Source organism: Pseudomonas sp. JDS08PS003, from assembly GCF_045013505.1.
Lineage (GTDB): Bacteria > Pseudomonadota > Gammaproteobacteria > Pseudomonadales > Pseudomonadaceae > Aquipseudomonas > Aquipseudomonas protegens_B.
On sequence record NZ_CP120724.1, the window covers coordinates 2448992 to 2502596 of the forward strand.

A 53605-nucleotide genomic window follows, 5' to 3' on the forward strand; every position below is an offset into this window, starting at 1 on the left:
CTCATGAATGCACCGGCTGAATTACAGTAACGCAGCCCGCATTGGGGTTTGATCTGCGCTTGTCATTGCAAGGACGCCCATTCAGTTCCGCCTCAAGGGCTCAGCACGGTGAAAAACCGTGCCCGGTATGGAGTCGCCTTTCTAGATCACACTCCGATGCGCCCTGGTGCTGGGGAGTACCAGGGATCGGGCAGTTAACGTCAAGCTGTCGTGGCGCTGGTTGTTCAGACCGGGAATTTGAATCCAGTGTCCTGCAGTGTCTTTAGGCGCTCGCAGAGGGCAACATACTCCCTGAGATCCGAGAGGCTTTTTGCATCGAGATTTGATTTCAGATGCTTGATGGCCTGGGTAACTTCGGCCGCCTCGCGAGTGACTGTTTGCCTGAATACCCGCAACTCTTCGATATTCTCTTTCTTGATCTCTTCGAAAACATGCTTTGCGTTGATGATCCCGGAGTAAGCAGCCTCCAGAGAGGCCTGGGTTTCTTTAACGCGGCCCTGAAGCTGTAGGCTTTTTGCCAATAGCTCTTCGTAGCTGGAAATTTCTGAGGACAAAATCTCCTCGCTATTGATCTGGCCCATACCTTCCTCCGTCGATTTCCAATGCCGCCTCATCGAAGCAGCATCAGTAAGTCAGTGGAGCCGTGACCCGCTACTGGCGTCTGTCACCGGCTTGAATTTGGTGCCCGGATATTTACCCACGCCGGGCCGTGGTAGCCTCTCAAGTCCCTACAACCGTTGAGGCAATAACATGGAAGCTGCAAAACCAAAGTGTTCAGGATGCGGAGTCGAAGGGCTTACCAAGGTCGCCATCCAACCGGCTCCCTCGAACAAGAACATCCTGATCGCCAGCTGTGGTGACTGCGGGAACATCCACTCGGTGTTTGCTAAGCCCGTTGAGCCTCCTCAGATGCCGAGAGCGAGCCAGGTCGAGATCATTCGGTAGCTAGAAACTGCGGGTAAGTGGCGGCAGGTTGTTGCTCAGTACCCTGTCGCCACAACTCTACAAGGTGCCGGTAAGCAGATTCGGCGAACTGCTTGGCCAACTGATCAAATTCGTCGGTGCCTGGCTTTAGAATCACTTCAATCGTCAATCCTTCAATCTTCATTTGCTGATCCTCCAGTGTGATTTCCCTGATACCCCTTGTGAGAAGGGCATTAGGTGAAATCCCGGTCCCGCTACTGGCGTCAGACCGGGGTTGTTGCGTCAGCGATGTTGGCCAGTTATCCGCCGCTGATTGCAGGGCTGGCCGATCTTCGTCGGTACGGGCTTCGAGCTTCCTCCGCGTGGCGTCAAACAGCATCTGTTCGCCACGGATCACAGGTCCTTACAACATGCACGCTACAGCTCTGAATGCCCTGCTGAGTGGGGCAGGGTGCATGAGGTCCGGCGTCCCCAGCCGAGGCTATCGGGGGCGCTAATTTTTGAATCCGTTTCGCGCCTCCTACCGGGTCATTCGCCAGTTCGGTCAACACCTCGTCCGCCGTCGCAGTTCTGCGCGTTGGTAGCCTTTCGGGGCTATCGGATCGCTGGTCGCCAGTAGTGGCAGCGCGATTTTGTTCACCTGACTTTCTCTCGCCCCACAGGTGTGGCCGGGGCTGACCTCCCAGCGAATCGCCGGGTAATCGTTAATGGCGCAGGTTGTTAAAGAGCGGCGCGGCTTTCGCTGCTGGGCCGGTGTTGCATTGGCTTGGGAGTGATATTAGGCATAGGCTAATTTTATGTAAATAGGTAATGCCTAATTATTTTCGATTAGGCATGAAAAAGCCCGCGCAAGGCGGGCCTGGAGGAGCTATTGGATCAGTCAATGATTGGTGGGTACTTGCCGCTCACCGAGTCTCTGTAGACGATATCGCCAAAGAACTTGTAGCTTTCATGGAGCCTGGCCAGCGCCTCGCGAGCCTCGCTTTTTGATTCGTAAGGTCCGGCTCCCCATTGCCCCTCAACCATGTTGACCAACGGCAGGCCCAGGGACCGGACAGCCTCGTGAAACCGATCAACATCTTCGGGTTTGCATGGGATGGAGGCCACCCAGCCATTTCTGAGTCTTGGGGCTGCAACTGGCTCAACATCAGCCCCGCAGTGCTTGCACTTGATGGCGGCATTCTTGATGGTTTCTGCGCAGGCGGGGCAGGGGCGGGTATCAGTTGTTGTGGCTGCCGACGGAGCAGAGCCTTTACCGCCGAGCATCAAGATAATCAGGCCTGCCAGGGCGATCATCCCGCCGACAATGGTATGTAATTGGCGATCAGCCATAAGCCCAAGATTGTTCACTCTGCCGCCAGATCCAGTAGCGACAGACACGTCCATGCTCAGTGCGAATACGGCCCAGCAAATACCCACCACCAGGGCAAGCGTCCCAATTCCTTTCATTGGACTACTCCTCAAATAGATCTGGAATTTTACCACCCATGGTGCGCAGCCTCCATCGGCGGGGGGCTTGCTGGCCTGGCGGCGGATCGAGTTTGAGGGGAGGCGGCAAGGGCGGATACAAAAAACCCGGCGCTGGGCCGGGCTTTGTACAAGGAGCTGTCTTAGGCTACTAGAGACAATTTTGCACGAATAAGAGAACTTGTGCTACTTGGAAGCGTGGACATAATTGCGCTGATTCTTTTATCAGTAACTCTAATTTTACTTAGTGCTAGCTCTACCTTGGCAATGGCATCGTTAGTCGCAGTTTTTCGACACCACTGTATTGCGAATTTTTTTGAACCTATCTTCTGGTCAATACGCTGTAATTTTCTATCAAGACTGTAAATGTACTTCATCTTGACGGTGTTTACAGACTCTTCACACTCATCGATAAAGCTAAGTTCAACAGTTAAGTGTTCAGCGGTTTTAATGGTCTTGAATTCTAAATATGGACTTTCATACATAGCATCGGCTAGGTCTGAAGGCTGCACTCCATTAAAAAGATGCAGTGCGCTAAGCTCATCTAAGGCATCCTTCAGTAGTTTGTTCATTTCAACATGCCTCGAAGCTCATTAACAATGTGCGGCATCATATCTACGGCATTTAATAGCTGCCTGTTGTCCATCTGATCGCGCGCACCATAGCGTGAGTGTATCTTGGCATTGATGTACATTACAAGCACGCCATCGTTCGGAGTGTCTTTCTTCATGTACTTTAGATGTCTGGCAAACCTAGGGAAAAGCTCTATTCCCTTATCCTCAAGGCCTTTGTCGCTAATCAGGCTTGCGGCAGCGTCTTGAGATTTTTTAACCAGGAGGGCTCTAAGGTCTTTGCGAGCTAGCTCGGGACGCTTTGCAATGAGGTTCGGATTTATTTCTGAGGATGCCTTCTTTAGTTCGGCATCTATTAAAACACTACGTAATTTTTCAATAGTGGATAGGTCTAGAGCCGGACCTGAGGTTTGTAGTGTTTCAAGTTGCTTGTCTGCTGACTGCGAGATCTCTAATCGCTTTTTTTCGAATAGCTCATTAAAGTCTATGTCGTCCAGGTAGGAATCCGTTTGTCCTGCAAAAACGTCTTCTGTACTTATACCTGCTAGAGCGTTATCTCGTTCAGTGTATTCGTATTCGCTGAATTCATACTCTCTAGTGCGCTGATGCTTGGCTCGGTCGACTTCTGTTTGGAATGCTTGCCACATTACATCAAGCCCCGTTTCCTGATGAAAGACTATCAGTGCGTTGTTATCTATCTCAAATGCTTTAATTTCGTCTTCTGGTATCGCTCGCAGCACCCGGCCGACGATTTGAGCAAACGCATTCAGGCTTCGATAAGGGCGAAAAAGCGCAAGGACAGTGAGGTAGCGATGGTCATACCCCTCCATGAGCATGTTCACCGAAACAACAACCTCGCATTCATGGTTTTCAATTTTCCGGAACGCTTGCTCTTGGTCTTCCTCGCTCATCTCGCTGTGAATTGTAACTACTGTGGTACCGAGCTCTTCATACCACGAGTGAAGATCGTTGGCGTGACGAATGCTGCATCCCACAGCAAGGATTTTATGAGGTACAGAGGGAGATTCACTTTTAAGCTCTCTGAGCTTGGAGTAGCTGTGTTGAATGACGTCTTTAGAGCATGCTTCTGACAATGCGACACTTTTTTCAAGCCACTCTCTGTCTTTTAATTGAAGCACCTCTTCTTTGGAGAAGCTGCGCCCAGGATACGCGGCTAACGTGAAAGATAAGTTGTGTGCATTGACGGTTTCCTTACGAAGCCATTTTACGTATCTGTCACGCATTACTTCAGATAGCTGCGTTTCGTGAATTAGCTCGCCTGGAAGCTCTTGATTGTCACCCCGAAAAGGAGTCCCCGTTAAGAATAGTTTTTTGGCTGCGCTAAAATAGCTTAAAGTTTTAGTCCAGCTTTCTGCCGGTGCATGATGAGCCTCATCAACTATAATTAAATCGAAATAATTTTTGGGCACTCGATCCACAAGGCTGTTGCCTCTTGTACTATAGACTTGGTGGATGTTGGTGTACACCATGTTGCATGTATCAAGGTTGGCTATGAGCGTGCTTGAGTCATACTCTGTGATCGCCGGAAGGTCATCTGGGTCTAGTAGGACATTGCAATTTACCCAGAAATTATCCTCCAAGGCTTCCTGGGTTTTTCTTATGCTGTTTTTTGTTACTAGTCCAGGCGTAATTATCAATACTCTACCATTCGCAACACCATAGGGTGCTATTGAAATTAGGCCGCTTTTGCCTGTGCCAGTTGGTAGCACTACTAATGCTTCGCCGTTAGGATTGTCTGAAAAGTATTTTTTTATTTGTAAGTAAGCTTCTATCTGGGGTGAGCGAAGTTTGCTATTACCTTCGATGTTTGCGACTGTGTGTTGGTAGTAATTCATATAAGTCCCTTTATGATGATAATTACGCACTATGTTTTCGTTAGATTCGTGGTAGCTCACGCTGCTCTATACGCACGACCCCATCTACCTTCGCTCATCGCTGTGCACCATAGAGGTGGTTCAGCACTATCAGCTCAAGAACAGCCACCATCACGCAGAATGCAACAAAGCCTCGCGTGAATACCCTGCGAGGCTTTTCGTAAGGCTGGAGACCAGCAAGACCACCGAGAAGGTCGGATAGAAAATCGAGCAGCCCCATCAGTCATCGGCCTCGTTGTTAATACACCCAGTGTTCGGCTGGGACGTGTACGTTTCAATGGAGAACCCTACGGCTCTCTCTAATTCTGACACGATCCAGTGCCCGGTTTAGTGCGTCCAACGCATCGAGGAGGGCTTTCGCCTCAGTCTCTCGTCCATCACCCCAAAGCCGCTCAGCCATTCTGTTGAGGGCCTGGATGGATCGCTCGATATCAGCAGCAGTTGCTGCTTTGCTGTGCGATGGTTGTTTCTTTGGCATTCAACACTTCCGTGGAGCTGGAGAATCAGCGAGCAAACATCCCCCACCAGAACACATGACCCAGAATTGAAATCTGTTGTTCCTGGGCTTCGGCGAAGGTGTAATCCTCATCCGGATGCTCGTCACGATTGAAGCTTCGCAGACGCAAACCAGTGGGCAGGCGATAGACCTGCTTCACGCGCAGCTGGCCGTTGTGATTGATCGCGTAGAGGTCGCCATCGACGATATCGCCAAGCGAGTTCTTGCCGGTGTTCACGCCTACCGTGGCGCCATCACGCAGTACTGGAAACATGCTGTTGCCGCGGACGATCACGCACTTGGCATTGTTGAACTGCACATTGTTGCGGCGCAGATCACTCTTGAAGAAGCGCAGCTTGGCGGTATCGCTTTCTTCGATCACAAACCGGCCAGAGCCGGCTGCCAGCTCAACTTCGCGCAGGAAGGGGACGTAGACCTCGTCGTCAGGGAGCGGGGTTGTGTCATCCCAGGTCTCGATGCTGGAGAGCTTGACGCTAGCCTTTGGTGACGAGTCGTAGACAGCTGGAGCTTCAGCGACGCTCAGAATATCCCCCATGCGTTCGCTCAACCCCCAGTGCGCAGGGGTAACGACATCCGAGAAATACTCAATCAGCTCCATCAGCTTAGATTTGTCGATTCGCCCCGTCTTCACCCAGCCTTGGACAGAGGGGCCCGCCACGCCGAAATCTTCGGCGAGCTTTTTCTTTGTAACGCCTTTGGCGACCCGAGCTCGCTCGATGGCTGCGCCTAATTCTATTCCTGTAAGCATTGCCTAATTAAGCCTAGTCCGCTGCCGAGTAGGCAATGGCTTGTTAGTGATTAGCTAATGCCTTATATTTGGCGCATGACAAACCGGAGAAAACCCATGACACCAGCAGAAGCGGTTCGGAAGGCAGCCGGGATTTTGGGCAGCCAAACAGCGCTGGCCAGCCGTCTTGATGTTCGAACCCCGACTGTTAGCCAGTGGTGTTCGGGAGATCGGCCCGTTCCGGCAGCAAGGGCGCTTCAAATTGAGGCGCTTACAGGTGGCGAAGTTAAGAGGGGGCAGCTTTGCCCTTCGTTTCCCTGGGGCGAGATGGTCGCTTGAGCGATTGCCCCGTCCACCTCCTCAGTAAGTCCAGATTAGAAGAGTGCAGTCTCCATGAATACGTCCAGTTCAAGACACAACGTGCAAACCCGTGACCAGGTGTTGGTGGCGCATGCCGCAAACCAGATCGCCCGTACCAGCCTGAGTCAGGACGCTTTCGCCCAAGCGCTGAGTCGTGAAATCTGCCTGCGTGTTCCCGCCGCCAAGATAATTCAGGCAAAGGTCCCGGACTTTAATGAGCTGGCGCGCATGAACGATGTGGGGGAGTTCGTTAAGGCAACAGGCCGCTGGCTGAAGCGCGTTCAGCGCTGGCTCTCCGGCGATCAGGAAATGCCGTCGTGGCTGGAAGAGTCATGGGTGAACGCTCTGGAGCCGGAGTTTCGCGACAACTGCATCAACGAATTGGCTGGCCGTCATGGCTTGACCGGCGCCCGCCAGATGCAGAGCTATCAATGTGCCAATAAAAGCTTTGGTGCGCTGATCCGCGCCCTGGGCGATGTGATCGATACCGGCAGCGAGGTCTTTGACGACCAGGTGATGTGCGAAGAGGACTTGCCGCATCTGCCGGCGTTCGCTGAACAGTGCCGCCAAGTTGAAGCTCGAGCAGGGGAGCTTGGCCGAAAGGCTGAAGCGCTGATCGCAAAACACCGACCGAATCTGAAACTTGCCTGAATCCCGGGCACAAAAAAGCCGGGATTGCGCCCCGGCTGATTCATTACCACTTGATGAGGCCGATTATGCAGAGCCAACCCAATTCCAGCAATACCCCTACCAATATCGCGCCACGTTTTCAGAGCTCGCAAAACGTGGCGCGGACTATGTCGTCTGTCGAGATCGCCGAACTGACCGGAAAGCTGCACAAGAACGTGCTGGCTGATATCCGTTCGATGCTCGCTGAGCTCGAAATCGACTCGGCTGATTTTTCAGCCCAGTACAAGGACAGCACCGGGCGCTTCCTGCCGTGCTTCAACCTCGACCGAGAGATGACCGACACGCTGCTGACCGGCTACAGCGCCAAGATGCGCCTGGCCGTAGTTCGCCGCTGGCGTGAGCTGGAAGCAGTCATCGCCCAGCCTCGCGAACTATCCCGCATGGATCTGATCCAGCTGGCTTTTGAGGCTGAGCAGGCCCGGCTTCAGTTGACCATCCAGGTCGAAGCCCAGGCAACCAAGATCCACTCCCTGGAAAACCTGTTCAAGGAAGGCATGACCCATACCCAATTCTGCAAGGGCCTCAATGGGGTCAACGTCATGCAGGTGGGCAAGTACCTGGAGAGCCGGAACTGGCTCTACAACGAGAGCAAGTCTGGCCTGCGCCTTCGCGTGGCTTCCTACGCTCGCGACAAGTACATGACCGAGCACCAGCACGAAGTCACCCCCCACGGGAAAGAGGCCTTTATTTCCTTCACGCCGGTCTTGCTCAAGAAGGGCGCGGTGCGCCTGTACGACCTGTATCTGGCTGGCGAGCTGCCTATGAAAAAGACCTGGGACGGCTTGTTCACTCACGACAAGGCCTTGCGAGGTGCCGCGTGAGCATGGTGCCTACGACTTCATGCCCAGTATGTGGAGACTCCAGCCAGGAAGCTCGCAACGCCATGTACTGCTATTCCCTTGAGGTGCCAGGTGCCTCTGTCTGCGGAGAGTGCGCCGAACGAATTGCGAACGCCTATAGCAAGAAGCATGGCGGTACCTGGCTTACCTGGCCGAACGAGGAGGCGCCAAGGCCTAAAAAAGCTGTTATCGGTCAATCCATAAGAACCCAGGTTTTCGAGCGCGATCTGTATCGCTGCCTGCGCTGTGGCGATCACAGAAACTTGCGGGCCGATCACATTTACCCTGAAAGCTTGGGCGGGGAGGCCGTTTTAGAGAACCTCCAAACGCTTTGTGCCAGCTGTAATAGCTGGAAGGGCGTGAAGGTCATTGATTTCCGCAGATTGGCGGAGGCCTGAAATGCAATTCACCATCACGATCAACCAGGTGAAGGCGCTCAAGTGGGGACTGAACTCTCAGCAGGCCCTGCTGTTCGCCTTTATCTACGGTTGCCCGAGCTGGACCAAGCCGGTCAAGACTGACGATGGGATCTTCTTCGCGCTGAGCAAGGCCAAGATCATCGAGGAGCTGCCGCTTCTCACCGACAAGCCAGACACGGCCTATCGCATGCTGAAGGCCTTGGAAGAGGCTGGTTTAATCGAGCTTTCCAGCACTTCTAACATCACGCTTTTTCGGCTGACCGAAAAGGCCGTCGAATGGAACCAGAAGCTTGATGGGTCGGAAAAATATCCGACCCCAGCAGAAAACAAGGGTCGGAAAAAAATCCGATCTACCTCGGAAAAATCTCCGAGCAAGGTCGGAAAAAAATCCGAGCAGGGGTCGGAAATAAATCCGACAAATCAGGATACCAATCATCAGGGTACTAATCAGGATACCAGTCAGGACTTTAACGGCGGCTCCGGGGAGCCGGCCGCATCCGGTGGGTTGGTGGTGCTTGATCGCATCGAAGTACCCCGAGTCGAAATTCCCGCCGACATGCCGGGCCCGAAAGACCAGACCTGCAAAACCTTCAAGGCCTGGGCGAACTACGCCATGGCTTACCGCAAGCGCTACAGCGCTTGGCCGGTGTGGAACGGTAAGGTCGGTGGCCAGCTCCGCCAACTGGTCGAGCGCCTCGGCGCCGATGTCGCCCACCACGTCGCAGCGCACTACCTGAAAACCAGTGATGCCGCCGTTCTGCGCAAGTGCCACAGCCTCAACGAACTGCTGGTCAACGCTGAGAGCTATCACACCCAGTGGGTGACCGGGCAGCGCATCAATGGCGCCACGGCCCGCCAGCAGGAGCGCACTGAGGCAAACCTTTCCGCTGCTGAGCAGGCCGCTCAATTGGTCCTGGCCAGGCGCCAGTCGGGAGAGCGCAATGAGTACCTTTGAAATGAACGACGCCCAGGTCGCCGGGCTGTCGTCTGCGATCGTTGCTACTGCTGAAGCAATGGGGCATGAGATGAACCCTGGGACCGCGGCGATCATGGCCGAGGATCTGTGCGCTTATCCGGTGTCCGTTGTCCGTGCAGCGCTGAAGGCCTGCCGGCTTGAGGTGAAGGGCAAGCTGGTCATGGGCGAAATCATGCAGCGCGTCCAAGCAGCGGATGGGCGCCCAGGAAAGGATGAGGCTTGGGCCATCGCCATGACCACGAACGACGAGTTCGAAACCGTGGTGCTGACCGACGAGATCCAGCTGGCCCTGGCCGCGGCGAAACCCATCTTGGATGGCGGCGACAAAATCGGCGCACGTATGGCGTTCATCGACGCTTACCAGCGGTTCGTGGGCCAGGCCCGCGAGGATGCGAAGCCAGTCAACTGGCACGTATCCGTAGGCTTCGACGCCAACCGTCGCATCCAGGCTGTGACCAAAGCGATGGAGCTGAAACGCATCCCGCGCGAACACGCCCAGAAGTACCTGGCGGACCTGAGTGTCGAGCCGATCACCGAGGATGGTCGGGCTATCGCGGGTTTGCTCACTGGCATAGTCACCCGGCCAGAGCCGGCGCTTCGCCAGAAACTGGAGCTCGTGAAAAGCTCGATGCTGGAAATGCGCAAAGCCAGTGCAGAGCAGAAGGACGAGATACGGATTGCAGCGGCAAATGAGTTGGCTGATCGCCGCGCCCTGCTGATCAGGCAGGCGCAGGAGCTGGAAGCGAAGAGGGCGGCGCAATGACCAAACCAGCCAAGCCCCGCCCAATGCCCGTGTACCTGGTTCTGCGCCGCCTGGTCGACCCAGCCACCGGCAAGGAGGTGGCGGCATTCGTGCCGTCCTCCGATGCCGATCGGTCGATCCTTCGAGAGCGTGAGTTTCGGATCAACACGAAGATCCGCGCCGAGCTGAAGCAGCCGCGCAACCCACGATTCAACGGCTTGGTCCATGGCCTGGGCCGGGTGCTAAGCCAGAACATCGACCGGTTCTCTGGCAAGCAGTCCCACGATGCGATCAAAGCCCTGCAGTTGGAGTCTGGCGTGTACTGCGACGAGGAGTTGTTCGACATCCCCGGCCTGGGTCAGCTCACCCGCAAGACGCCGCGCAGCCTTTCCTACGACTCGATGGGAGAGGAGGTGTTCCAAGACTTCTGGCGCCAGTGCTGCGCGTACCTGGTGCTGAACGACTGGCCGTCGCTCACGGAAGAGCGCTTGACCGAAATGGCTGAGTTCGAAGCATTCAAGGAGGCCGCGTGAAGCGCACCCCACTACAGCGCAAAACCCCGCTCACGTCCGTCAGCAAGCGTCGCAAGCGCTGTCCATCTTGCCGGGTTATGTTCACGCCCGTACGCGCCTCCCAGGCTGTGTGCGGGGAGATCGAGTGCGCCATCGCTCATGGCCAGTCAGAGAGGGGGCAGGCAAGCGCCCGGAAAGCCCTGGCTGATGTCGAGCGCCGGGAGATCAAGGTCCGTAAGGAGAAGCTGAAGAGTCGCGCGGATCATGCAAGGGAGGCTCAGGCGGTAATCAATCGCTATGTGCGCCTGCGTGATGCGCACTTGGGGTGTATCAGCTGCGACAAGCCGGCCTCATGGGGCGGTCAATGGCACTGTTCGCATTTCCGCAGCGTCGGCGCTGCTAAGCACCTCCGGTTCAACCTTTGGAACATGAACAAGTCCTGCTCCCAATGTAACGCCCACCTGAGCGGAAACATCATGGTTTACCGGCCGCGACTGGTCGAGAAGATCGGCTCGGAAAAGGTGGAGTGGTTGGAGTGCAACCAGGACCAGGTCCGCCATGAGGTCGACTACCTGAAGAGGCTGAAGTCCGTCTTCACCAAAAAAATCAAAAGGCTTGAGGCGCGAATCCAATGCAATGCAGCGTAGAGAATTGCGGTCGTGCCGCTATGTACAAGACCGCCCAGCTTTGCCAGATGCACTACTTCCGGGTGATGCGGAACGGTACAACCGACAAGCTTCCCACAAGTCGGCAGCGGCGGGTCATCACGCCGAATGGGTATGTCCGCGTATTCGAGCCGGGTCATCCGCTAGCCGACAAAGGCGGATATGTCTTCGAGCATCGCCACGTCATGTGGGCGGAGGTTGGGCCGGGCGGCAGAGATTGTGAGTTGTGCGGAAAGCATGAGACCTGGCTTACCTGTCACGTCGATCACATCGACGACGACCGTAAGAACAACGAGCGCTCCAATCTGAGGATTCTCTGTCGTGGCTGCAACGTGAAGCGCGGCTTTACCCCAGAGAGTCATGCCAACCGCAGTGATGTCGGTCTGATCGAGTTTGAGGGCAAGCGGAACACGGCCACTCAATGGGGAATGGACCCGCGCGTCAAGGTCACTGGCGCAACCATCATGAGGCGGAAAAGGCAGGGCATGTCCGATTACGACGCTTTGTTCGCTCCCAAGAAAACTCACAACGGGAGAGGGCAATCATGAAAGCCATCAAGGCCGACTACCGCGAAAAGATCAAAGAACTGAAGAGGGCTGCAGCATGATCTACCCAGGCGTTCTAAGCGCAGTTGTTTCGGCCCTCGCCGCCGAAGCCATCGACAACACTAGCAAGCAGGCATGGCAGAAGCTGTACAACTCGGCCGATGAGGAAGAGGGTGGTGATCTGGCCACCCTGGTTCGCTCCTGCGGTGCCGAAACCATCGACCGCACCCAGGTGGATTGCTGGGTATCGGCCAGGCTGCACCATGGCCTGGAGCCTAAACACTGGAATGCGCTTGTGGCCAAATACAGCACCCACAAGGGGCGGAAGGTGCAAGCCATCTCGGCATTGCAGGCCCTGATCAGTACCCCGGCGCCGAAGCTGTTCCTATTCAAGGCGACCACCGCATGGGCCATTCCCCAACTCAAGGGGGCGCGGCAGAAGGTGGCGTCGTCCGTATCGGTCGAGATTCCTCTTGATGCGCCGGCGTGGCGCCGTGAGTCCATGGTGAAGGCGGCGGTGGCGGCCGGCCAGGCCAAGGCGAAGAAGGACGAAGCCCGATCCGCCGACATGATCGTGCTGAAGGACAGCTTCTACGACATGAACACCTGGGACAACGACGGCACTCCTGAGTCCACCCGGCGCCGCTGGAGGCTGTCGATTCAAAAGGACGCAGACGATCTGGTAAATGATGCCCTGGCCGTCGCCGGGGAGATCCTTGAGGCAGAAGGGCTGCTCATTGAACAAGCTGCGTGATTGCCTATTGACACCAGTGAGCGGATGAGCGAAATTCATCCCATGCTGTCGATTCTGCGCTCAAATGATCGCCCTCGCAGCATGGTTAGAGTTTTTTGGATAGCGCGAGCTAGCGTTATGGACCAGGGGACGAGCAATTTATTCGCTGCAGCAGGAAAGTTACTCCTAGCATTCCTTTTAACCGTTGGCTTGTACTTCTCAGCAACCTTAATAGCAATGCCGATTACGGCGGTACTGACCGTAACCACAGGAGGAATTATGATGATGAAAAGTCTAATCTCGTCTAGTTTGTTTGTTTTTGCTGGGCTAGGGGTTAACTGCTGTTCTTCACTCCTGTTATCCAAAAAGCTCTAACTCTCAAAACCCGGCCCCGAGCCGGGTTTTTTATGCCTCGAATTTAGCTGTAGGCAGGATAGCCCTCGGGATAGTCTGGACGTCGATAGTCGGATAGTGCAACGTACGGAATCAACGCTGGCAGCCCGCGTGCGGTAGGGCATCGACGCTATGACAGCCATTGGCAGAATGATTTTTGTAGGGGGGGGGCAGTGGCTTACGAAATACTGTTTGCATGTACAGTATTTTGCTGAGATAGTAATTTCACTCCTCGGGTGTATCAGAAGCGAAACCCACCGCATTGCTGGTGCTTACCTTCTCGACTCGTGTGAAGGCCTTGAGCCTCGAGCAATCGCCTTTGAGCGACATGAGTGCGGAAATCTCCGCAATCACTTACTCGACTCAAAGGTGAAAATCATGGAACCAGTAACACTTGGCCAGAAGTTCATTTCTGCCAACGTCACACGGAAACAACAGCTTATTGCACCGTCTGCGAACGTTAATGGAATCATTCTGCGTACTACTCAGATCGTAGGCAGTAGCCTCTCGTTTATTTCGACCGGTACAGCTGAGCCTTCTTATTGGAGTGGTCCTGGTGTCCCGGTGCTGTTGATGGCGTGGTCAAGTTCAGAGACACTCCCAAATCCAGTCTATCTACCTCCTGGTAACGGCCTCTGGGCTTATGAGAATAATGGCCAACTTCTGGTCTTTATTACTTATGATGTGTTGCCCGCGCCCAGCGCCCAAAACGTGGACTAGTTTCCATTAGGCAGTCACTGAAAGCCAAGAGCTTCAACCCATCGCCTTTGAGCGACATGAAAGCGGAATTTCCCGCAACTAATCATTCCATTCAAAGGTGGCAAAATGAACGCAGTAACTATGGGTAAGCACTTCACTACACTGCACCCGAACGGGATTGTGGAGATTGTATCGGCAGCACAAAACACTGGTGGTCTGATCATCCAGACTGGTCTGATCGCCCCCTCGAACGGTACCGTTGATCTATACGTAGGGCCGACCGGTTCTTCCCTTGCCGATTCAGCAATCATCTTCTCCGCCAACGGTTCTCGTATCACGAATAGCAACTCGGAGGTTGTTATGCCGTATCCGATTCGCATCCCTGCGGGCAAGGCGCTGTGGACATACTCGTCTACTCCGGGTGGCGCAATCGCATTGACCTGGGACTTGCTGGCTTAACGGTGCCTCCTAATCCATAAGCCTGGATGAAATAGAAAAGCCCGGACCTGTACCGGGCTTTTTTGTGCCTCTGAGGAAAGCCGCTACCGAAGTGGACGTTTTCCCGGATGTCTTTCGGATTACCTGCAGCCAGGGCAGCCTCACGGAAAGCCTGGACGCTGATAAGCCGGCAAGTGCAGTGCAACGGAAAAAACACCGGCAGCCCGCGCACCCTTACCTCACCATTGCTGTCGGGGTGGCGCGAGACTGGGTCTGGCGAGATCGATGCAATGGGGCGTCGACGTCGGGAAGGTCCTTGGCAGACAGCGCGGAAAGACGCGCGCACCTATTCAGGCCTCAGCATCCGCCGGGGCTTTTTCGTTTGCGCTCCCCGAAAGGGAGGAACAGAGATGGCCAAAATGCCAGAAAAGAACCCCGATCTATGGGCGGCAGCGCTGGCATGGCTTGCGGCCCATCAGCCACAGATCTATGCAGGTGGTACGGCCGCCATTGTTGCCGTATTCCGCGTGATCTATGGCGGTGGCAGCAGGCGCAAGATGGTGCTGGAAGCTGTCATCTGCGGCCTGATCGGTTCCAGCCTTATCCCGTTGCTTGAGTACTTCACGCTCCCGGCTAACCTGGCCACCTTCGCTGGCTGCATGGTCGGCTTTGTTGGAGTAGAGAAGCTGCGGGAATACTCCGACCGCTTCATGAGCCGTAAGGCCGAGGGCTGATCCGTGCCACGTTTTCGAATGCGCCAAATCGTGGCGCGCAATCATGAGGAGTCACCATGGACAACCAGCACAAGAAGATCACCGGCTACCGCGACCTCACCCAGAGGGAGATCGACGGCATGAACTCCATCAAGGCCCTGGAGGCGGACGCCGGCGAGTTGTTCAAGCAGATCAGCCAGATTCAGGGTGTCGATCCACGGTTGCTGGCTCTGGCCAAGACCAACCTGCAACAGGGCTTCATGTGGTTTGTGCGCTCGATCGCCAAGCCTACCGATCCCTTCAACCCGTAATCATTCCTGTCGGAACCACTAAAGCCATGCATTCGGGTAAGTTGACTTAAACAATTCCTGGCAACGAGCCATGTTTACTTCGAGCTTGGTACCGTCTTTATGAGGTATGAGTGTTAATGCCCCTTGGTTTTTGATGAGGTCCGGTGTCCCTGGTGGGTGCTCGCGAACCTCAATGTTCTTCGTCAAGTAGCCGGCCTTCTCCAGTTCGACTGTACAGAAGTCTGCGAACTCCTTTGCCCTGGCTTGAGCTTCTGGTGTAGCTCTCCGTTCGCCGCTCAGAATAAAGGCGGCTGTCACTAGGTGTGCGGCATGATCTGCAATCGTCGCTTTGTTAGTTGACTGAGACATTGAAGCCTTCCTTGTGTGAGTCGAATCCTGTAAATACCGGCAACCCGCCACTATTTCAAGCTCAAGGTGATCCATGGACAGGCCATACCCTCCATTGTCACTGGTAGAGCTGTCTGAGCTTTCCGATTTCGGCATCCGCCTGATACCAGCCCCTGAAGTGTGGGATTGGCTCCAGGCTGAGATCCTTGCCGACACCGGCAGCATCCACAACGAAGACCATGCCCACCTACTGGATGCAGACATCCGGGTCATGTGGGCATCGTCGAGCTTCGAGAAGCAGGGCCGCATAGTCCTGGGCCAGGCTGAACAGGTGGCGTTCCGTGCTGGAGGTTGGCAGAAGGCCCGGATGGAGCAGCAGCTGCGTGATTGGTTCGGCGATGTACCGGCTTTCATCATCACTCTTGCTGCTGACTACTGCGCCCAGTGCTCTGACGCTGACTTCTGCGCCCTGATCGAACACGAGCTTTACCACATTGCTCAGGCGACCGATAAGTACGGTCAACCAGCTTTCACCCAGGAAGGCGCACCCAAACTGAAGTTGCGCGGCCATGACGTCGAGGAGTTCGTCGGCGTGGTCCGCCGCTATGGTGCGAGCCCTGATGTTCAGGCCCTGGTAGACGCTGCAAACAATCCTGCTGAGGTGGGGAAATTGAACATATCGAGGGCCTGCGGAACCTGTCTGCTCAAGTCGGCCTGACCCCAGACAGACCTAAGACGGAATTTACCCTATGGCAGCCCTGAACAACGAGGTGAAGAGCTTCATCGTTCAGGCCTTGGCGTGCTTCGATACTCCGTCGCAAGTTGCAACAGCTGTCCGAGAAGAGTTCGGCCTTGAGCTGACACGCCAGCAGTGCGAGGCACACGATCCGACAAAGCGCGCCGGGCGTGATCTGGCCAAAAAGTGGCAGACCCTCTTTCACGACACCCGAAAGCGATTCCGCGAAGAGACAGCAGATATCCCGATCGCCAACCGCGCGTTTCGCCTCCGCGGCTTGGCCCGGATGGCCGAGAAGGCCGAGAACATGCGCAACCTGGCCCTGACGGCCCAGCTTTACGAGCAGGCCGCCAAGGAGTGCGGCGATATGTACGTCAACCGGGCCCGCAAGGAAGAGCCGGACGACGAGCCGCAGATCCCGACCCGCATCCAGGTCGATGTGGTGGATGCGAGGAAACCGAATGCCGAGCCTTAACATTCCCCAGGCTCAGTTTCTCACGCTGCCCCACAAGTTCCGCGCCTTCGTTGCCGGCTTTGGCTCGGGTAAGACCTGGGTAGGCTGCTCCGCGCTGAGCAAACACTTTATGGAGTGGCCCGGCGTCAACGCTGGCTACTTCGCGCCAACCTATCCGCAGATCCGGGACATCTTCTATCCGACCATGGATGAAGTGGCCTACGACTGGGGGCTGAAGACCAAGATCAACCAGGCGAACCATGAGGTTCATATCTACAGCGGCCGGCAATGCCGTGGCACTGTGATCTGTCGGTCGATGGAGAAGCCCCAGACCATCGTCGGCTTCAAGATCGGCCACGCCCTGGTGGATGAGCTGGACGTGCTGACGTCGATCAAGGCTCAGCAGGCCTGGCGCAAGATCATTGCCCGTATGCGCTACAACCTGCCGGGCCTGAAGAACGGGGTAGACGTCACCACGACGCCTGAGGGCTTCAAGTTCGTCTTCCAGCAGTTCGTGAAGCAACTGCGCGACAAGCCGGCGCTCAAGGAGATGTATGGCCTGGTCCAGGCCAGCACCTTCGACAACGAGCTGAACCTGCCCGACGACTACATCCCGTCGCTGATGGAGTCATACCCCGAGCAACTGATCAGGGCCTACCTGAACGGCCAGTTCGTCAACCTGACGTCTGGGTCGATCTACCACGCCTACGACCGGAAGCTGAACCAGTGCTTCGACACGGTCCAGGCTGGCGAGCCGCTGTTTATCGGGATGGACTTCAACGTCGGCAAGATGGCGGCGATCACTCACGTCAAACGCGACCAGGGGCTGCCCAGGGCGGTCGATGAGCTGATCGATGGCTACGACACGCCGGACATGATCCGCCGCATCAAGGAGCGCTACTGGCAGCACGACGGCAACGACTTCAAGAAGACGTGCGAGATCAGGATCTACCCGGACGCTTCGGGCGACTCGCGCAAGTCGGTCAACGCCAGCATGACGGACATCGCCATGCTCAAGCAGGCCGGCTTCTCGGTCATCGCGCCGGCGGCCAACCCGCCAGTCAAGGATCGTATCAACGCCATGAACGCCATGTTCTGCAATGCGCAGTGCGAGCGGCGTTACCTGGTGAACCCGTTTACCTGCCCGACCTACGCCGACGGCCTGGAGCAGCAGGTATGGGCGCCCAATGGCGAGCCCGACAAGTCACAAGGAAATGACCACGCCAACGACGCCGGCGGCTACTTCATCCACAAAGAGTTCCCGATCGTGAAACCGGTCACCTCGCTGAATATGGGATTTGCCCGATGACAGACGTCACTTTCACCCGCCCCGAGTACGACGCGGCGAGAAACCGCTGGCGCTTGGTGCGCGACGTCTGCAAGGGCTCAGAAACTATCAAGGCTGCCGGCGAGCGATACCTGCCGCGCCCCAATGCTCATGATACGAGCAGGGAGAACCGGGAGCGCTACGACGGCTACAAACAGCGGGCCGTGTTCTACAACGCCACCGGCCGGACCAAGCACAGCCTGGTGGGTGCTGTATTTCGTACCTGGCCGACGCTGACGGTTCCGGGCGCGCTCGACTACGTGGCCAAGGATGTCGACGGCCAGGGCGTGAGCATCTACCAGCAGTCCCAGTCGGTGATTGGGCACCTGCTTGAGGTAGGGCGTCACGGGCTGCTGGTGGACTACCCGCAAGTTGATGGTCAGGCCGTGAGTGTTGCCGATATGGCGTCTGGCCGGGTCCGTTCGACGATCAGCAGCTACCCGACGGAAGCGATCAAGAACTGGAAGACTCGCAAGGTGGGCGGCCAGCATCTTCTGAGCCTGGTGGTTCTGGAGGAAAAGGTCGATGTCGACACCGATGATGGCTTCGGCAGCAAGCAGGTAACCCAGTATCGCGTGTTGCGTCTGGATGCAGAAGGAAACTACACCCAGGAGGTGTGGGAGGAGGGCTCGGGTCAGACCTCCATGGTCATCGCCCCTTTTACCCCGTTGAACGGCGCAGGCCAGCGGTGGAGGGTGATCCCTTTCCAGTTCCTGGGAAGCGAGAACAATGACGCGAGCATCGACGACTCTCCACTGTACGACATGGCCGAGATCAACATCGGGCATTACCGCAACAGTGCCGACTATGAGGATGCGGCTTACCTGATGGGCCAGCCCCAGGTATACATGGCTGGCCTTGATGAGCAGTGGGTGAAGATGCTGGAAGAGAAGGGGATCTACTTCGGTTCACGGGCCATTCTGCCGCTGCCCCAGAACGGAACCGCCGGCATTCTCCAGGCCCAGGCCAACACTATGATCAAGGAAGCCATGGACGCCAAGGAGGATCAGTTAATCGCCCTCGGCGCCAGGTTGATCGAGCGTGGTAGCGCAGTAAAGACAGCCACCCAGGCCGACAACGACAGCGCCGCCGAGCACAGCGTGCTGTCCTTGATCGTGAGCAACGTCAGCGAGGCCTATTCGCAGTGCCTGGAATGGATGGGCGAGTTCCTCAACGTGGCCGGCGAATCGCTCTACAAGCTGAACCAGGACTTCACTCAGATCAGCCTCGACCCCGCGATTCTTGCTGCATTGTTCAACGCTGTGCAGGGTGGCCGGCTGCCTGAGGCTGACTTCTGGCAGTACCTGCGCGACCGCGGCGTCATTGATCCGGAGAAGACTGACGATGAAATCCGGGATGAACTTCAGACGGCTTATGCGGGCCCGCAACTGGACGACCTGACTGGAGGCGATGGCAATGGCGGCAAACCAGGCAATCCTTGATGCCACCATCCGGCACGCTGTCTTCCTCGAGCAACTGAAGTCGGGAGAGGTCGAGAAGTTCGGCCCCTTCCTCAAGGAGATCGACAGGTCGATCCGCGACCGCCTGGCCCGCGCAGACCTCACTGAGTACACCGCTCGGCGCCTTGAGGTGCTGCTGCAGGAGGTCGACAGCCTGTTGCTGGGCATCTTTGACCGGTACAGCGAGAAGCTGAACCTGGACCTGGTCGACATCGCCAACTATGAGGCGCAGTTCGAGGCTACCAGCCTGACCCGGGCGACACCGGTGGGTGTGTCCTTTGAGGCTGCTGTCCCAGGCGCTGCAGCGATCAGGACGGCGATCCTCTCCAATCCGCTCAGTGTGCGCGGCGTGGACGGCGGCCAGCTGCTGAAGTCGTTCATTGATGGTTTCACTGCCACCGAGCGGCAGCGCCTCACAGGCGCGATCCGGCAGGGCTTCTTCGAAGGCCAGACCAACTTCCAGATCATCAAGAACATCCGCGGTACCAAAGCACTCAACTACAACGACGGCATCTTGGCCACGACCAACCGCAACGCTGGTGCCATTGTGCGGACGGCAGTGCAGCACGTCGCCACCCAGGCGCGCATGGAGACGCTGAAAGAGAACCCCGACGTCGTCCAGGCCGTGGAGTGGGTCAGCACCTTGGATTCAAAGACCACCAGCCAGTGCCGAACGCTCGACAAGCATCGGTTCAAGCTGACTGAAGGACCCAGGCCGCCGATCCACATCAACTGTCGTTCGACGGTGGTGGCAGTTACACGCTTCAGCGCTCTGTTCGCCAAGGATGCCACCCGGGCATCCATCGGTGACAGCGGCGCGCAGCAGGTGAGGGCAGAGCTCAGTTATTACGACTGGCTCAAGCAGCAGCCAGCAGCATTTCAGGACAAGGCCATCGGCCCCGTCCGCGCCAAGCTTTTCCGCGAAGGTGGCCTGAGTATCGAACGATTCTCAGAGCTGCAGCTTGATCGCAACTTCAAGCCTCTGACACTTGTTCAGATGCGCGCAATTGAACCGCTCGCGTTCGAACAGGCAGGCTTATAAGACTCTCTGGAATTTTGTAATTGCAATAAGGGATCTATTGTTTTAGGTTTGCCTTAATGTAATGGGTTGTAAGGCTAAACAAATGATTAATTTTTTTTCTCCTGATTTGATTCGCGCTTTAAGTGAATATCATAATTCGAGAGGTTTCTCGGCTTTAGGGGTAGAATCCCGTTGTTCGATTAAAGTGAAAAAACTACTAAGGGATTTGGAAGTTGGTGGTTTGTTGAGTGCGAAAAAAACAGGTAAGTTCCTTGAGGCTATTCGTATTATTCGCGACTCTAATTCGTTGCGCTCGGTAGCTGTAAATTGTTTTACTTGGGGAGAGCTGCTGAAAAAATTTGATTCGATATGTTTTTCACTATATCCGCAGCTGGACAAAGCTTTTGATTTGGTGAAGCGAGACATGAATAAGCATGAGGTCTCACAGCTGTTTGAGTTTTTTTCTGGATGTGAGCACGGCACTCACGATCAATGGATCGCATTTTTCCTTAAAAGGAATGTTGAGTTTCCTTATAACGATGTGTTTTCTCTTCTCGGAGATTTTACGTTTTCGCCGCCATATGGTTTGGAGCATATAAAAATCGTCGATATATATGGTTGTTAAGTTGCGAGGTTAAGATTTTTAAGTTTATTGAGCGTTTTAATTAAGCCCGCGTAAAGCGGGTTTTTTTTGTCCGCAGACAGGGTCTGCACTAAAGTCTCTGGGAGACAATAAATGCTGAAATTCCAACTGGACAGCCTTGATGGTGTCGATGAATCCGTGCGCGCTCTTTACACCGAGAAGGACGGCAAGTTCGTACTCGGCATTGAAGGCCTGCCGCAACAAGAAGATGTATCCGGGCTGAAGGCCAAGGTTGATGAGCTGCTCGGCGAGAAGAAGCTGGCCGAGAAGAAAGCGCGCGAGGCAGAAGAACTGGCCCGCACCGAGCGCGAAGAAGCCGCCCGCAAGTCCGGCAACGTCGAAGAACTCGAAAAGTCGTGGATCGAAAAATTCAACCGTCGTGAAGCCGAGCTAAACGGCACCCTGGAGCAGGAGCGCACGACGCTGACCACTCAGATCCGGGAACTGACTGTTGGCCGCACCGCTACTGATATCGCATCTGCCCTGGCAATCCCGGGCAGCGCAAAAGCCCTGTTGCCGCACATCGAGCGCCGCCTGAGCGTCGAGCAGCGTGATGGCAAGCCAACCGTCGTAGTGCTGGACCAAGCCGGCAAGCTCTCCGCAACCACGCTGGAAGAGCTGAAGAATGAATTCACGAAAGACCCTGCGTTCGGTCCTCTGATCGCAGGTAGCAAGGCATCAGGCGGCGGGGCCGGCGGTGCTGGAAATGGCGGTGGGGCCGCTCTGAAACGTTCCGAAATGTCCTCTGTCGCCAAGCGTGAGTTCATCACTGCAAACGGCCAGGACGCCTACCTGAAACTGCCCAAATAATGGAGTAACCCATGGCGACTACCGTCACCTCGGACATGATCGTCTACAACGATCTTGCCCAAACCGCTTACCTGGAGCGCATCCAGGATGTGATCGACATCTTCAACGCCTCTTCCAACGGCGCCCTGGTGCTGGACAACGAACTGATCGAAGGCGACCTGCGCAAGCGCGCCTTCTACAAGCTCGGCGGCTCTATCGCTCACCGTGATGTCAACTCGACCGCTGCTGTGGCTGGTCAGAAGATCGGCTCCGGCGAAATGGTCGGTGTGAAGGTGCCGTTCAAGTATGGTCCTTACGAAACCACCGAAGAAGCCTTCAAGCGCCGCGCACGCTCGCCTGAAGAGTTCTCCGAGCTGGTGGGCCAGGACTACGCCGACGCGGTGTTGGAGGGCTACATCCAGTACGCCATGGCCGCGCTGAAGGCTGCCATCGGTGCCAACCCCAATATGGTCACCAAGGCCAGTTTCGCCACTGACGGCAAGAAGGCGCTGACCAAGGGCATGCGCAAGTTCGGCGACCGCTTCGGTCGCATTGCGTTGTGGACCATGGACTCGGCCACCTACTTCGACATGGTGGACCAAGCCATCACTGAGAAGGTCTACGAAGAAGCCGGCGTGGTTATCTACGGTGGCCAGCCCGGCACCATGGGCAAGCCCGTTCTGGTATCGGACACCATCCCGACCGAAGCCATCTTCGGCCTGCAGGCTGGGGCAATCAAAATCACTGAGTCGCAGGCCCCGGGCTTCCGTTCGTACCCCATCAACACCCAGGAGAACTTGGCGATGGGCTTCCGCGCTGAGGGCACCTTCAACCTGGACCTGCTTGGCTACAGCTGGAAGGACGCCACCGGTGGGGTGAACCCGAACCTGGCCGCGATCGGCGCGGGTGCCAACTGGACCAAATACGCCACCAGCGACAAGGTCACCGCCGGCGTTCTGATCGACCTGTCCGCGCCTTAATCAGCGCCTTCCTCAGCAAGCGGTTCGCCATGAGCCGCTTTGGAGATACCCATGGAATTGACTTACTCTGCGCAAACAACGGACTTCGATCCCGATAAGCGCTATCGCAACCCGCAGTACTTCGATAAGCCAGAATCCGGTGTGACCAAGGTCACTGTTGTGGGGGATTGGTCGGTCGTGGTTGAGGCCTATAAGGCCGTCCAGATCGAGGTGGATGTCGTCGAGCCCGGCGGTGCTGCTGAAACTGACCCGGCTAAAATGGGCGTAGCAGATCTGCGTGATTGGCTCACCGCCCAGGGCATCGAGTTCGATCCGAAGGCCCCGAAGGCCGAAATTGTGAAACTCATTCCAGCGAGCTGATTTATGGCACTCATAGTCGAGGATGGCACCGGGAAGTCTGACGCCGAAAGCTACGCATCCGCCGAGGACCTGGCCATGTACGCCGTGAAATTCGGCCTAGCCATCCCTGCGGAGGTGCCAGCGCAAGAGGCCTTGCTGCGACGGGCCGCCCTGGCCATGGATGGCATGACCTGGAAAGGGCGCAAGAGCAGTAGCGAGCAGGCTCTGGCCTGGCCGCGCCGGGAAGTGCTGCTGGATCAGGAGATCAAGCCAAATAACTACCTGCCGGCGCGGATCCAGTACGGCCAGATGGCCTTGGCTGCGGAGATCCATCAGGACGATATCGACCCGATCGAGAAGCGCAAAGGCGCGGTGACGCTGGAGCGGGTAGAGGGTGCGGTTACTCGCGAGTACGCGACTATTCCCAACACAAGCGGCCGCCTGTTGCCTGCGGCACCGGACCGGCCGAGTGCCACGCAATTTGCTGACTACCTACAGAAGCGCGGGTTGTTTGCAGTGAGAGCCTGATGGTAGCGTTGTGCCTCTGTATGCGGAGGAGCAAGAAAATGACGAAATTAGAAGCTTGGACTCGATTTGCTGAAAGTGCATTGATCGGAGTTATAACTGCCAAAGGAAACTCAATTTCACATGACAATCCAACAAAAACAGCGGCGAGCTACGCGGATAGCATGTTGAAAGAGTGGGAGAAAAAAAAGCAACAACTCGAAGATGAGCGACTCGCCGCTTACAGCGAATAATTGTAGCCCAGCCATCGCGCTGGGCTTTTCACATCTGGAGCCACCATGGCCTTCTACGACGAAATGGCCGTGATGGCTCTGGAGATGATCACAGAGTTCGGCCAGCCCGTAACCATCCGCGACATCAAGCCTGGCGAGTACGATCCTGATACCGACTCGGCCGGCCCTGACACCGTCACCGAGCAAACCGCCCAGGGCATCCTGCTCGACTTCACAGGCCTGGAGTTCCAGAACAACAGCCTCATCAAGCAGGGCGACAAAAAGTTCAAGGTCGCAGCCCAAGGGCTGGCGTGGGCGCCTGATCTGCTCAACAAGGTCATCATCCAGGGGCGCACCTGGTCCATCGTTCCGCCGCTGAAAGAGATCAACCCAGCCGGTACGCCTATTCTGTACGAGCTGCAGGTGCGGTCATGAACCGACCCGAATGACGACGGCAGTTAAGATAAGCCCTGGAGTTTCTTGTAAGGCGTAGGCTTCGAAAGGTGGCTTTCGCACTACCTGTATTGATGGGTGGACAACGACTCGATGCCGTAATAGCGTTGTGCCTTTATCTTCCGGCTGTGAGTAAAGTATATGGATATGCGCGGTATTGTATTTGCTGTTGGTGCGGCTGTTTTCTTTTCAGTTGCTGCACATGCAGACACTGATGTCAAAAAAGAGATCATTGATCGCTGCAAGTCACAGATGGATAAGTACGGATCAGTGATGGTGAAAGCCTGCGTTGACCAAGATCTAGAAGCGGTCGCTGGCCTTAAGCAAATCCCAGATGAGCATAAGAAGACCGTTGCACGCTGCATGAAGCAGATGCGTAAGTACGGTTACAGTATGGTGAAAGCATGCGTCGACCAGGACCTTGAGGCGGCGAAGGCCTTAGGTGAGTACTGAGTCACTATTCTCTTATGCGATGACCTCCACTATTCGAAAGCCCGCCTCCAAGCGGGCTTTTTTACGCCTGATGATCAGGGAGGAGTTCAGCCATGTCTTCGCGTTACGCGGGCCGGAGCGGCAATTTCGCCGAGAACATCCGCCAGTTCGCCGAGCAGGCCCAGGCCGGCATTGACGCCATCTTTCGCGAGATCGTGATCGAGATCGGCAGCAGCGTGATTCGCATGTCTCCGGTGGGTAATCCGGAGATCTGGGCCGCCAACGTGGCGCACCGTGCGGCCAACACGCGGGCAGCCGACGACTACGACTTCAAGGTCTCGGTGCGCAACACACTGATCAACCTGGACGAAAACAACTTCACCAAGGCCGGCAATCTGCGCCGCGGCGTGAAGTACGCCAAGCCTCTGACCAAGACCGAGCGCGACCAGAACTTCAACGTAAACGGCCTGGTCGCCGGGAAGGACTATGTCGGCGGCCGCTTCCGGGGGAATTGGCAGTTCTCGATCGATACACCGGCTGAAGGCGTGCTGGATCAGGTCGACCCGGCAGGCGGCGTGACGCTGGCCAAGCTGCGATTGCAGGTCGGACAGCTGACCGCCGGCCAGACTGCCTACATCGTGAACAACCTGCCTTATGCCGTTCCGCTTGAATACGGGCATTCCAAGCAGGCCCCCGGCGGCATGGTCCGGATCACGCTCGCCAGGTTCCAGCAGATCGTCGACGAAGCCATCAGGAACAACCAGGTATGAGCCATAACGTTATCGCCACGATCTATCAGGCCCGGGTTATCGCCTGGGCGAAAGCTAGGGTTCCGCCGCTGAAGGTGGTCGTCGAGAACGAGGCCTACACGCCGAAGGACGGAGAGACCCACATTAGGACCTACACCCTGCCGGCTGACACGACGAGCAACACCCTGGGCGGCGACCACCGGCTGTACACCGGTGTCTTCCAGGCCAGCGTAGTGGCGCCATCGGGCAAGTACCGCGGTCCGGCCGGCGGCCTCGCTGATGAGATCGGCGCGCTGTTTCCGCTGTATGAACGGAACGAGAAGGCCGGCCTGACGGTGATCACCATGACGCCACCAGACCAGGGCTCAGGCATTCAGGGAGACACGACCTACACCGTGCCCGTGTCCTTCCAGTACCGCGCTGACACCAACTAATTCCGCCCATCGGGCAACCCCACAGACCCGCCATTGAGCGGGTTTTGTCATTTCTGCAAAGAGGAAACACCCAATGGGATACAAAATTCCTAACGGCGGCACTTTTAAACACGCCGCCACCTACGAGGCTCCGCTGGCATTCACTGCCATCTCCAACGCAAGTGAGGCTGTGGCCACCGTTGTCGGCGCCGATCTGGACGCTGGAGACATCGTGCTGCTCACCTCCGGTTGGAGCAAGCTGGACAGCAAGGTCGTCCGCGTGAAAGCGGCAACGGCTACTGCAATTACGTTGGAGGGTATCGACACCACTGATATCCAGATTTACCCGGCTGGCAATGGTTCGGGCACCATGAAGAAGGTGCTGACCTGGGTGCTGATTCCGCAAGTAACTGACCTGGCCTTCTCCGGCGGTGAGCAGAACTATCTGGATGTGGTGTTCCTCGAGAACGACCAAGGAAAGCAGATTCCGACCGACAAGTCGGCCGCCAGCATGGTTCTGACCATCGCCGATGACCCGGCCCAGCCGTTCAACGCTGTCCTGATGTCGGCCGATGCCGGCAAGCAGGTACATGCTGCGCGCCTCGATCTTCCAGGCAATGACACTCTGCTTTACGGGGCTTACACCTCGTTCTCCAAGCAGCCGGCGGTGTCCCGTAACAACCTGCTGACCCGCACCGTCAACCTGGCGCTGCAGTCCGAGCCAGCCCGCTATCTGACCTCGGTGTAACCCATGGCCAAGTTCTCACTGATCCAGAATCCAACCTTCAACGCCGACGTGCTGATCACGCAGTTGGGCGGCGAGCCGGTGAAGGTGGGGTTTGAGTTCAAGTACCTGGACCGGACCGGTCTGGCCGAGCTCTACGCTGAGTGGGGCGAGCGCCACAAGGCCTTGGGGTTGAAGGCTGACGAGATGGACCTGAAAGCCTTCACCGCCGCCCAGATCGACCTGCAGGTGGATCAGGTGAAGGCTGTGGTGGCCGGCTGGGACTTCGAAGAAGAGTTCAACGACCAGAATGTTCGCATTCTGGTCACCTCGATCGTCTCGATACCCAGCGCGGTATTGGCAGCCTATTCCGAGGCGTTCAACCAGGCCCGCCTGGGAAACTCCTAAGCGCCGCGCGCGCACTCTATGAGCAAGGGCCTTCGGCTGAAGAGCTGAAGACCTTTGGCTTTCTGGTGGGTGATCTTACCGGCCAGGACTGCGAGGTGTGGCCGGACAACTGGCCGGCCTTCACCGTTTTCGAGGCGATGAGCACTCAGTGGCGGGTCGGTGCGTGCGGCGCTACCGGCCTGGACTACGGCGTCCTGCCGAGCGTCATCCGAATGTGTGGTGTGCCGGCTGGCTCCAGGCAAAGCATTTTCAGTGACATCCGGCAGATGGAGGCTGAGGCCCTGGCCGTAATGGCTGAACAGAGAGACAACAAATGAGCACTACCTTCGCTTCGCTTGGCATTGCGGTTGAGTCGTCTCAGGCGGTCAAGGCTGCCGATGACCTGGATAAATTGGTCGACGCGGCCGAAGGGGCAGAGAAGGCCGTCGACGACCTTGGCAAGGCTGGGGAGGGCCTGGCCAACACCGGCAAGAAGATCAGCCAGGCGGAGGCGGAGGCCGCCCAGGGCATCGATAAAGCGACCAATGCGAAGGAGCGCCAGGTCGATGCGAGCCGCAAGGCCGGGACAAGCGCCGCCAGCGAAATCGCAATCATCAGCCAGCTCGACAGGGCGATGACCGGCAATATCGACAGCATGGAGAAGCTGGTCCAGGCGGAGGGATTGCTTGAGCGAGCCCGCAAGGGCGGCCTGGTCACCATTGAGCAGCAAGAGGCCTATCAGGAGCGTCTCGGCAAATCCTTCGACAAGATCGAGAAAGCCGAAGCCAAGGAGACGGCGCAGAAGCAACGTCTGATCGACGCCGAGAACCGGCAGATCGAGGCACTGAAGCGCACGGTCAACAGCATCGATCCTCTGAATGTGAAGCTGGCCAAGTTGGAGGCGCAGGAGAAGGCGGCGCATGAAGCTTTCCGTCTTGGCGCAATCAACGCGGAACGCTACAGCGAGGCCCTGGCCAAGGTCGGCAAGGATCGGGCCGGCATCACTGCTACAGAGGGCGCATTCGACAAGCTGAAGCTCGGCACCCGCCAGGCTCAAGAAAACGTCATGCAGCTGACAAACGCCCTGCAGTCTGGGGATTGGGGCAGTGGTGTTCGTGCGGTTGCGCAGCTCGGTGCTGGAGCTGGTGCCAGCGCCGTGAGCTTTCTCGCGCTAGCTGCACCTATCGCTCTTGTAACTGCCGCAATCGGTGCTCTTGCCTATGCCTATTACAAGGGCAGCGAAGAGCAGGATGCCTTCAATAAGTCATTGATCTTAACAGGCGGATCGGCTGGGCTTACCGCCTCCCAGCTTGGTGTTATGGCCAAGCAGGTCAGCGATACGGTCGGGACTACGGGACAGGCTGCGGAGGTTCTGACCACCCTGGCGGGTAACGGCAAGATCGCCGGAGAGAGCTTTCTGGGGATCACCCAGGCCGCTGTGTCGATGCAGGAGGCAACAGGCAAAGCGGTGGGCGAGACGATCGCCGAGTTTGTGAAGTTGGCTGATGAGCCCGTTAAGGCTTCTGCTGCGCTCAATGAGCAATATCACTATCTGACTACGTCGGTTTATTCGCAGATCGTTGCTCTCGAAGAACAGGGGCGACATGCGGAGGCGGTAAAGCTGGCCACCGATCAGTATGCGGATGCGATCAACGACCGGACGCCCAAGATTCTGGAGAACCTCAGTCTCTGGGAGAAGGGTTACAACCTGGTCGCAAAGGCTGCGGACAATCTGAAGAACGCAGGGCGTAGCCAATCCAACGCGGAGCGGATTCAAACTGCAAAGGAGGCTCTTGAGCGCCTTGAAACTCGAGGTGGCAGCGAGAGAATACCGGGCGAGGACCCTGTCTACATTGGCGAGAAGGGAAAACAAAGTCTCCGCGATTACATCAAGGGATTGGAAGTAAAGGACGCAGCAGAGACCGATTACGCGAAGAGGCAGAAAGAGCGTAACGCGATCATGGAGGCCGGCCAGAAGGCGATTGATAAGCTTGACGCGAGAAAGAAGGCCACAAGATCTAAAGCAGACAAACGCAAGGATGAGCTGGAGGATCTGGAAAAAGAGCTCGCAGCTCTCCGGGTGTCTGATCCGACTAATAGTCGCTTGACCAAGGAAAGTGTTGATGGTCAAAAAGCGGCGATTAACAGCAAGTATAAGGACACGAAGACCGCCGCCGGCGCGGTGGACCTGACGGCCTTCAACAACTCGAAAAACAACCTCACCGGCATCCTGTCCGAGTACAAAAACGCCCAGAAGGAACTGGACGCAGCGCAGAAGGCGGGGCTGGTGTCCCAGGCCGATTACCTGCTCAAGCGTGAGGCCATGATCGGCAATGAGCGGGACGAGGTCACGGCGGCCTATGAGGCGGAGATTGCAGCACTTGAGGCCGCTAAGGGTAAGGCCAGCACCTCCGCTGCCCAGCGCATCCAGCTGGACCAGAAGATCGCCGACGCCCGCGCCGCCATGGTCAAGGCCCAGCAGGACGCTGATACCGAGCTGAGCGTGCTGGCCAAGAACGAAGAGGGCCGGCTGAAGAAGCAGGAACTGGCGGTCAAGACCTACACCAGCGCCTTGCAGCAGCAAGTCGACACTCTGCGCGAGCAGGGCATGCGCGCTGCCGCGGGACTTGGCCAGGGTGACCGCCAGCGCGACCTGACCAACCAGCAGAACGCGATCGACGACCGCATCAATCAGCAGAAGCTGGACCTGGCCAACCAGTACGGCGATGGCTCCCGAAGCATGAGCCTCGACGAGTACACGCAGAAGTTGCAGGCGCTGGAGGCCACCCAGCAGAAACTGCACGACACAGTGGTCAGCAACTACGACGACATGACGGCTGCGCAGGGTGACTGGAGGAATGGAGCATCTTCGGCTTGGCAGAACTACCTGGAGTCAGCACGGGATGTTGCCGGCCAGACCAAAAGCCTGTTCACCAACGCCTACGGCTCGATGGAAGACGCGATTGTGCAGTTCGCGATGACCGGGAAGTCGTCGTTTGCTGACTTCACGAAGTCGATCCTCGCAGACATGGCCCGGATCGCTACTCGCCAGGCCAGTTCCGCGGCGCTCAGCTCGTTGTTCGGCATGGCCGCCTCTGCTGCCGCATCGTACTTCGGCGGTGGGGCGGCTTCGGCCGGCTCAACGCAGGCCGGGTATACCGGGGTCGACTTCTCCAGCTATCAGGCCAACGGCGGTGCCTGGGGCGCCGGCGTGCAGATGTTCGCCAATGGCGGCGCCTTCACGAACAGCGTGGTCAGCAAGCCAACTGCCTTCGGGATGGCTGGCGGCCACACTGGAGTGATGGGCGAGGCGGGCCCCGAGGCGATTGTGCCGCTGGCCAGGACCTCCGGCGGCCAGTTGGGTATTCGAGCGTTGGGCGGTGATTCAAGCTCGAGCAATAACCAGATCGTGATTCAGCAGACCCTTAACATCCCTGAAGGGAGTGGCGGGGCCAGCGAAGCGGACGGCCAGGTTCTGGCCCAGGCCTATGCCAAGTCCGCCAAGCAGGGCGCCCAGGAACAGATCGCGAAGGACCTCCGGCCAGGAGGCCAGATCTACATGGCCATCAGGGGGCGTGGTTGATTGGCGTTGCCCGCTTCGGCGGGCTTTTTTATGCCTGGAGAAAATATGGCAACTGAAACCTTCACCTGGAAGCCGAACAACGATCCGGCGGCCACCATTGCGTTCCGCACCAAGTCGGCCAAGTTTGGCGACGGCTATGAGCAGCGGGCCCAGGACGGAATCAACAATCGCTCGCAGTCCTGGCCTTTGACGTTCACGGGCCAGAAGGCGCGCATCAAGGAGATCATGGCGTTTCTCGACCGACATGCCGGTGCAACGCCGTTTTTCTGGGTCGACCCGCTGGGCGATCAAATGCTCTACCGATGCTCTGAGTATCAACCCAAGGCCATGGGGGGCGATGCCTACACCCTGACCGCAACATTCGAACAGGCATTCCACCCATGAGCATCGATCCCATCAACATCGGCGGGGCGCCCAACGATGGCAACGGCCAGGACCTGCGCTCGGGCGGTCAGATCATCAACGACAACTTCGCGGAGCTGGATACCCGCACGGCTGCCGCCCAGGAGAAAGCTGAGCAGGGCGTTTTGGATGCTGCTGCGGCACACGCCGCCGCAGAAGCTGCCAAATCGAAGGCTGACGCCGCGGTTCCAGGCACTGCGCTCGGGATATCTGTCGCTCAACTGGTCAGTGGTGTTGTGCCCGCTTCTCAGTTGCCAAGCTTCGTTGATGATGTGTTGGAGTTTCCGGCGCGGGTCGATTTCCCTGCGGCGGGCGAGACAGGGAAGATCTACATTGCGATCAATGATGGCGACAGCCCGACTAATCCTACTCGTCAGTACCGGTGGAGCGGCTCAGCGTATGTGTTGATCCCGTCCTCTCCGGGCTCGACGGATCAAGTCCCGGAAGGATCGACAAATCAATACTTCACCGCGGCCAGAGTTCGAGCCGTGACCCTTGCCGGTCTTGGATCGTTGGTCAACGCGGCAATCCTTGCAACCGACACGGTGCTGCAGGCCTTTGCCAAGTTACAGGGCCAGCTCAACGCCAAGCTGGGTAAGAACGAGAAAGCAGTGGACTCTGACAAGCTCGACGGCCAGCTTGCATCCTTTTACACAGCAATCATGACAGGGGCTACAGCATCCACTCCAGGCACCAGTGGTCTTGTCCCTGCTCCACCAGCAGGCGCTGCAGTGCGTGTACTGAGCAGTCTTGGGACTTGGATCGCCCAGGCCACGGGCAGTACCTGGGGCAGCATCACCGGGACCTTATCCAGTCAGGCTGACCTAAACGCGGCGTTGGCCGCGAAGCAGGACACCTCAACGGCACCTTTAACTAAAAGATATACCTCAACACCTCAACAGTTTGTGGCAGGTGGGCAGTCCGTATGGACCCACAACTTGGGCAAGGAGGTTGCAGTTGTTGAGGCTTGGATGCGGTGTAAGACCGCTGAAATAGGTTATTCAGTTGGCGACAAACTTCCTTACCCTGCAATGGGTACCGACAGCGGAGGTAGTACAGGTTTATCGGTAGTTTGTACCTCATCAACGGCAACCGTGCGGATGGGCGCCGGGAGCTTCATCATGCTGCAAAAAGCATCGGGGACTACGACGTTTTTTACGGCTGCAAACTGGGAGATATATCTGGAGCTTTTGGCATGAATTGCACATACGTGACTTTGAACGGTTCCTACGTCGGTACCTGGGAGGAGCCATTGGTTCCTGATGATTCGACACTCGTCGGAATCGGTGAGGAGTATCCCGAGAGCGCTGACCAGCCTTGGTTGTTCCCAGGGTGGGGGGTAAGCCCTAGCAAGCTTCGGCGCGTTGAAGACGCTTGGCGAGAAGATGAGCTGCTTGTAATTGCTGATCAACTTGACGCCCTCGAAGAGGCTGAGGCAAATGCCGCTCCGGAAGACTTGTTGCCCGGGGTTCGCTCGCAGTGGCTTCGGTATCGCGGCCTGGTGCGGAACTGGAGCTCAGGAAAGGGCGATTACCCAGAAATCACCAAGCGGCCGAAGCGACCCACCTGAACCACCGTAACCCGCCATCGAGCGGGATTTTTTTTGCCTGAGGAAACACGATGCCAATTACGGCCGATATCCAGACTCTGGAGCCTGGCGCGTGGGTGGAGCTTTTCGAGCTCGACGCTACTGCTCTGGGCGCCGAGCTTTATCGCTTTCACGGCTACCCGCAGCAGTCGTCGATCTACTGGCAGGGCGAGGAGTACTCGCCGTGGCCAATCAAGGCCGAGGGCTTCGAAATGACAGGGCAGGGCGCCCAACCGATGCCGACCCTGTCCGTTGGCAACGTCGGCGGGTTCATCACCGCCCTGGTGTTGTACTTCGAGGATCTGGTCGGGGCGAAGCTGATTCGGCACCGGACGTTGGGCAAGTACCTGGATGGCCAGCCCGAAGCCGACCCCGACGAAGAGCTGCCGCCGGACATCTGGTATGTCGAGCGCAAGGCAGCCGAGAACAACGAGACGGTGCAGTTCGAACTGGCCTCTGCCCTGGACTTCGCCGGCGTCCAGCTGCCGCGCCGGCAGATCGTCGCCAACGTCTGCTGGTGGCTCAGTTGCGGCGGCTACCGCGGGCCCTACTGCGGCTACAACGGTGGGCCCGTGGCCGATGAGAACGACATCATCGTCACCGACGCCTCCAAGGACAGATGCGGCGGCCGCCTGAGCAGCTGCAAACTGCGCTTTGGTGAGAACAACCCTCTGCCTTACGGCTCATTCCCGGCCGCCGGCCTGCTTCGGAGCTGATTATGAACAAGTCCACCCGCGCCGCCATCGAGCGGCATGCACTTGCCGAGTATCCACGTGAGTGCTGCGGCCTGGTGATTCGCGAGGGGCGCAAGGAGGTCTATGTGCCTTGCCGCAACACGGCCTCGACACCCAGCGAGCATTTCCGCCTCGCGCCCGCGGACTTCGTCGCTGCCGAGGACCGCGGCCAGGTGCTGGCGGTCGTGCATAGCCACCCAGACCACCCGGCAGCACCCAGTGAAGCAGATCGCGTCTCATGCGAGGCCTCCGGGCTTCCCTGGCACATCCTTGAAGTCAGGAAAGGTGATGATGACGTCATGCGCCCCGGCGAGCTGTGCAGCTTCGCGCCGGAGGGCTACCAGGCCCCGCTGATTGGCCGCAAGTTCGCCCACGGCGTGCACGACTGCCTGAGCATCATCCTCGACTTCTACTGTCGCGAAATGGGCATCGATCTGGGCCAGTACGAACGGGAGGACGGATGGTGGGAGAAGGGCGGAAACCTGTACCTGGAGAACCTGCCGGCGGCTGGCTTCACGCAGGTCATTGTGCCGCAGCATGGCGACATCGTGCTGATGCAGATCCGGTCGAAGGTGCCGAACCACGCCGGGGTATACCTGGCCGACGGTGTGCTGAAGTCCGAGCCTCAGCACTTCCCAGCGCCCGGGTCGATCCTGCACCACCTCTACAACCGAGACAGCAAGCGGGACACCTACGGCGGCTACTGGCGCGAAGTTACGGTCAGCTACTGGCGGCACGCAAAACAATGAGGAAGAGCAATGGCTCAATCAGCTGAAAAGATGCAGACAGTGCTGCTTTCCGGTTCCTTGGCACGGCTATTTGGCCGCCGGCATAGAATGATTACCCGCGGTGGCTGGCGCGACATCATCGGGTATTTCAAGCAGTTCCCAGGATTCGAGAAACACATGGCCGAAAGCTCCAGCAAGGGGCTGCGCTACGCGATCTTCAACGGCAAAGAGAACCTTTCTGAGGATGACCTGGCGAAGCCAACCGGTCGTGATGTGATCCGGGTTGTGCCGGTGATCACTGGTTCGAAGCGCGCCGGCCTGCTGCAAACGATTGTTGGAGTAGTGTTGATAGCCGCATCCTATTTTACTGGCGGAACAACCCTTGCAGCAGGTGTCGCCATGGTTGCCGGCGGCGTGATCCAGATGCTGAGCCCGCAAGCTAAAGGCCTGGGCACCCAAGACACCCCCAACAACCGACCCAGCTACAGCTTCAACGGAGCCGTAAACACCAGCGTCCAGGGCAACCCTGTCCCGCTGCTTTATGGCCGGATGATCGTCGGCAGTGCGGTGATAAGCGCCGGGATCTATTCCGAAGACCAGATGTAAATCGAACCCGCCACCAGGCCCGCCGAGCGCGGGTATTTTTTTGCCTGAAGGAAAGTCATGAACCAGCACATTACCGGCAGCAAAGGGGGCGAGTCGAAGCCGCGGCCGTCCGTTGAGGCTCCCGATAGCCTGCAAAGCACCGCCTATGCGCGGATTCTCGACCTAGTGAGTGAGGGCGAGATCCAGGGCCTGGTCGCTGGCGAGCGCTCGGTCTATCTCGAAGAGACTCCGCTGGCCAATGCCGACGGCACCCGGAACTTCAGCGGTGTCACCCTGGATGCCCGCACTGGCAGCCAGGATCAGCTGCATATCCCAGGCTTTCCGGCGGTCGAAAGTGAAATCGCGGTAGGGGTTGAGCTGAAGTATGGCCAGCCCTGGGTTCGCGCTGTGCAGAACCTGCAGCTGTCGGCCGTGCGCGTGCGCTTGTCCACCCCGCGACTTGCCCAGACCAACACCAGCAATGGCGACACCAATGGCTACACCGTGCAGTACAAAATCGAGGTTTCAACTGACGGTGGGCCCTATGTGCAGGTGCTGGCCTCGGCGTTCAGCGGCAAGACCTCGATGAAGTACGAGCGATCCCACCGGGTTGACCTGCCGCCGGCCAGTAGCAACTGGCAGATTCGCGTCACCCGCCTGACGCCGAACAGCACCAGCAGCGTGATCGCCGACACCACCAACATCGACGCCATCACCGAGGTCATCGACGCGAAGCTGCGCTATCCGGGTTCCGCTGTCGTCGGCCTGCAGTTCGACGCCTCGCAGTTCCAGTCGATCCCGACCCGGTCCTTCGACCTGCGTGGCCGCATCATCCGCGTGCCGAGCAACTACGACCCGGAAAGTCGGTTGTACTCCAGCGTCTGGGATGGCTCGTTCAAGTCCGCTTGGACAGATAACCCGGCCTGGATCTTCTACGACCTGCTGCTGCACTTCCGCTATGGCCTGGGCCATCTGCTGAATGAGGGTCAGGTCGACCGCTGGGAGCTGTACCGCATTGGTCAGTATTGCGACCAGCCTGTGCCGGACGGGAAGGGCGGTATGGAGCCGCGGTTTACCTGCAATCTGTTCCTGCAGACCCGATCGAACGCGCTGGACGTGCTTCAGGACCTGGCCACGACCTTTCGGGGCATGTCCTACTGGGCCGCCGGCTCGGTGATGGCCATTGCCGATATCCCGGAAGACCCGGTTTACACCTACTCGAACGCCAACGTGATCGACGGCAAGTTCGGTTACTTCGGCTCAGCCAAGAAGACCCGCTACACCGTGGCCCTGGTGAGCTGGAACGACCCGGCCGACTTCTACCGGCAGAAAGTCGAGTACGTCGACGACCAGGCCGGGATCACCCGCTACGGCATCCAGCAAACCGAGATCACAGCCACCGGCTGTACCTCCCAGGCTCAGGCCCAGCGCATTGGTAAGTGGGCGCTGCTGACCAACCGCCTGGAAACCGAAAGCGTGGGCTTCTCCGTGGGCCTGGACGGCACCCTGGCGCGCCCCGGGCAGATCATCCGCATCGCGGACAACGATCGGGCAGGGCGGCGCATTGGCGGGCGCCTGCGCTCTTCTACACTCGACACGCTGATCCTCGATGCCGACGTGAAGGCATACCCCGGCGACACCATCACCGTGATCATGCCCACGGGCACGGCGGTATCACGCAAGATCAAGTCGGTCGGGTATCCGCTGACCTGGGACCAGAACGGGATCACTTGGGACAACGGCCGAATCACATTCGACACCACCGGTTTTCCGTCCGACGTCCAGCAGGTGGTGCTGGCCCAGAATCTGGACGATCTGCCGCCTCAGCATTCGATGTGGGCGGTTGACTCGACAACCCTGGCCACCCAACTGTTTCGCGTGATGTCGGTTGCTGAGGACTTTTCCGACTCAGAGATCAAGTTCACGATCAGCGCGGTACGCCACAACGCCAGTAAATACCGCGCAATCGACAACGGCACGCGCATCGAGCGGCCGCCGGTGACGGTGATCCCGCCGAGCGTCCAGCGGCCGCCGGCGAACGTGACGGTGAGCAATGACCACTTCGTTGACCAGGGCAGCGCGGTCAGCGTCATGACGATTGAGTGGGAGAAGCCCGAGGCGGCGATTGCCTACGAGGTCTACTGGCGCAAGAACGACGGCGATTGGATCTTTGCCGGCCGCACGGGCACCACGTCCATCGATGTGAGCGGGATCTATGCGGGGCGGTATGTGGCCAAGGTGCGCGCCATCAACTCGCTCGACATCGGCTCAGTGTTCGCGACCTCGGTAGAGACAGTGCTGAACGGCAAGACCTCGCCGCCGCCGGTGCCGTCGTCCTTCACCGCCGAGTCGATCGTGTTCGGTATCAAGTTGGCCTGGGGTATTCCGGCCGGAGTCACCACCGCGGACCTGCAGCGAACTGAAATCTGGTACAGCCAGACCAATCAGGTGGCCACGGCGACCAAGTTCGGCGACTACGCCTATCCGCAGACAGATCTGACGATCATGGGCCTGGCCGCCGGCGTACGGTTCTTCTTCTGGGCCCGTCTGGTGGACCGTATCGGCAATGTGGGGGCGTTCTACGGGCCGGTGATGGGGCAGTCCTCCGCCGATGCCGGTGTAATCCTTGAGTACCTGAACGACCAGATCACCGAGACGCAGTTGAGCCAGCACCTGCTGGAAAAGATCGACTCGGGCGGTGGTGCACAGGTTGAGGTCGAGGCCCTGAAAAGCGAGCTCGCGGCCATGTACTCGATCAAAACCCAGCTCACCGTCGACAACAAGCCGTACCTGGCCGGCATCGGGATCGGTGTAGAGAACAATGAAGGGATCATCACCAGTCAGGTGCTGATCGCGGCCAGTCGGTTCGCGATTGTCGACCCGAACGCCGCGGAGATTTATTACCCGTTCGTTGTTCAGAACAATGCCGCTTACATCGACACCGCATTCATCAAGAACGGCTCAATCGACATGCTCAAGATCGGCAGCAACTTGCAGTCGAACAACTACGTGCCCGGCGTTTCGGGCTGGGCATTCCTACCCGATGGAACGTTCCAGATGATGGGCAATACCCCTGGGGGCGCGAGACTCATGATCAATAACAAAGGGCTGTATGTGTTCCATCCGAATGGCGTTAAAGCCATCGATCTGAGCGTGGACGCAACATGACGGTCGGGCTGATAACGCGTGATGCAAGCGGCAACATCACAACCAACATGACGAAGAGGCTGAGCCAGGGGGCTGGCTCGGTCATCACAAATCGCAGTAACGGGTCGATAGCTATTTCGCTGCCGGCTGGCCGCTCTTACTTCTATGTGGTCCAGCCGCTGGAAGACTCGCAGCGAACAGCGGGCAAGAAGCCTGGCGTCACGATTACGCAGAACCGGCTCGAATGGTCGTACGTGATACCGGGCGGCTTTGCGATGAACTGTGAAATTTTCTATGGGTACTACTGATGAATACCGCACTCATAGTCCGCGACGAGAGCGGCAATGTTCTCTATGACACGTCGAAGTCGATCTACGGCCTGATAAAAAGCGGGCCCGTCACCTATCACGGTAGATGGCAAAGGCTTCAATCAGGCGGAGGGTGGAGCGTCTTCTACGACAACATCTACAAGTTCGAAGTTGAAGGCGCAATCAGCCCGCTTGTATTCGTCACTGGGGCGAGCAACAAGCCGTTTCAGTCCAAGGAGGGCAACAAGACGGTGTTCTACTTTGCCGGCCAGGTCGACGGCATCAAGGTTTACTGCTTTGACATCATGCGGCCAATCTTTACCGGGCCGGCGCTCAAGACGCGGAAGGAGGACGGAGGTTTCACGTTCAACAGCCTGCAGCGACCACTGAACGTCATTGGCACGTCGACTCCGCCGGGGCCGGTTACATTTCCCAGTGGAATGCAAACGCCGTTCTCTGGCGGGTCTGTTGGGGTGCTCATACCGCAGCCAACAGGGTCGACACTTGGCGGCGTACTGTGGGCGTACTACACGGTTAACCTCGACCCAAGCGTCACATATGCCGTGCATATCCCATGGGACCGCGGCTGCAGCTTTGTGGGCCAGCTCGGCAGCGATACTGTCTTCAGAGGCGCTGTTCATGAGGGCTGCTATGGGCAGCCAGGGTCAATTGTGCACTGCATGTGGAACTCGCCGGAAACTACGTACGACGGCGTTCACAGCACGACCCCCAAGGGGTTTATGTCGCTGCTTTCAGATCGCATGCCTTCTTGCTCGTACATAGACACTGCTGAATATCCATACCCCTTCAATCCACCGCTGTAACTGAAGCGTCCGAATGCGCCCGCCCTGAGCGGGCTTTTTATTGCCTGGAGAAAATACAATGCCGATCACCGAGCAGCATTTGCTGCAGGTTCTCCCGAACGCCCGCCCAGTCGCGGGCATTTTTGTTCCTGCGCTCAACCGCGCCATGGCCCGCTGGAAGATCGACAGCCGCGTGCGCCAAGCTGCCTTCCTGGCCCAGGTCGGCCATGAGTCTGGCCAGCTGCGCTGCCTGGTGGAGAACTTGAACTATCGCGCCGACCGAATCCGACAGATCGGCCAGGCTTCCGCCGCCGGCAGCCGTTGGCGATCCCTGGTGTCGCGATCGGACGAGCTGGGCGGCAAGCCCGAGAAGCTTGCCAATGCGGTCTATGGCGGTCGCATGGGCAATGGTCCGGAGCCCTCCGGTGACGGCTGGCGCTTCCGTGGTCGCGGCCTGATCCAGCTCACTGGCCGCTCGAACTACCGCGCCGCCGCCGACGGCCTGGGGCTGCCCCTGGAGACGCAGCCCGAGCTTCTGGAGCAGCCAGAGCAAGCCGCTCATTCCGCCGCCTGGTGGTGGGCCGCTCATGGCCTGAATGAACTGGCCGACGCCGGCCGCATCCAGGACATCGGCAGTGTCATCAACACCGGACAGCCAGGCCGGGTGCCAAATGGTGCCGTGGAACGGAAAGCACTCTACGAGCTGGCTTTGAAGGTGCTGGCGTGAGCGCCTGGCTGTTACGTGGCGGCCTGCTGGTGCTGGTACTTGCCTCTTACTGGGGGATCTATCAGCACGGACGGTCGATCGAGAGCGCAGAGTGGCAGGCGCGCTGGAATGCGCGTGACGCCGGCGATAAGCAGGCTTGGGCCATCGATGAGCGCGCAGAGCGCGACAAAGAACAGGATCGGCAGAACTCAATCAACAAGGCGGTACAGGATGGACAACGGAAAATCGATAGTGCAGTCGCTGACGCTGTTACTGCTCGCGCTGCTGCTGGGAGCCTGCAGCGGACAGTCGACGATCTCACCGAGCGCCTCAAACGTTCGGCCAGCAGCAATTCCTGCACTGCCGCCGCAAGCCAGGCAGCAACCCGCACAGCCTTGGTGCTTGCCGAGTTGTTCAAGCGAGCTGACGACCGAGCGGGCCAGCTGGCAGCAGATGCTGATCAAAACCGGAGCAGGGGAGTGACTTGTGAGCAGGCTTATGAGGGATTAAGGAGGTGATTTGACGCCTATAAAATTGGTTAAGGCGAGATCATCGTGTACGGGAAAAATTGCTATACCTAAAAGCGGTGATCAGTATTCGATGAGGTAGAGCTCATGAAAAATATGACTTTGTCGGATTGGCAAAATCTGCTTGTTGAGCAGATCAGCTCCGAGATGTGTCTCGATGAGCGCTACTGTGATTTGATTTGCGCCGCTAACGAAATGTTGCGCCTTGGGCTCGTTGACCGCAATGAATGGCATGGTCAGATTCAACAAGCCGGAGATTGGTTGGTTGCGGCAATTGAGCAAGAGCAAGCGCAGGCTGGAAAATGAAAGAGCCCGCCTAGGCGGGCTAAAGCCGGTAAGGGGGGACTCTGGCCCGGCTCAATAATTGTAGAACAATCTTTCGTCTAAGCAAGTGGGCTCGCCTAAGAAACGATGCCTAGCGGCAGACTCATGCGTGTGGCAGCCCAGGTGGTGCCGTGGCTTTAGGCGGGGCAGCGCGGCTCTGTGGCAAGTTCCGAGTCGGAGCAGGGGTGTGACGTGCGAGCAGGCCTATAACAGCCTTGGTGGATGAAGTAAGGAGGGTGGCCCTCAAAATGATGTTGCGATTGCCAGTGCCAACTGTTCATCGGTCATATACGGCCGGTCATAGGCCGAGTGGTAGTACCGAGCTGCTTGCTCAAATTGAGCTCCGCGGATCTCGCCATTTGAGCCGATGAACGCCAGCGCATCCGCCTTGGCTGATTTCATACTCGCAGGGCCATAGACCGTGAGTGCAGTGGTTCCGCTAACAATCAGGAGGGGAGAAATCGTAGTGATGAACATCGCTTTTTCGACTGGATCATTGTTCTCGTGCGCCACAACTGGAGTGCTGGCCACGGCGAGTAAAATCACGCCCAGTGCTTTCATTGAATCCATTCGTGACCGCTTCCTGCCGTCTGGTTGAGGGGCGTCACCATAGCAGGGATAAGGCAGGGCTGACACAAGAGGTCCGGCGCTGGGCCGGGCTTGGAGTGGGGGCTTGCCAGTGATCAGCCGTTGTTCACCGCATCGCCCCCGGCAGACTTGGTGATGGACTCTATCAGTTCTGCTCCGTGATTCCTGACATTGCCGACGGCGGCGCTAACTTTGAACCACTCGAAGGCCTCGGCGGGCTCGCCCTGGTGCAAGGCAATCTGCTCGGCGCGCTCCTTCGGCGTGGCCGGGTCTAGCCACTCCCGGGCCAGGTCTGGGGCCAGGACCACCGGCCGGCGGTCGTGGATATCGACCATGCCGCCCTGTGCGTCGGCGGTGATGATCACAAAGCCGTCGTGCTCGCCCTGGTCCGGGGTCGGAAGCTGTCCGATCGAGGCGCAGAGGATGGGAGAGCCGTCGCGGCGCCGGATCAGGTAGGGCTGCTTCTTCGGCCCGCCTTCGTCCACCCATTCAAACCAGTTGTCTATTGGGCATATGGCACGGTGTGGCCAGATCTGGCGGAAGAAAGGCCCATGGGCCACTTTCTCGACCCTGGCATTGATCGGCGCAGCGCGGTCGGTTGCCCAGTGCGGCCGCCATCCCCAGCGTACTGCGTCGGCATGCAACGTTTCGCCGGCAATATGGAAGAGGGCGAGTTGCATTGTCGGTGCTGCGTTGTAGCGCCCCAGGGGCTGGTCACCGACGTTATTGATCAGAGCCCCCGGCATGCTCAGGGCTGCGACGAAGTCGTGGATACCGCGATACTGAGATAGTCGTCCGCACATGGCTGTGTCCTCGCTTGCTCTCAGCGTAGCTTTCCGTGGGCGCCAGCGGGTATCTGCCGCCGAAGATCCTCGTTCGCCCGGTCCTTGCTGCGAACACTCAGTTCCAGCTCGCTGACCTGCTTTCGCAACAGTGCAGCTTCTCCGGCCTTTTCCCGCAGACGGGCGAGGGCCTCGTCGCGGTCCCTCTCGGTCTGGGCCTGCATGTTGACCAGCTTGTAGATGTTTTCCCGGGCTGCGCGCAGCTGAAGGTTCAGCTCGGCGACTTCATTTTCCAGCAGCAAGGCGTGCTGGCGTGCAGTTTCCAGGGGCGTAGGGATGCCCAGCCAATCGGCCGTGTCGTCTTCGGTGTGCACGGTACTACCTCGAATCCAGTGCTGTATGTACATACAGTAATCGAGGCTTGAACGGGGCGCGATTTGCGCCGACAAACTGTAGGGGGGAGGTGGTGGTGCTGGTTCGGCAGAACGCCGGGGGCGAGGGACTTTCTAGGCGAAAGCCTGTAGGGACTTTTGCGGGGATAGGTGAAACCATGTTGAACATCGTTAGGCGTCGATTGCAGTGGGCGCCTACGTAATGTGCTGATGTTTAAAGCATTTTATGGTTTCTGCCAGCATGGGGTGCTAGGGGTCGAGTGTTCGAATCACTCCGTCCCGACCATATTTTCTGATGAAAATCAGACACTTAAGCCGATCATCTAGATCGGCTTTTTTGTGTCTGCGCAAAACCCGCGCAAAACTAACCGATAATTTCGCTGATATTTAGGTCTGGAACTGCTTCTGACCAGACAATTTCTGCGTGGTCTTTCTGGTAGTTTTTGGTCATGGCCTCGCTGGCGTGGCCGGCGATCTTCTGACCGTCCTTTCCGGCTTTCTGATACAGGTGCAGCGACAGCGCCCGCACTTCGTGGAAGCCCGGCATTTCCTCCTCTTTCCACCCCTTGTAACAACCCGCCGCCTCCCGAGCCTCTTTGAAGGCCTGCGTCAAATACCGTTCCTCGACCTGCGTCCAGTGGTCCTTCGTTTGCGACTGTTTCTGCTTCTTGCGGTCTGGTCGGCGATGGATCAGGTAAGGCGAGACGATGTCATGCCTCCTGAGGCGAAGATGGATCCTGCTGGGGAGGCATAACCATCTTTCTGGATGGAGTCAGAAGGGGGGCAAATAGGGTACAAAATACTGGTTGTATATACAGTTTTTTGCTGGGATAGTCATTCCACTCCTCGGGTGTATAAGAAGCGAAAACCAGCGTGTCGTTGGTGCATACCTTCCTCGACTCGTGTGAAGGCCTTGAGCTTCGAGTAATCGCCAAGAGCGGCTATATGCGGCATCGGCCGTGATCACTGAAAACTCAAGGAAATCCACACATGCAACCAGTTAAGATCGGTGAAAAATTCTATCAATCGAAAGGCTATATAGAAGCCTATGTCACTGTTGTTGATGCCTCACAAAACACCGCAGGGGTAACTATTCGAACTTGCTCCGTGAATGGCGGAACCCTCTTCACAGGTACGGTAAAGCCCACCAAGCCCAGTGGGTACCTCCAGTATCACGCGTTCTATGTGGGTAAGCTCGAAGCGTGGTCGACTATTCCGTATGAGGTGTTTGTGCCGGCTGGCCAAGGTGTGTACTGGTCGCCAGAAAACGACAGGGCGTCGATTATGATGACCTACGACATGCAGCCCTAAGTAGCCATTTGTGCACGGAACCAAATGAGCTAGTTAGCGGATGCGCTGAATCGAAGAGCCTCGGCATACGCTGAGGCTTTTTCGTTTTTGACTATGCCTGAGCCAACACTGGCCCTTTCTTTGATCATGCCCAAGGAGTCGAGCGCATGGAGTTTCTGTATCGCCTCTTCGAGAGGCTTGATACCTGGTTTACCGCGGGATGGGTTGGTGCGTTCGGCAGGTCTTCATGGTCACGTATTGGCAGCGGGTGAAGGTCTGGCTGTGTCGGACATTGAACTGCGAGCACCGCCTGCGCAGTGACAAGGCGCCGGGCGGCATTGAGCGACGGAGGAAGTAGCCCGCGCCACGTTTTCGAATGCGCCAAGTCGTGGTGTGCAATGAGGTTGTTATGAGTATCAAGAAGACGCTGATCCAACTCAATGACATCACGCTCACCTTGTCGGTAGATGATCTGAAGGCTGCGTTCATTGCCAAGTACGGCGATGCTCCCGCAGAGGTGCTGGGTGAGGGCGTGATTCTTCAAAACGCCGCCTTCTCCTGCCACTACCCACAGGAGGGCGTGAAGTTTACTTTTGCTCAGCCACTGGAAGGGCACAACACGTGAGCAATGTAACCCGCCTGCGCCACGCGCTACCGATGCGCCAGGACATCAACAAAGCCTTGAATAATTTGGATGGCGCCATTGCCAAGGCAATAGGCGCCGCCAAGACTACCGGTCTCCCTCAGGGGGTTATCGTCGTGGTGCTGCATGGGCAAGCCCACTCGCAAACCGCGATCATGGTGACTTGAATGAGCTTTAGGGGGCTGCGACGTCAGAATCGCTTAAGGTGAATCCGGGCCGTCTAAATGCTATCAACGTGACGCGCTTTCCAGGGCATGCGCTGAAACCAGGACTGCGGAACCGGGTGCACGATGGCCCGCAGCGCCCTGGCGTAATCCATCACCAGGCCTGGGGTCCAGGCCATGGTCAGCGCACGTCGGCGTACCTGCGCCGCAATCCAGAGTTCAGGCATGAACAGGGTCCGCAAACAGCCTCGCCAGCGCTCGCTGCGAAACGCAAGCACGCCGTCGAGGGACGCCTCAAGCGCATAAGCGACTGAGCTTGAACAGTTGCGGTAGGTCAGGTTGTAGCGGTTATCGAGGCTGTAGTTCATCCAGAAATGCTCAAGGGCACCGCTGTTGTAGTAATGGAACACTATCTTACGGTCCGATTCGCACCAATCTGCCGCCTCTTTCTCATAGTCAGGCTGGAAAGTACCCGGCACATCATTGTCCTTGGTCGCTTTGAGTATGCGGAAAAACTCCGAGGGCGAGCGGTCGATATCCGCGGCGGGGTACAGGCTGATATAGATCGAGGGTTGCAACTCCAGGGCTGCGTGCCCGGTGGAAATAACCCCCTGGCTGTCCACTGCGGCGATATAACGATTGATGACCGGTCGCGGCACCGGCGTATTTTCCGCCGTGCCTTCCGGCGTCCAGATATGCACCACCAACGGTTCATGAGTTGGCGGGCTGATAGACACCTGAGCAAGTTGCGGTTTGACTGCCGACTTTTTTGTGACGTTGAGCGCAGGCGCAGTAGGCGTCAGCAACTCAAAGGAGGACGTCCCACGCACCAGTAAGCTGGCGCGCCTGGCCACGCGCAGGGTACTGATAGCGCTGACGATCATCAATGACCCGATGAAAAACGAGACGGTTGACTGGTAACCGACGGGATAGGGCGTGAACAGCAACAGGGCGAAGATCACCTTGGCAGTGCCAGTGACGACTGACAGGCGCCAATGAGGGTACCGGACGACAAACGCGGACGTGATGACCAGCAAACCGAAGATGAAATAGGAGAAGCCGAAAATAATCGCCAGTAACAGGTTGCTGTAAGTCTTGTTGGCCAGAATCAACAGGGACACGAAGAAACACACGCCGCCCTTGAAAAACAGCACGGCCTTTTGCGCACCGATTCCGCTCGAGGCGACACTCAGCGTGACCAGGCTTTCCAGCAACAGCAGGATGCCGAACGCCTTCATCGGGAAATACAACACCCCGTCCATGCCGTCGATCAGCACACCCACGCCAATCAAGCCCCACAGCAAACCGATGCAGCCAATCACTTTGGCTTTGGAGCGGACGAACTCTGCGCCGAATAACATCAATGCGATTTGAATCATGAGATGTTTCCTTGTTGCCAACGTTACCAATCGAGGTCGCGCATCATTACTTGTAGTGACTGATTTGCCAGTTGCCCACGATCACTTCGCCGGTCGAGTCCGCCATCAGGCCTGGGGTGTTGTCGCAGATTACCCGGGTATCCGATCCCTGCGCAGTGATGCGGAACGTCAGCGAGGCGCCGCCCTGCCTGCGCTGTTGAGTCGACCAATGGCGCCGCAGCTTTTCCTGGTCCTTGGGGTGTACGCGTTCAAGCACGTCATTGAAGGTGGACAATACCGGCGCGTCGATGCCCAGTACTTCACGAAGGTTATCGTCCCAGTAAATCTCGCCTGACTCGGGGTGCAACCGGTACATCACCCCTTCACCCGTCTCCCGGCCGGTGTCGAGGTCGTAACGGCGCGCTGACTTGGCCAGCACCCGCAGAAAAATGATCAACAAGGCGGTCGCGCACAAATAGCACTGGGCCAACAGCAGCGGTTCTCCCGGGTTAAGCCCCTGGAGGAAAAACGGCCCTTGGCCGTTGTCGGTGTGATGAATCACCAGCGTTGCCAGGGTCAGCAACGCCAGAGTCGCGCCACGCCCGGCCCAGGTGACCGAAACAACCACGCAGAAGATGATTGGAATGCACGCCAGCGCAAAGTTCATCGCGGAGCCGGCCGAGTCGGTAGCGCCGGACTTCAACCAGGGAGAATTGACGCCGAAGATAAACCAGGTACTTAGGCACATCAGGACAAACGCGGTCACTCCCGTGAGTCTGGCCAGCCACCCGCTGCGACATACATTCAGATCATCATGGAGCAGGCTCATGATCGCAATCGTGGTGAAGATCACCCCGGTAATGTTGGCGATCCAGGTCACCCACAGCAGATGTTGCAGTGGCATATCGCGTGTGAACGACACCCAGGTTTCGGTCAATGCCGCTTCCACCGCGCACAGAACCACGGTGACGACTATCCAAAGCACAATGGCATGTAAATAGTCGTTGCGCCGGGCAAAACGGCGCACCAGCCAGGCAATGCAAATGGCTGTAATCAAGGCCAGGCAGGAATGCACCAGCGTGGAGACCCAATCGTGTCGCCACTGGAAGTCCAGAAAAATTCGCGTGGTCAGCAGTACCGCAAACAGCAGTGGCCAACGGGAGCGTTGCGAGATGAGGAACGCCGAGACGGCCACGCCCGCCGGGAACCACACCACGGCCACCTGGGTGGCAGGGTCATCGAACTCGAGTGAAATGATGCCCGTCACGTAATAGGCCAGCGCCCACATTAGTAAGCTGGCGGTCTGTAGTAGAGCCCTCGGTAGTATCACTGGGGTTTTTCCGATTCAAAAATGTGGATGTGGATTACGTCATGGCTTATTGCCTGGCAACGGCACCATGACGCTGAGGGTTCAAGCCTGAGGTGGCGTGGGTGTGTGCTGTGTGTGCATGACGGCAAACAGAGTGAACAGAGCACACAAAGCGGCGGTGAGCAGGGGCAAACCGTGCAGACCCAACTGCATGGAGACCCCAGCTAATACCGGGCCCAACAGCGCGCCGATACCCCATGCAACCGACAGTGCGCTGTATACCCCGACCAGTTCGGTGCCGCTGAAACGCTCACCGACCTGAGTCACCACCACCGTATAAATCCCGACAAATACACCGCCCCAGACAAACAACAACCCATACGAAAGCCAGCGCTCAGTGAGTGCCAAGGGCCAGATCAGCGCGCCAACCGCTGAAAGTGCCGACAACACAATGATCAGGCGACGGCGGTCCATGCGGTCGGCGAGCCAGCCAATCGGCAACTGTAGAGCGATTGCGCCAAACAGCAGCATCGACAGCAACCAGGTGGCCTGCTGCACCGGCCAGCCCACGTTGATGGCGTAAATCACCAGCATGTTCATTCCGGCGCTTTCCAGTGCACCGTTCAGCGCGGCCGCTACCAGCGCAAGCGTTGCGATATGCAGATACAGTGAGAGCGGGCGGCCCTTTTCGTGCGCAATCGGGCGGCCATCGGCTTTGATCCCGAGCAGCGAGAGGCCGGCGAGAATTGTAATCAAACTGCCGACAAAGAATGCTGTCGACGACGCATTGCCCAACCAGGACAGAATGAACGGCCCCAGGGCAAATCCCAAAGACAGGCTGGCCACATACATCGCCATCGTTTTTGCCCGGGCCTGCTCGACCGTCGTGTGGTTCAGCCAGGTTTCTGACACCACCATAATGATTTCGCTGAACAGCCCGAGGCCCAGGCGCAATACAAACCAGGTTTCGATGGGTACGAAGGGGAATGCAGCCAACAACACCACCAGCGCGCCCAGCGAAATGGCCAACAACTGTCTGGGACTGAAACGGCGACACAGCATCGGTAGAAATGGCGCGATGGCAAACACACCTACCGCATGCATGGCGGCATTGATGCCAACGTAAACTTCGCTGAAGCCTGCGGTCGTCAACTTGATCGCAATCAAGGGCGCACTCAAACCGTAGCTCAATCCAAAAATCATCACCGTCAAGGTGATGATCAGCTTGTTACGGTTATCAATCACTGCGTTCATCGGCGTCTTCGTTGTATTGATTGGCAGGCGTCTGTCACGTACCCGTACTCAAGGGTTGCGGCGTTGATACCGCCATCGCTCTCTGGATTTCCTTATTTTACGCTCGGTAAGTGTGCGAAACGAATTTCCCTATGTTTTTAATAGCTTCCGACATGCGCTGCACCTCATTTAACTTGACTCTTACCAACACCGGCATCCCGCCACTATTTCAAGTTTCAGGTGATCAGTGGACAGACCTAGCCCTCCAGTATCTCTGCTTGAGTTGTCCGAACTCTCTGACTACGACATCCGCCTGACACCAGCGCCCGAGGTATGGGAATTGCTCCAGGCCGAGATCCTTGCCGATAGCGGAAGCATCCACAACCAGGCGGGCAGGTTCGGATAATCCGCACCTCTCGCGACCAGTAAGGAATCAACATGAGTGCCAAGCAGCCCGACTGGGAGGTGATCGAACGAGCCTCCCGGACAGGGCTCCAGTCATGTCTGAGATCGTCCTGATTCACGTATGCGACACTGTGCTATCTCACTAGGGAATGGAATGTTTACAAATGGTCCAATTGTTAGCGGTGTCCGGAAGCATTCGCGCAGCATCTTCTAACTCCGCACTGCTACGTGCGGCTGAGGTGCTGAGCCCTGAGGGGGTGTCGATCAAGCAGTATCTGGCGGTCGGTCAATTACCGCACTTCGATCCGGACCTGGCTGATGATCCGCCGCAGGTCGTCGCAGAGTTACGGGCTTTGGTGGGTAAGGTAGATGGCATCCTTATTTCGTGCCCTGAGTATGCTCGTGGAATACCTGGTTCTTTCAAGAACGCCTTGGATTGGCTTGTGGCCAGCCATGAGTTTCCTGGTAAGCCGGTTGCACTGTTTAACGCTTCACCTCGTGCGAGTCATGCCCAAGCGGCGCTTCGGTTGGTGCTGAACACCATGTCCGCAATAGTTGTCGAGCCTGCGTCGATAACGGTGAATCTGCTCGCTAAAGGAATGGATGAGGCGGACATCGCAGAGAGCCCAGAGATCAGTAAGCAGATCGTCTCGGCATTGGTTGCATTCAAGAGCCACATTGAGGTCATGCAGGAATCGCGAAGGTGAGCGAATGAACAGGCCTGTGCCTCCCTTCTCACTGCTTGAGCTAACCGATCTGTCCGACTTCGGTATTCCAATCGACTCAACCGGGCGTTCACTGTCGATGCCCCTCATAAGGCTTGGGTGACCGATATCACGTACATCCGGACGTGGCAGGGCTGGTTATATCTGGCCGTCGTACTGGATCTGTATGCTTGCAAAGTGGTCGGCTGGTCAATGAAGCCAACGCTGGGCAAGGAGCTGGCATTGGAGGCATTACTCATGGCGGTATGGCGCCGTAAACCCAAAACCAGAGTCATCGTGCATTCGGATCAGGGTAACCAATATGGCAGTGATGATTGGAAACGTTTTTGTTTGGCCAACCAACTAGAGCCGAGTATGAGCCGCCGAGGAAACTGCAGGGACAATGCCGTGGCGGAGTCTTTTTCAGCAGCCTGAAAAAAGAACGCATTCGCAAGAGGATCTACAAAACCCGTGACATGGCCCGTGCCGACGTATTCGATTACATTGAAGCGTTTTACAACCGAACGCGTCTTCACGGTTACCTGGGCGGCGTCAGTCCTGAGGCCTTCGAAAGTGCCTCACTTTGAGGCTGGAAAATGTCTATGCCCCAATTGATCTGCTTGCCCATATGGGAACACTGGGTACGGTGCAGGCCGTGCATCGCTACCTTGTTCAGAATCATCAGGCGCTTATTGCTGTTCTTCTGCTGGCATGAGTGTGTGGGTGGTGAAGGTCGGTGGAATTATCCTGAGCGTACTGCTGTTTCTGGTAGTGGCATTTGGCACGCTGGACGGCGCATATCACTACGGGATGTCAGTGACGGATGAAGAGTTGCAGTCCCGAAGGAGTCTCGCGACGCAGGCGGCCAACAGTCCTGGGGCCTGGCTGAAGCTGCGGAGCGCGAGAAGGAGCAGACCTAGCAACGATCAATCGACAGGGCGGTGTAAAAACTCCTGCACTGCCGCCGCAATCGCGGCAGCTTCCCGCATAGCCCCGGTGCTTGCCAACGTGCTCAGCGCGCTGATCAAAGAGCTCAATACCTGGCAGTAACTGCTGATCAACGCGGTGCGGGGGGAGTGACGTGCGAGCAGGTCTATGATGGTATTGGCCCGTTTAACGAATGGCCAAGAAGCTCACAAGGTTTACATTACAACCCTGTGAGCTTCCTTTTATTTTTGCGTTCTGGTCGATTTGGCCATTTGTTTCAAGAAGAGCTTGTGCTCGATGGCAAAATTTCCAGTGACTCTCTCATGGTCCGGAACATCTCGCGTGACGACCGACCCCAGCGTTACACAAGCATTTCGTCCAATCGATATCCCCGATGAAATGGTGGCATTCGGACCTATCCATACATCTGACCCCACCTTGACGCTGCCAGCAATCATTGCAGATGCCGCAATTAGGCAGCGTTCACCAATAGTTGAAGAGTGAGCTATATGCACAAGGCAGTCAGTCTTAGTCTGACTGCCAATAACGGTGTCTACCCCAAGAAGCCCCCTGGCTATAGTGTTGTTAGCTCCTATCTCAACGTCCTCACCAATTATCACTCTTCCATCATGCACGACAGAAAGAATGCCTGATTCTGTTCTTTTGTGCTCAAACCCTTCAGCGCCTATTGTTGTGCCCGATCTAATCAAGGCCCCTTTTTTTATTGTCGTGCCGGGTAGAATGGTTACCATTGGTTCTATGGTGACCCCATCTTCTATTGTTACCCCTGTTGGGGATACAAAAGAACTACTGTGTATGTATGATGTTGGGCTTATGTTGCTCTCTGCCATTGATGAGTTTTTTATTGTTGCATGTGCGTTGTATGCACTATAAAAGTCATATCTTGGCGAGGAGGATATGTATATGGTGAGGTCTGGTCTTTGGGGTGTTAAGAGTGATGATATTTCATCGGTGGTAATTACTACTGATATGTTGCTGTTGCTGATCAGATCTCTGGCGAATTTTATAGAGTCGATAAATGTGACTACTTGTTTTGATTTGGAAGACACAAGGCCGAACTCTTTAAAGCTGAATTTGCTTTTGAGTTCGTTATAAAGCTCAGAGTTTACTGATCTGTTTTTATTTGTGTCAAATCCAATCACTTTATGCTCTCCAGTGAAATGCTTTCTGCATCAGAACTCACGATGGACTGAAGGAAGGTTCTAGATCCATGGCCTGTATTCATGAACGAGTCAAGATTTTTTCGTTCTACCTTCATCAGAGATATGCCATTTAATGACGATTTCAAATTTCTGTAATGATCGTTGCTGCAGGAGTTTAGATGTATATGTATTGGGTGGAAGTCATAGATGGATATTTTTCCTGGGAAGAACTCTTTTGACCAGTCAAAATTTGGATTGCTAAATTCTGCATCGTCTTCCCAGTTGTAATTTATTCTGTCAAAGCTGACACCGTCAAAGTTCCAGTTGAAACGTTCAACATGTTTTGCTTTGTGCATTAGGATTGAGGCGTCAAGCTTAAGTTGAGGGAACTCTTTGAATATTTGGTAAAGCATTGGAGAAGACTGAACAAGTGCATGTGTTCTCATGGTTGTTGCGTTGGGTGCATATTTTAGGCAGGTAGTTATGATTTCATGAGTGTTGGCACCTTGAGAGCTTCCAGGCAGAAAGTTTGGGTGAATTCCCAAATTGTGCCCTTGTCTTTCAATTTCAGAATTTAAATCTGTCTCGTGAGTTGTAAAAAACGTTGCCTTAACGTTTTTTGATTTAAGAATTTCAAGGCAAAGTTCGATAGAAGAGTCAGGGGCCCAGTCTATATCGAAAGTTACGTGAAATTTATTGGCCATCCTTTTCCCCACCTTAAACAGATTTGATTGGTGTTTCTGAGGGCGCAGATTCTGTAGCTATTGAGAGAAAATATAAAGGAAAACATATTGGCACACGCCACTGATGGCGTACGGGTAGCCTCCTGTCAGCATCATCCTGAAAAATCCCCAGTCATCTGCATGACTCTGGATTTTTATACAGTGTTGAGATTGGTATGTATTTGCTGATCGCCTCTCGCCGAATAAAGGGCATAACGATTCCAAAAGATGAACAGATCAAGGTACTGGACAAAGAGTTGGCGGTGCAAATGGGCGCCAGCCGGTAGTTCAGGATCATCAAACGCGACTCTCATCGTGGCGCGCGGCATGCCCTAAAAAACGCCGAATAGATTGAAGTAAGCCAACCACTTCACCCGTTAATCAGTATTGCAAAAAAGGGGAGTGCCATAGATTTTTGTGCCCGAAATAGGCCTAAAGATGGGGCCTCCCTCGGTTCTGGCGCCGGCGTCTGGTTGGGCGGAGCAGGCTCGAAAGGGGGATAGACACGATCGACACAATACTGGTTGCATGTACAGTATTTTGTTGAGATAGTGTGCTTCACTCTTCGGACGTCCACGGACTGAAGGCCAGCCAGGCGCTGGCTTTGCCCTACATGTTCCGAGTGAGGGCCGTGAGCCTCGAGTCATCGCCTTTGAGCGACATGAAAGCGGAATCCTCCGCGATTAATCATTCGACTCTATAGGTGAACCGATGAATAAAATTATCAGCGTCTCGCTGTTTGGCCTGTTAGCGCTTTTTGCTGTCAGCATGAATGCCTCGGCAGACACTGCCCTGTCATGGAATCTGGCAAGGGATGTAATTCTGGCTAAGGAGACTGCTCCACAAGGCTCTCCTTGGACGTTTATGCAGAATTCTTCCGGAGTGAACAAAGCCGAAAACTACATCCCATTGCCATACTTCAAAGCCGACTCGTGCAATAACCTCCCCGCTACGTGCTGGATGGATCAAGTGTCTGGGGCTCATGTCTCCGTCCACTTGAAACCTTACACCTACACTGCGAACGGCAGCTTTACCATTGCAGCCGGCGACGTGGCGTTTCACCCAGGTCAGAACAGCCAGACGATCATCCGCTGGACGAGCCCCGTGGTAGGCGAGATCAATATTCTTGGTCGGGTCAACAGCATCCACGCTAGCTGTGGTGATGGTGTGGCCTGGTCCTTGAATCTGGGGGACACGGTTCTTCAGTCGGGTAACTTGGTCAGAGGTAACGGCGCAGTGTTCTCGGCCAGCAAAGTGCCTGTCACCAAGTCGTCAGCCATTTACTTGGTGCTCGACAAGAAAGCCAACTACACCTGTGACACAAGCACTATCGATCTGCTCATTACCAAGTAAAAATTCGGTATTCAGTCCTATCAGGTAGT

Annotated in this window: 65 protein-coding genes and 2 pseudogenes; 50 read left to right on the forward strand and 17 right to left on the reverse strand. The window is 56.8% G+C overall.

Annotated elements, in window-relative coordinates; translation table 11 throughout:
• Positions 1-224 precede the first annotated feature (224 nt).
• The 7 genes from P7C00_RS11295 to P7C00_RS11325 form a co-directional block, all read right to left on the reverse strand.
• Positions 225-581 (reverse strand): hypothetical protein, encoded by a 357-nt coding sequence (locus tag P7C00_RS11295; RefSeq protein WP_404938962.1) that lies wholly within the window; start codon positions 579-581, stop codon positions 225-227.
• Positions 582-934: 353 nt separating this feature from the next.
• Positions 935-1303 (reverse strand): hypothetical protein, encoded by a 369-nt coding sequence (locus tag P7C00_RS11300; protein WP_404938964.1) that lies wholly within the window; start codon positions 1301-1303, stop codon positions 935-937.
• 497 nt (positions 1304-1800) lie between these two features.
• Positions 1801-2373 carry a hypothetical protein gene (locus P7C00_RS11305; RefSeq protein WP_404938966.1) on the reverse strand — a complete coding sequence of 191 codons (573 nt, stop codon included), beginning with the start codon at positions 2371-2373 and terminating at the stop codon, positions 1801-1803.
• 161 nt (positions 2374-2534) lie between these two features.
• Positions 2535-2963, reverse strand: coding sequence for a hypothetical protein (locus P7C00_RS11310; RefSeq protein WP_404938968.1), 429 nt, complete (start codon positions 2961-2963; stop codon positions 2535-2537).
• A complete protein-coding gene (locus P7C00_RS11315) occupies positions 2960-4819 on the reverse strand; it encodes a DEAD/DEAH box helicase (RefSeq protein ID WP_404938970.1) in 1860 nt (619 codons plus the stop codon). The genes P7C00_RS11310 and P7C00_RS11315 overlap by 4 nt, the downstream gene beginning before the upstream one ends.
• Positions 4820-5132: 313 nt before the next feature.
• Positions 5133-5336 carry a hypothetical protein gene (locus tag P7C00_RS11320; protein ID WP_404938972.1) on the reverse strand — a complete coding sequence of 68 codons (204 nt, stop codon included), beginning with the start codon at positions 5334-5336 and terminating at the stop codon, positions 5133-5135.
• Positions 5337-5361: 25 nt separating this feature from the next.
• Positions 5362-6123, reverse strand: a complete 762-nt coding sequence (locus tag P7C00_RS11325) for a helix-turn-helix transcriptional regulator (protein ID WP_404938974.1) — start codon at positions 6121-6123, stop codon at positions 5362-5364.
• 96 nt (positions 6124-6219) lie between these two features.
• Here P7C00_RS11325 and P7C00_RS11330 point away from each other — a divergent pair, with 96 nt between their 5' ends.
• The 14 genes from P7C00_RS11330 (at position 6220) to P7C00_RS11395 (ending at position 15137) form a co-directional block, all read left to right on the forward strand.
• The gene (locus P7C00_RS11330; protein WP_080644463.1) at positions 6220-6441 is read left to right on the forward strand and encodes a Cro/CI family transcriptional regulator; all 222 of its coding nucleotides are present in this window, start codon (positions 6220-6222) and stop codon (positions 6439-6441) included.
• A 54-nt stretch (positions 6442-6495) separates the two neighbouring features.
• Positions 6496-7113 carry a hypothetical protein gene (locus tag P7C00_RS11335; protein WP_404938976.1) on the forward strand — a complete coding sequence of 206 codons (618 nt, stop codon included), beginning with the start codon at positions 6496-6498 and terminating at the stop codon, positions 7111-7113.
• A gap of 65 nt (positions 7114-7178) precedes the next feature.
• Positions 7179-7973: a Rha family transcriptional regulator gene (locus P7C00_RS11340; protein WP_404938978.1), complete on the forward strand. Its 795-nt coding sequence runs from the start codon at positions 7179-7181 to the stop codon at positions 7971-7973.
• Between the two features lie 62 nt (positions 7974-8035).
• Complete coding sequence (locus P7C00_RS11345; protein ID WP_404938980.1) at positions 8036-8389, forward strand: HNH endonuclease; 354 nt, start codon at positions 8036-8038, stop codon at positions 8387-8389.
• A 1-nt stretch (position 8390) separates the two neighbouring features.
• Positions 8391-9365, forward strand: a complete 975-nt coding sequence (locus P7C00_RS11350; RefSeq protein WP_404938982.1) for a phage replication protein — start codon at positions 8391-8393, stop codon at positions 9363-9365.
• Positions 9352-10149: a hypothetical protein gene (locus P7C00_RS11355; protein WP_404938984.1), complete on the forward strand. Its 798-nt coding sequence runs from the start codon at positions 9352-9354 to the stop codon at positions 10147-10149. Before P7C00_RS11350 ends, P7C00_RS11355 begins: the two co-directional genes overlap by 14 nt.
• On the forward strand, positions 10146-10661 hold the full coding sequence (locus P7C00_RS11360; RefSeq protein WP_404938986.1) for a hypothetical protein: 516 nt from the start codon (positions 10146-10148) through the stop codon (positions 10659-10661). The genes P7C00_RS11355 and P7C00_RS11360 overlap by 4 nt, the downstream gene beginning before the upstream one ends.
• The gene (locus tag P7C00_RS11365; RefSeq protein WP_404938988.1) at positions 10658-11287 is read left to right on the forward strand and encodes a recombination protein NinG; all 630 of its coding nucleotides are present in this window, start codon (positions 10658-10660) and stop codon (positions 11285-11287) included. Before P7C00_RS11360 ends, P7C00_RS11365 begins: the two co-directional genes overlap by 4 nt.
• 20 nt (positions 11288-11307) lie before the next feature.
• A complete protein-coding gene (locus P7C00_RS11370) occupies positions 11308-11853 on the forward strand; it encodes an HNH endonuclease (RefSeq protein WP_404938990.1) in 546 nt (181 codons plus the stop codon).
• A gap of 55 nt (positions 11854-11908) precedes the next feature.
• The gene (locus P7C00_RS11375; protein ID WP_404938992.1) at positions 11909-12604 is read left to right on the forward strand and encodes a hypothetical protein; all 696 of its coding nucleotides are present in this window, start codon (positions 11909-11911) and stop codon (positions 12602-12604) included.
• A 750-nt stretch (positions 12605-13354) separates the two neighbouring features.
• Positions 13355-13696, forward strand: a complete 342-nt coding sequence (locus P7C00_RS11380; protein WP_241109389.1) for a hypothetical protein — start codon at positions 13355-13357, stop codon at positions 13694-13696.
• Positions 13697-13801: 105 nt separating this feature from the next.
• Positions 13802-14134: a hypothetical protein gene (locus P7C00_RS11385; protein WP_305949609.1), complete on the forward strand. Its 333-nt coding sequence runs from the start codon at positions 13802-13804 to the stop codon at positions 14132-14134.
• Positions 14135-14523: 389 nt separating this feature from the next.
• Positions 14524-14847, forward strand: a complete 324-nt coding sequence (locus P7C00_RS11390) for a phage holin, lambda family (protein ID WP_404938994.1) — start codon at positions 14524-14526, stop codon at positions 14845-14847.
• Between the two features lie 56 nt (positions 14848-14903).
• Positions 14904-15137, forward strand: a complete 234-nt coding sequence (locus P7C00_RS11395; protein WP_404938996.1) for a hypothetical protein — start codon at positions 14904-14906, stop codon at positions 15135-15137.
• Between the two features lie 18 nt (positions 15138-15155).
• Here the strand turns inward: P7C00_RS11395 and P7C00_RS11400 are convergent, their stop codons facing one another.
• On the reverse strand, positions 15156-15485 hold the full coding sequence (locus P7C00_RS11400; RefSeq protein WP_404938998.1) for a hypothetical protein: 330 nt from the start codon (positions 15483-15485) through the stop codon (positions 15156-15158).
• Positions 15486-15558: 73 nt separating this feature from the next.
• Between P7C00_RS11400 and P7C00_RS11405 the strand changes: the two genes are divergently transcribed.
• From P7C00_RS11405 to P7C00_RS11550, 30 genes are all read left to right on the forward strand, one after another.
• Positions 15559-16182, forward strand: a complete 624-nt coding sequence (locus P7C00_RS11405; RefSeq protein WP_404939000.1) for a putative metallopeptidase — start codon at positions 15559-15561, stop codon at positions 16180-16182.
• A gap of 31 nt (positions 16183-16213) precedes the next feature.
• Positions 16214-16675, forward strand: a complete 462-nt coding sequence (locus tag P7C00_RS11410) for a DUF2280 domain-containing protein (protein ID WP_404939002.1) — start codon at positions 16214-16216, stop codon at positions 16673-16675.
• Positions 16662-17963 (forward strand): terminase large subunit domain-containing protein, encoded by a 1302-nt coding sequence (locus P7C00_RS11415; RefSeq protein WP_404939004.1) that lies wholly within the window; start codon positions 16662-16664, stop codon positions 17961-17963. Before P7C00_RS11410 ends, P7C00_RS11415 begins: the two co-directional genes overlap by 14 nt.
• Complete coding sequence (locus P7C00_RS11420; protein ID WP_404939006.1) at positions 17960-19423, forward strand: DUF4055 domain-containing protein; 1464 nt, start codon at positions 17960-17962, stop codon at positions 19421-19423. Before P7C00_RS11415 ends, P7C00_RS11420 begins: the two co-directional genes overlap by 4 nt.
• Positions 19398-20483, forward strand: coding sequence for a minor capsid protein (locus P7C00_RS11425; protein WP_404939008.1), 1086 nt, complete (start codon positions 19398-19400; stop codon positions 20481-20483). Before P7C00_RS11420 ends, P7C00_RS11425 begins: the two co-directional genes overlap by 26 nt.
• A gap of 82 nt (positions 20484-20565) precedes the next feature.
• The gene (locus P7C00_RS11430; protein WP_404939010.1) at positions 20566-21087 is read left to right on the forward strand and encodes a hypothetical protein; all 522 of its coding nucleotides are present in this window, start codon (positions 20566-20568) and stop codon (positions 21085-21087) included.
• Positions 21088-21198: 111 nt separating this feature from the next.
• The gene (locus P7C00_RS11435; protein WP_404939012.1) at positions 21199-21915 is read left to right on the forward strand and encodes a hypothetical protein; all 717 of its coding nucleotides are present in this window, start codon (positions 21199-21201) and stop codon (positions 21913-21915) included.
• Between the two features lie 11 nt (positions 21916-21926).
• Positions 21927-22874 carry a major capsid protein gene (locus tag P7C00_RS11440; RefSeq protein WP_404939014.1) on the forward strand — a complete coding sequence of 316 codons (948 nt, stop codon included), beginning with the start codon at positions 21927-21929 and terminating at the stop codon, positions 22872-22874.
• 51 nt (positions 22875-22925) lie between these two features.
• Complete coding sequence (locus tag P7C00_RS11445; RefSeq protein ID WP_404939016.1) at positions 22926-23234, forward strand: hypothetical protein; 309 nt, start codon at positions 22926-22928, stop codon at positions 23232-23234.
• A gap of 3 nt (positions 23235-23237) precedes the next feature.
• Entirely contained in the window at positions 23238-23741 is a 504-nt protein-coding gene (locus tag P7C00_RS11450) for a DnaT-like ssDNA-binding protein (protein WP_404939018.1), read from the forward strand.
• A gap of 38 nt (positions 23742-23779) precedes the next feature.
• Complete coding sequence (locus P7C00_RS11455; protein WP_404939020.1) at positions 23780-23971, forward strand: hypothetical protein; 192 nt, start codon at positions 23780-23782, stop codon at positions 23969-23971.
• 45 nt (positions 23972-24016) lie between these two features.
• Positions 24017-24385, forward strand: a complete 369-nt coding sequence (locus tag P7C00_RS11460) for a hypothetical protein (RefSeq protein WP_404939022.1) — start codon at positions 24017-24019, stop codon at positions 24383-24385.
• A 159-nt stretch (positions 24386-24544) separates the two neighbouring features.
• A complete protein-coding gene (locus P7C00_RS11465) occupies positions 24545-24856 on the forward strand; it encodes a hypothetical protein (RefSeq protein WP_404939024.1) in 312 nt (103 codons plus the stop codon).
• Positions 24857-24948: 92 nt separating this feature from the next.
• Entirely contained in the window at positions 24949-25605 is a 657-nt protein-coding gene (locus P7C00_RS11470) for a hypothetical protein (RefSeq protein WP_404939026.1), read from the forward strand.
• A complete protein-coding gene (locus tag P7C00_RS11475; protein ID WP_404939028.1) occupies positions 25602-26018 on the forward strand; it encodes a phage tail terminator-like protein in 417 nt (138 codons plus the stop codon). Before P7C00_RS11470 ends, P7C00_RS11475 begins: the two co-directional genes overlap by 4 nt.
• A gap of 73 nt (positions 26019-26091) precedes the next feature.
• A complete protein-coding gene (locus P7C00_RS11480) occupies positions 26092-26745 on the forward strand; it encodes a phage tail protein (protein ID WP_404939030.1) in 654 nt (217 codons plus the stop codon).
• A 3-nt stretch (positions 26746-26748) separates the two neighbouring features.
• Positions 26749-27129 (forward strand): phage tail assembly chaperone, encoded by a 381-nt coding sequence (locus tag P7C00_RS11485; RefSeq protein ID WP_404939032.1) that lies wholly within the window; start codon positions 26749-26751, stop codon positions 27127-27129.
• A gap of 65 nt (positions 27130-27194) precedes the next feature.
• Positions 27195-27446, forward strand: a complete 252-nt coding sequence (locus tag P7C00_RS11490) for a DUF1799 domain-containing protein (RefSeq protein WP_053152048.1) — start codon at positions 27195-27197, stop codon at positions 27444-27446.
• Entirely contained in the window at positions 27443-30691 is a 3249-nt protein-coding gene (locus tag P7C00_RS11495; protein ID WP_404939034.1) for a phage tail tape measure protein, read from the forward strand. Before P7C00_RS11490 ends, P7C00_RS11495 begins: the two co-directional genes overlap by 4 nt.
• Before the next feature lie 45 nt (positions 30692-30736).
• Complete coding sequence (locus P7C00_RS11500; protein ID WP_404939036.1) at positions 30737-31075, forward strand: phage tail protein; 339 nt, start codon at positions 30737-30739, stop codon at positions 31073-31075.
• Positions 31072-32292, forward strand: coding sequence for a hypothetical protein (locus P7C00_RS11505; protein WP_404939038.1), 1221 nt, complete (start codon positions 31072-31074; stop codon positions 32290-32292). The genes P7C00_RS11500 and P7C00_RS11505 overlap by 4 nt, the downstream gene beginning before the upstream one ends.
• A gap of 421 nt (positions 32293-32713) precedes the next feature.
• Positions 32714-33397 carry a phage minor tail protein L gene (locus tag P7C00_RS11510; RefSeq protein WP_404939040.1) on the forward strand — a complete coding sequence of 228 codons (684 nt, stop codon included), beginning with the start codon at positions 32714-32716 and terminating at the stop codon, positions 33395-33397.
• Between the two features lie 2 nt (positions 33398-33399).
• Positions 33400-34164, forward strand: a complete 765-nt coding sequence (locus P7C00_RS11515) for a C40 family peptidase (RefSeq protein ID WP_404939042.1) — start codon at positions 33400-33402, stop codon at positions 34162-34164.
• Between the two features lie 9 nt (positions 34165-34173).
• On the forward strand, positions 34174-34749 hold the full coding sequence (locus P7C00_RS11520; protein ID WP_404939044.1) for a tail assembly protein: 576 nt from the start codon (positions 34174-34176) through the stop codon (positions 34747-34749).
• Positions 34750-34806: 57 nt separating this feature from the next.
• Entirely contained in the window at positions 34807-37896 is a 3090-nt protein-coding gene (locus P7C00_RS11525; RefSeq protein WP_404939046.1) for a host specificity protein J, read from the forward strand.
• A complete protein-coding gene (locus tag P7C00_RS11530; RefSeq protein ID WP_404939048.1) occupies positions 37893-38183 on the forward strand; it encodes a hypothetical protein in 291 nt (96 codons plus the stop codon). Before P7C00_RS11525 ends, P7C00_RS11530 begins: the two co-directional genes overlap by 4 nt.
• Entirely contained in the window at positions 38183-39007 is an 825-nt protein-coding gene (locus P7C00_RS11535; protein WP_404939050.1) for a hypothetical protein, read from the forward strand. Before P7C00_RS11530 ends, P7C00_RS11535 begins: the two co-directional genes overlap by 1 nt.
• A gap of 58 nt (positions 39008-39065) precedes the next feature.
• Complete coding sequence (locus tag P7C00_RS11540) at positions 39066-39713, forward strand: glycoside hydrolase family 19 protein (protein WP_404939052.1); 648 nt, start codon at positions 39066-39068, stop codon at positions 39711-39713.
• Positions 39710-40210: a DUF2514 family protein gene (locus P7C00_RS11545; protein ID WP_404939054.1), complete on the forward strand. Its 501-nt coding sequence runs from the start codon at positions 39710-39712 to the stop codon at positions 40208-40210. Before P7C00_RS11540 ends, P7C00_RS11545 begins: the two co-directional genes overlap by 4 nt.
• Before the next feature lie 96 nt (positions 40211-40306).
• Positions 40307-40525, forward strand: a complete 219-nt coding sequence (locus P7C00_RS11550; protein WP_404939056.1) for a hypothetical protein — start codon at positions 40307-40309, stop codon at positions 40523-40525.
• Between the two features lie 261 nt (positions 40526-40786).
• Here P7C00_RS11550 and P7C00_RS11555 read toward each other — a convergent pair whose 3' ends face one another.
• The 4 genes and pseudogenes from P7C00_RS11555 to P7C00_RS11570 all read right to left on the reverse strand — a co-directional run.
• Positions 40787-41113 (reverse strand): DUF2388 domain-containing protein, encoded by a 327-nt coding sequence (locus P7C00_RS11555; protein ID WP_404939058.1) that lies wholly within the window; start codon positions 41111-41113, stop codon positions 40787-40789.
• Between the two features lie 113 nt (positions 41114-41226).
• Positions 41227-41934: an SOS response-associated peptidase family protein gene (locus P7C00_RS11560; protein WP_404939060.1), complete on the reverse strand. Its 708-nt coding sequence runs from the start codon at positions 41932-41934 to the stop codon at positions 41227-41229.
• A gap of 20 nt (positions 41935-41954) precedes the next feature.
• Positions 41955-42320, reverse strand: a complete 366-nt coding sequence (locus tag P7C00_RS11565; protein WP_404939062.1) for a hypothetical protein — start codon at positions 42318-42320, stop codon at positions 41955-41957.
• 349 nt (positions 42321-42669) lie between these two features.
• Positions 42670-43023, reverse strand: a pseudogene (locus P7C00_RS11570) (integrase); the annotation flags it as partial.
• 272 nt (positions 43024-43295) lie between these two features.
• Between P7C00_RS11570 and P7C00_RS11575 the strand changes: the two are divergent.
• The 3 genes from P7C00_RS11575 (at position 43296) to P7C00_RS11585 (ending at position 44405) form a co-directional block, all read left to right on the forward strand.
• Positions 43296-43616, forward strand: a complete 321-nt coding sequence (locus tag P7C00_RS11575) for a hypothetical protein (protein ID WP_346631671.1) — start codon at positions 43296-43298, stop codon at positions 43614-43616.
• 388 nt (positions 43617-44004) lie between these two features.
• On the forward strand, positions 44005-44220 hold the full coding sequence (locus tag P7C00_RS11580; RefSeq protein ID WP_404939064.1) for a hypothetical protein: 216 nt from the start codon (positions 44005-44007) through the stop codon (positions 44218-44220).
• Positions 44217-44405 (forward strand): hypothetical protein, encoded by a 189-nt coding sequence (locus tag P7C00_RS11585; RefSeq protein ID WP_404939066.1) that lies wholly within the window; start codon positions 44217-44219, stop codon positions 44403-44405. Before P7C00_RS11580 ends, P7C00_RS11585 begins: the two co-directional genes overlap by 4 nt.
• Positions 44406-44458: 53 nt before the next feature.
• Here the strand turns inward: P7C00_RS11585 and P7C00_RS11590 are convergent, their stop codons facing one another.
• The 3 genes from P7C00_RS11590 to P7C00_RS11600 form a co-directional block, all read right to left on the reverse strand.
• On the reverse strand, positions 44459-45781 hold the full coding sequence (locus tag P7C00_RS11590) for a hypothetical protein (protein ID WP_346631670.1): 1323 nt from the start codon (positions 45779-45781) through the stop codon (positions 44459-44461).
• 46 nt (positions 45782-45827) lie between these two features.
• On the reverse strand, positions 45828-47048 hold the full coding sequence (locus P7C00_RS11595) for an MASE1 domain-containing protein (RefSeq protein WP_404939068.1): 1221 nt from the start codon (positions 47046-47048) through the stop codon (positions 45828-45830).
• Between the two features lie 123 nt (positions 47049-47171).
• Positions 47172-48323 carry an MFS transporter gene (locus P7C00_RS11600; RefSeq protein WP_404939070.1) on the reverse strand — a complete coding sequence of 384 codons (1152 nt, stop codon included), beginning with the start codon at positions 48321-48323 and terminating at the stop codon, positions 47172-47174.
• Positions 48324-48871: 548 nt separating this feature from the next.
• Between P7C00_RS11600 and P7C00_RS11605 the strand changes: the two genes are divergently transcribed.
• Both P7C00_RS11605 and P7C00_RS11610 read left to right on the forward strand, forming a co-directional pair.
• Positions 48872-49414, forward strand: coding sequence for an NADPH-dependent FMN reductase (locus tag P7C00_RS11605; protein ID WP_346631668.1), 543 nt, complete (start codon positions 48872-48874; stop codon positions 49412-49414).
• Positions 49415-49483: 69 nt separating this feature from the next.
• A pseudogene (locus P7C00_RS11610) lies at positions 49484-49998 on the forward strand (IS3 family transposase); the annotation flags it as partial.
• 582 nt (positions 49999-50580) lie between these two features.
• Here the strand turns inward: P7C00_RS11610 and P7C00_RS11615 are convergent.
• Positions 50581-51501, reverse strand: a complete 921-nt coding sequence (locus tag P7C00_RS11615) for a UDP-3-O-(3-hydroxymyristoyl)glucosamine N-acyltransferase (protein ID WP_404939072.1) — start codon at positions 51499-51501, stop codon at positions 50581-50583.
• Positions 51498-52205: a hypothetical protein gene (locus tag P7C00_RS11620; protein ID WP_404939074.1), complete on the reverse strand. Its 708-nt coding sequence runs from the start codon at positions 52203-52205 to the stop codon at positions 51498-51500. The genes P7C00_RS11615 and P7C00_RS11620 overlap by 4 nt, the downstream gene beginning before the upstream one ends.
• A 729-nt stretch (positions 52206-52934) precedes the next feature.
• Here P7C00_RS11620 and P7C00_RS11625 point away from each other — a divergent pair.
• The gene (locus P7C00_RS11625) at positions 52935-53576 is read left to right on the forward strand and encodes a hypothetical protein (RefSeq protein ID WP_404939076.1); all 642 of its coding nucleotides are present in this window, start codon (positions 52935-52937) and stop codon (positions 53574-53576) included.
• Positions 53577-53605 lie beyond the last annotated feature (29 nt).

Excerpts from the sequence above, each read along its gene's own strand:
- P7C00_RS11470 (WP_404939026.1), top strand. The coding sequence starts at position 24,949 with ATGTCTTCGCGTTACGCGGGCCGGAGCGGCAATTTCGCCGAGAACATC.
- P7C00_RS11310 (WP_404938968.1), bottom strand. The coding sequence starts at position 2,963 with ATGAACAAACTACTGAAGGATGCCTTAGATGAGCTTAGCGCACTGCAT.
- P7C00_RS11555 (WP_404939058.1), bottom strand. The coding sequence starts at position 41,113 with ATGGATTCAATGAAAGCACTGGGCGTGATTTTACTCGCCGTGGCCAGC.
- P7C00_RS11335 (WP_404938976.1), top strand. The coding sequence starts at position 6,496 with ATGAATACGTCCAGTTCAAGACACAACGTGCAAACCCGTGACCAGGTG.
- P7C00_RS11455 (WP_404939020.1), top strand. The coding sequence starts at position 23,780 with ATGACGAAATTAGAAGCTTGGACTCGATTTGCTGAAAGTGCATTGATC.
- P7C00_RS11400 (WP_404938998.1), bottom strand. The coding sequence starts at position 15,485 with ATGTCTCAGTCAACTAACAAAGCGACGATTGCAGATCATGCCGCACAC.
- P7C00_RS11620 (WP_404939074.1), bottom strand. The coding sequence starts at position 52,205 with ATGGCCAATAAATTTCACGTAACTTTCGATATAGACTGGGCCCCTGAC.
- P7C00_RS11340 (WP_404938978.1), top strand. The coding sequence starts at position 7,179 with ATGCAGAGCCAACCCAATTCCAGCAATACCCCTACCAATATCGCGCCA.
- P7C00_RS11420 (WP_404939006.1), top strand. The coding sequence starts at position 17,960 with ATGACAGACGTCACTTTCACCCGCCCCGAGTACGACGCGGCGAGAAAC.
- P7C00_RS11475 (WP_404939028.1), top strand. The coding sequence starts at position 25,602 with ATGAGCCATAACGTTATCGCCACGATCTATCAGGCCCGGGTTATCGCC.
- P7C00_RS11515 (WP_404939042.1), top strand. The coding sequence starts at position 33,400 with ATGAACAAGTCCACCCGCGCCGCCATCGAGCGGCATGCACTTGCCGAG.
- P7C00_RS11425 (WP_404939008.1), top strand. The coding sequence starts at position 19,398 with ATGGCGGCAAACCAGGCAATCCTTGATGCCACCATCCGGCACGCTGTC.
- P7C00_RS11295 (WP_404938962.1), bottom strand. The coding sequence starts at position 581 with ATGGGCCAGATCAATAGCGAGGAGATTTTGTCCTCAGAAATTTCCAGC.
- P7C00_RS11410 (WP_404939002.1), top strand. The coding sequence starts at position 16,214 with ATGGCAGCCCTGAACAACGAGGTGAAGAGCTTCATCGTTCAGGCCTTG.
- P7C00_RS11345 (WP_404938980.1), top strand. The coding sequence starts at position 8,036 with ATGTACTGCTATTCCCTTGAGGTGCCAGGTGCCTCTGTCTGCGGAGAG.
- P7C00_RS11445 (WP_404939016.1), top strand. The coding sequence starts at position 22,926 with ATGGAATTGACTTACTCTGCGCAAACAACGGACTTCGATCCCGATAAG.
- P7C00_RS11595 (WP_404939068.1), bottom strand. The coding sequence starts at position 47,048 with ATGTGGGCGCTGGCCTATTACGTGACGGGCATCATTTCACTCGAGTTC.
- P7C00_RS11565 (WP_404939062.1), bottom strand. The coding sequence starts at position 42,320 with ATGTACATACAGCACTGGATTCGAGGTAGTACCGTGCACACCGAAGAC.
- P7C00_RS11350 (WP_404938982.1), top strand. The coding sequence starts at position 8,391 with ATGCAATTCACCATCACGATCAACCAGGTGAAGGCGCTCAAGTGGGGA.
- P7C00_RS11325 (WP_404938974.1), bottom strand. The coding sequence starts at position 6,123 with ATGCTTACAGGAATAGAATTAGGCGCAGCCATCGAGCGAGCTCGGGTC.
- P7C00_RS11500 (WP_404939036.1), top strand. The coding sequence starts at position 30,737 with ATGGCAACTGAAACCTTCACCTGGAAGCCGAACAACGATCCGGCGGCC.
- P7C00_RS11305 (WP_404938966.1), bottom strand. The coding sequence starts at position 2,373 with ATGAAAGGAATTGGGACGCTTGCCCTGGTGGTGGGTATTTGCTGGGCC.
- P7C00_RS11510 (WP_404939040.1), top strand. The coding sequence starts at position 32,714 with ATGCCAATTACGGCCGATATCCAGACTCTGGAGCCTGGCGCGTGGGTG.
- P7C00_RS11320 (WP_404938972.1), bottom strand. The coding sequence starts at position 5,336 with ATGCCAAAGAAACAACCATCGCACAGCAAAGCAGCAACTGCTGCTGAT.
- P7C00_RS11380 (WP_241109389.1), top strand. The coding sequence starts at position 13,355 with ATGGAACCAGTAACACTTGGCCAGAAGTTCATTTCTGCCAACGTCACA.
- P7C00_RS11300 (WP_404938964.1), bottom strand. The coding sequence starts at position 1,303 with ATGCTGTTTGACGCCACGCGGAGGAAGCTCGAAGCCCGTACCGACGAA.
- P7C00_RS11465 (WP_404939024.1), top strand. The coding sequence starts at position 24,545 with ATGGATATGCGCGGTATTGTATTTGCTGTTGGTGCGGCTGTTTTCTTT.
- P7C00_RS11440 (WP_404939014.1), top strand. The coding sequence starts at position 21,927 with ATGGCGACTACCGTCACCTCGGACATGATCGTCTACAACGATCTTGCC.
- P7C00_RS11530 (WP_404939048.1), top strand. The coding sequence starts at position 37,893 with ATGACGGTCGGGCTGATAACGCGTGATGCAAGCGGCAACATCACAACC.
- P7C00_RS11540 (WP_404939052.1), top strand. The coding sequence starts at position 39,066 with ATGCCGATCACCGAGCAGCATTTGCTGCAGGTTCTCCCGAACGCCCGC.
- P7C00_RS11560 (WP_404939060.1), bottom strand. The coding sequence starts at position 41,934 with ATGTGCGGACGACTATCTCAGTATCGCGGTATCCACGACTTCGTCGCA.
- P7C00_RS11575 (WP_346631671.1), top strand. The coding sequence starts at position 43,296 with ATGCAACCAGTTAAGATCGGTGAAAAATTCTATCAATCGAAAGGCTAT.
- P7C00_RS11370 (WP_404938990.1), top strand. The coding sequence starts at position 11,308 with ATGTACAAGACCGCCCAGCTTTGCCAGATGCACTACTTCCGGGTGATG.
- P7C00_RS11480 (WP_404939030.1), top strand. The coding sequence starts at position 26,092 with ATGGGATACAAAATTCCTAACGGCGGCACTTTTAAACACGCCGCCACC.
- P7C00_RS11485 (WP_404939032.1), top strand. The coding sequence starts at position 26,749 with ATGGCCAAGTTCTCACTGATCCAGAATCCAACCTTCAACGCCGACGTG.
- P7C00_RS11525 (WP_404939046.1), top strand. The coding sequence starts at position 34,807 with ATGAACCAGCACATTACCGGCAGCAAAGGGGGCGAGTCGAAGCCGCGG.
- P7C00_RS11355 (WP_404938984.1), top strand. The coding sequence starts at position 9,352 with ATGAGTACCTTTGAAATGAACGACGCCCAGGTCGCCGGGCTGTCGTCT.
- P7C00_RS11535 (WP_404939050.1), top strand. The coding sequence starts at position 38,183 with ATGAATACCGCACTCATAGTCCGCGACGAGAGCGGCAATGTTCTCTAT.
- P7C00_RS11390 (WP_404938994.1), top strand. The coding sequence starts at position 14,524 with ATGGCCAAAATGCCAGAAAAGAACCCCGATCTATGGGCGGCAGCGCTG.
- P7C00_RS11330 (WP_080644463.1), top strand. The coding sequence starts at position 6,220 with ATGACACCAGCAGAAGCGGTTCGGAAGGCAGCCGGGATTTTGGGCAGC.
- P7C00_RS11395 (WP_404938996.1), top strand. The coding sequence starts at position 14,904 with ATGGACAACCAGCACAAGAAGATCACCGGCTACCGCGACCTCACCCAG.
- P7C00_RS11580 (WP_404939064.1), top strand. The coding sequence starts at position 44,005 with ATGAGTATCAAGAAGACGCTGATCCAACTCAATGACATCACGCTCACC.
- P7C00_RS11600 (WP_404939070.1), bottom strand. The coding sequence starts at position 48,323 with ATGAACGCAGTGATTGATAACCGTAACAAGCTGATCATCACCTTGACG.
- P7C00_RS11415 (WP_404939004.1), top strand. The coding sequence starts at position 16,662 with ATGCCGAGCCTTAACATTCCCCAGGCTCAGTTTCTCACGCTGCCCCAC.
- P7C00_RS11405 (WP_404939000.1), top strand. The coding sequence starts at position 15,559 with ATGGACAGGCCATACCCTCCATTGTCACTGGTAGAGCTGTCTGAGCTT.
- P7C00_RS11605 (WP_346631668.1), top strand. The coding sequence starts at position 48,872 with ATGGTCCAATTGTTAGCGGTGTCCGGAAGCATTCGCGCAGCATCTTCT.
- P7C00_RS11495 (WP_404939034.1), top strand. The coding sequence starts at position 27,443 with ATGAGCACTACCTTCGCTTCGCTTGGCATTGCGGTTGAGTCGTCTCAG.
- P7C00_RS11625 (WP_404939076.1), top strand. The coding sequence starts at position 52,935 with ATGAATAAAATTATCAGCGTCTCGCTGTTTGGCCTGTTAGCGCTTTTT.
- P7C00_RS11520 (WP_404939044.1), top strand. The coding sequence starts at position 34,174 with ATGGCTCAATCAGCTGAAAAGATGCAGACAGTGCTGCTTTCCGGTTCC.
- P7C00_RS11360 (WP_404938986.1), top strand. The coding sequence starts at position 10,146 with ATGACCAAACCAGCCAAGCCCCGCCCAATGCCCGTGTACCTGGTTCTG.
- P7C00_RS11450 (WP_404939018.1), top strand. The coding sequence starts at position 23,238 with ATGGCACTCATAGTCGAGGATGGCACCGGGAAGTCTGACGCCGAAAGC.
- P7C00_RS11375 (WP_404938992.1), top strand. The coding sequence starts at position 11,909 with ATGATCTACCCAGGCGTTCTAAGCGCAGTTGTTTCGGCCCTCGCCGCC.
- P7C00_RS11550 (WP_404939056.1), top strand. The coding sequence starts at position 40,307 with ATGAAAAATATGACTTTGTCGGATTGGCAAAATCTGCTTGTTGAGCAG.
- P7C00_RS11435 (WP_404939012.1), top strand. The coding sequence starts at position 21,199 with ATGCTGAAATTCCAACTGGACAGCCTTGATGGTGTCGATGAATCCGTG.
- P7C00_RS11460 (WP_404939022.1), top strand. The coding sequence starts at position 24,017 with ATGGCCTTCTACGACGAAATGGCCGTGATGGCTCTGGAGATGATCACA.
- P7C00_RS11590 (WP_346631670.1), bottom strand. The coding sequence starts at position 45,781 with ATGATTCAAATCGCATTGATGTTATTCGGCGCAGAGTTCGTCCGCTCC.
- P7C00_RS11430 (WP_404939010.1), top strand. The coding sequence starts at position 20,566 with ATGATTAATTTTTTTTCTCCTGATTTGATTCGCGCTTTAAGTGAATAT.
- P7C00_RS11505 (WP_404939038.1), top strand. The coding sequence starts at position 31,072 with ATGAGCATCGATCCCATCAACATCGGCGGGGCGCCCAACGATGGCAAC.
- P7C00_RS11315 (WP_404938970.1), bottom strand. The coding sequence starts at position 4,819 with ATGAATTACTACCAACACACAGTCGCAAACATCGAAGGTAATAGCAAA.
- P7C00_RS11385 (WP_305949609.1), top strand. The coding sequence starts at position 13,802 with ATGAACGCAGTAACTATGGGTAAGCACTTCACTACACTGCACCCGAAC.